Raw genomic sequence first — 57,671 nt, forward strand, 5'->3', positions numbered from 1 at the left:
ATGATTTTCAAGAAGAAGCCCCGCAAGGGACATAAAAAGCTGAGAGGGCACCGTCAGCCGTACTCTCTCGTAAAAATTCAGGACATTGTAGTCGGAGGATAGCATGGCACACAAAAAAGGAGTTGGCAGTTCAAGGAACGGGCGTGATAGTCAGTCACAGCGGCTCGGGGTCAAACGGTTTGGCGGGCAGATCGTAAAGGCAGGGAATATCCTTGTCAGGCAGAGGGGAACAAAATTTCATCCCGGCAATAACGTAGGGAAGGGTTCTGATGATACTCTTTTCGCATTGATCGACGGGGTCGTTCAGTTCGAGAGAAAAGACAATATAAGGCTTAAGATAAGCGTTTATCCCGCAGCTCAGCAATAAGTCCAGCTTGCAGGAGGAGCAAAAAGGCAGAGTTACATCTGCCTTTTTTATTTTTTAATGAAATTCGTTGATTATGCAGAGATATTTGTACAAGCGGGAAGAGGAGGGCGCGGATGCGTCAGCTTTCGGCGAGAGAAATACGTTCCCAGGGGAGGCCCTGACGGCGGCGATGGCGGCAGGGGCGGCCACATCATCTTTCGTGCTGCACGGGACCTGAATACGCTTCTGGATTTCAGATACCGCAGGGAATACAAGGCACCTGGCGGGCAGCATGGCATGGGCCAGAGAATGCACGGAAGAGACGGTGTGGATCTTGTGATTCCTGTCCCTTTAGGCACGGTGATCAGGGACAAGGAATCTGGTGCTGTTGTCGCCGATCTTGTTGAAAATGCCCAGGAGTTCATTTCTGCGCGGGGCGGAAGAGGCGGCCAGGGGAATCAGCATTTTGCAACTGCCACGCGGCAGGTTCCGCGTTTTGCACAGCCCGGCGAAGAAGGCGAAGAGAAGCATCTTCTCCTTGAGCTGAAACTTCTCGCTGACGTCGGACTGGTCGGTCTGCCCAATGCCGGTAAGTCGACACTGATATCGGTCATTTCATCAGCCCGTCCAAAAATAGCTGATTATCCTTTTACAACGCTTGTCCCTAATCTTGGCGTTGTAAAGTTCGGCGACTATGCAAGCTTTGTTGTCGCTGATATCCCGGGGCTCATAGAGGGGGCACACAGGGGGGCAGGGCTCGGTTTTCAGTTCCTGCGCCACATTGAGCGGACCAGAATATTCCTTCATCTTGTCGACGTATCTGACATGTCTGAAACAGACCCGGTGGAACAGTATGAGAAGATCAGACAGGAACTGAACCTTTACCGCGATGACCTCATCTCAAAGAAACACGCTGTTGTTGCATCAAAAATTGATGCAGCCTCTGATTCAGGAAGGCTTGACTTGATCAGCGAATATTGTAAAACTAACGCTATTGATTTTTTTGCCATCTCTTCAGCAACACGAAAGGGAATAAGAAAAATGCTCAGGTATCTTGGGGATACCCTCATCAGGGAGCGGGAATAAGGATGAGACGCATTGTCGTTAAAATTGGAAGCAATATCATTGCTTCTGCCCGTGAAGGCCTTGATACGAATATGATCGACCGCATCTCCGGCGACATATCGATTATCGCATCTGAAGGCAATGATGTGGTTATCGTTTCCTCAGGAGCTGTCGCGGCCGGCATGAAAAAACTCGGCATGAAGACAAAGCCGACCGACATCAGGTTTAAGCAGGCTGCAGCAGCAGTTGGACAGAGCAGTCTGATGTGGGCATATGAAAAGGCCTTTGCCGATAAGGGGAAAAAGGTCGCGCAGGTGCTTCTTACACGAGAGGACTTTGCGGAAAGAAAGAAATATATCAATGCAAAAAATACGCTCCTCACGCTGCTCTCCTATGACGTCATCCCGGTTATCAATGAAAATGACACGGTTACAACAGACGAGATAAAATTCGGCGATAATGATAATCTTGCAGCCCTTGTTGCGATCATGATAGAGGCAGATCATCTTTTCATTCTTTCCGATGTTGACGGTCTGTTTGAGAACGATCCGCGAACCAATCCGCAGGCAAAGATCATCTCTTATGTTGATGAGATCACGCCTGACATAGAACAGCTGGCAGGCGACGCAGGAAGCAGCGTCGGAACCGGAGGAATGTATTCCAAAGTGCTTGCAGCAAAAAAGGCTACATCACACGGGATAGCAGTGAATATTATCAACGGAAAGAAGGCGGGATTGCTTATCCCTGCGGTTACGGGTCAGCATTACGGCACTTGTTTCAGACCCGGTGAGGACAGGATGTCGCAGAGAAAAGGCTGGATCGCGTACAGCAGCCGCTCGAAGGGGAGCGTTATCCTTGATGAAGGAGCGGTCAGCGCTGTCAGGGACGCCGGCAAGAGCCTTCTTCCCTCCGGTATTGTCTCAGTCGAAGGGACCTTTGAGATCGGCGATTCGGTCTATTGTCTTACTGCCAGGGGTAAGAGGATCGCCAAAGGCCTGATCAATTATTCGTCAACTGATCTGAAAAAAATCATGGGAAGAAAAACGGGTGAGATCGAGGAGATCCTGGGTTTTAAATATTCTGATGAGGTGATACACCGGGATAATCTGGTGCTTGTCTGAGGTTCCTTGTCAGCTTCTTCAATTCTTTTCTCGCTTTTTCGAATATGTCCAGGCCGCGCGGTTCCCGGTAATCCTGATACGTGTAGGGCATGGGGTGAAATCTGTTCCCCTGAAAATAGAGTGCCACCTCCCCATAGATCCCCCTCCCCAGATAGAGTCTGTGTGAATAGTCCTTGGCCGATGCCAGAACCACCTTTGAAGACGTGATATAACCAGGATCAATATTGATCCTTCTTTTGCCGTCCTGAGAGAATACGCCTTCCAGGCAGTTGGTATCAAGCTTGATCTCAGGCAGTGTCGAGGCGTCAAAAAGACCCCTGAAGAATATGAAGCGTCTGAGCACAGGTATTCCAAGCTCCCTATCGTAATAATGCGAGTGGCTCCAGTCAGACTCAGGACTTTCGAACAGAACAGCACCGAAACGCTCTCTCAGAATCGGCAGAGCTAAATCAAAGGCCTCTCTGGCGGCGAACAGAAGTGCCAAAAAAAGAAGTGCTTTTTCGGGCGGGTGGGGGGTTCCCATTATTCAGACAGGAGTGAATTGATAAGAGCCTTGGCCTCTGCCGAATTCCAGTCAGCAGGGCCGATCACCCGTTTTCTCAGTGCTCCTTTTTTGTCGATCAGATAGGTCTCCGGCACACCTGTTACTCCGTAACGTTTTGCCGATGCGCCGCCATGATCAGTGAACAAAGGGAAGGTATAGCCGTTTGCACCCATATAGTCCAGGGCTGTCTTTGCATCGTCTTTATAGAGGATTGTAACCATAAGAAATGCCCCATTTTTCTGCAGATCTCTGTGCAGTGCTTCTATCGAAGGCATCTCCTCTCTGCAGGGTGGGCACCATGTTGCCCAGAAATTAACAAAAATGACCTTGCCTTTGAGCTGAGAGATGTCCACGGTCTGACCAGACCGCACATCGACGACATCGAGCTTCGGGGCGCGAGTTCCCTCTGCCACCTCTGTCTTCTTTTCAGCGCAGGACGCAAAAAGGATTATCATGACTAAAACAACCGGCACGGATGCCGCACTCAGAAGCCGCCTCATCTGACGGGACACACCATTCTAATTTACCCCGGAGAGAACGGACGCTTCGTCAGCAATAACGAATATCGGCGTTCCTGACTCAAGCAGGACCTTGATCTTATGTCCACCTTTAAAATTGCCCTTGAGGATTTCTTCAGAAAGGGTATCCTCGATTTCCCTCTGAATAGCCCGTCTCATCGGCCGGGCGCCATAAGCCGGCTTGAAGTGTTTATCCAGCAGCCATTCTTTGACTTCATGAGACAACTCGACAACAAGTTCCTGATCGATAAGTTCCTTGTTCATCTCTTCAACGAGCAGATCAATAACTGAGAGAAGATGATTCTTGTCAAGGGGATGGAATACTACGATCTCGTCAACGCGGTTCAGAAACTCGGGGTTAAAGGTTTTTTTCAATTCGCTCAGAACATTTTCCTTGATGTTCTCGTAAATCTCACCTGATTCATGGCGCTGGAATCCCAAAGGCGTAGCCTTTTCAATAATTCTCGCGCCGAGGTTTGAGGTCATGATTATAAGGGTGTTCCTGAAGTCGACCTTTCTTCCAAAATTATCGGTCAGAACTCCTTCGTCAAGAACCTGCAGCAGCATATTAAAGACATCAGGATGCGCCTTCTCGATCTCATCGAACAGAATGACCGCATACGGTTTTTTTCTTACCTGTTCAGTGAGCATGCCTCCTTCGTCATATCCGACATAGCCGGGAGGCGCACCAGTCAATTTCGAAACATTGAAGCGCTCCATGTACTCGGACATGTCAATTTTAATGAGAGCGCTTTCATCGTTGAACATGAATTCCGCAAGGGCCTTTGCAAGTTCGGTCTTGCCGACGCCTGTCGGCCCGAGAAAGAAGAAGGAGCCAATCGGGCGCCTGACGCTCTTCAGTCCTGCTCTGGACCGGCGGATAGCCCGCGAAACCGCTCTGATAGCCTCTTCCTGCGCAATGATGCGATGGTGAAGCTGCTCTTCCATCCTGATAAGCTTGTCAGATTCGCGTTCTTCTATCTTGACAATAGGGATACCGGTCATCTTGGCGATGGTATAGGCAACGTCATCTTCATTCATGACCGGTATTTCTCTGCTCAGACGCTCTTTCCATGAAATCTGCATCTGTTCAAAGAGCTTTTTGAGCTTCTCTTCATCGATACGAACTGCGGATGCCTTTTCCAGATCGTGCAGTTTTATATACAGATTCTTTTCCTTTGAGAGCCTGTTCAGCTTATATTCAAGATCCTTAAGTTCAAAAGGAGGCGTTAAGCGCTTCAATTTTATGCGAGCCCCCGTCTCATCGATCACATCGATCGCTTTGTCCGGGAGAAACCTGTCCTGAATATAACGGTCAGAAAGCTTGGCAGAAGAGCTCAGCGCCTCAGGAGCAATCTTTACCTTGTGGTGAGACTCATACCGTGATTTGAGACCGGTAAGAATATCTACGGTTGTATTCACATCAGGCGGCTGAACCTGTATGGGCTGGAACCTTCTCTCGAGTGCCCTGTCTTTCTGGATATACTTCCTGTACTCGTCAGGCGTTGTGGCTCCGATGCACTGAATCTCACCGCGGGACAGGGCAGGCTTCAGCATGCTGGAGGCATCTATTGATCCCTCGGCCGCACCGGCGCCTATCAGAGTATGAAGCTCGTCAATAAAGAGAATGATATTGTCAGCCTGAACGATCTCCTTCATGACTATCTTTAGTCTTTCTTCAAACTGCCCGCGATATTTTGTGCCCGCGATGAGGGCGCCGAGATCAAGAGAAATGATCCTCTTGCCGAGCAGCGTTTCCGGGATATCGCCGGACACGATACGCTGGCAAAGCCCTTCAACAATTGCAGTCTTTCCGACGCCGGGTTCGCCTATAACTACCGGGTTATTCTTGATCCTTCTGCCGAGCACCTGAAGCAGACGCTCGATCTCATCTTCTCTGCCGATCACCGGATCCAGCCGGTTCTCTTTAGCGAGCATGGTGAGATCCCTGCCGAATTCATCAAGGGCAGGGGTGCTGCTCTTCTTTTCCCGTGCCTGAACATATGACTTCATCGAGAGATTGATCGTAAGCTGGCGCGCTCCAAGAAGATTTGCTCCCAGGTTGCGAAGAATTTTTCCTGCAATACCCTCATCTTCACGAATGAGCCCGAGGAGCAGATGCTCACTTCCTATGTAGTTGTGGCCGAGCAACCGTGCTTCTTCAACAGCGAGCTCCAGCACCTTTTTAGCCCTGGGCGTAAAGGGGATATCACCGAAGCTGAGGAGATTCATGCCTGCAGGAAGATTCCTTTCAATCTCCATCCGCAGTTCCTCTATGGTCAAGCCCATCTTCTTCAGTATGGCAACGGGCAATCCATCTTCTTCTCTCAGTATTGCCAGGAGAAGATGCTCTGTTCCGAGGTAATCATTCTGTCTTTTCTCCGCCTCTTCCTTGGCAAAGATAATGACCTTTCTTCCACGCTCTGTAAATTTCTCAAACATTCAGGTCTCCTTATATAGATCCCTATTCTTCCTGTTTTAATTTTACAGCGATTTCCTGTAGAAAGTCAATAAATGCTTTTTTTGCAATGAGTTATGAATAGATCGCAAAACCCATCTCATGAAAGGTCAGCACGTTTGCCGGCAGACCTGAGGCACGAAGGACGAACAAAAAGGCGTGAGCATCCATCATGCTTCACGCCATAAGACAACTGCCGGGAATATGCCGGCAGAGCGAGATTCGTTTATATTTTTTCAGTATTGATAAGATATTTTGCAGCTACCGATCCCAGGGAGGTGGCTGAAGATGCTCCTTGCTGAAGTGAGCGAAGCGCATCAAGATCGGTCTTCCATGCAATATCCCCTGGAGCGAGAAGGCAAACGCTGCCGGGCTCATGATCGAGAAAAATCCTGCCGTCCTTATAATAGTAGAATGCCTCATTTACCTCAGTAGGGTAGGTGCGCATGAAAGGCGGGATATCTGCAGGAATAAACCAAAGCTTGATCTCCCGCTCTGCATCAGCCGGCACGGCAGAAGCATGAATAAGGTTGTCCATGCGCTCGCCGATAACGGTTCCATCGGCATCCTTAAGCGGAACGAGAGCGCCAAGCGCCCTGATGCACCCCGGACTTTTTTCCCGGGCAACGTGCGGGTTCGTAGGGCCGCATATATCCCTGATCTTCTGCACCGCATCATTGCCCTGATACACCAGCGCGATCACGCGCCTTTTCCATGGCTCATTCGGGTAATGCAGTTCGCCTTTTATATACTCCAGAAGCGAAGGAAAAAATATTTTGCCACGATGTTCTGCGTAATGTTCTTCAGCAAGCAGGTCGCTGACATACACGATCTTTGCTCCGGCAAAACGAAGTCCCGTGTGAAATTCTGAAAGCAGGGAGAGCACGTACCCAGTCAATGAATTTTTAAGGGCATCCGGCTTAATAAGTACCAGGGTCTGATCCATTTCTTCTTTTTGTTCCATCTGATCCTCCATAACATGACAGAAGAATTCTGTCATACTGATTAATTACCTGTTAATTACCTACAACAACGGGGTGTTCTCACCATGATCCGGACATCGGCATCCTGCAGAGCCTAAGAGAGATTCAGTGTACCGATCATCGCCTTGACTGCTGCAGCTGAGCTGCTGAACATGGCGGTCTCTTCCTGCAGGAGGGATATGACAACGATCTTCTCGATCCCGCGCCTGCCTAGGACGACAGGAACACCGGCAAAGACATCGGAAAATCCGTATTCGCCCTGAAGATATGCTGAACACGGAAGAATTCTTTTTTCATCGAACAGTATTGACCGTACCATCTGTACGGTGGACGCTGCCGGCGCAAAAAAAGCGCTGCCGCTTTTCAGGAGACTGACGATCTCAGCGCCGCCGGTCCGAGTCCTCCCGATCAGATGTTCGATCGTTTCCTTTCCCATCAGTTCAGGGATAGGTATGCCTTTTACGGTCGTAAAGCGGGGCAGGGGGACCATCTGATCGCCATGTCCGCCCAGCACAAGTGCTTCTACGTCAGCAGCGGATACGCCGGCCTCCATGGCAACAAAGGTCCTGAACCGGGCTGAGTCCAGCACGCCTCCCATGCCTATGACGCGTTCACGGCTAAAACCGGACACCTTCATGGCAGTATATGCCATAACGTCCATCGGGTTGGTCACCACAACGATGATGCTGTCCGGCGAATATTTCACGGTGCCTTCTGTTACCGCTTTAATGACATCTGCATTGGCAATAAGCAGATCATCCCTGCTCATGCCAGGTTTTCGGGGGAAACCTGCCGTTATGACCACGATATCGGATCCAGCGGTCTCCTCAAAATTGCCGGTGCCGGTAACAAGAGACGGCGAGCCCCAGACTGGACAGGCTTCTGTTATGTCAAGCGCTTTGCCTTTAGCAATGCCCTCCTGAATATCAAAGAGGACAACATCAGCAAGTCCATCCCTTGCAATGAGCTCTGCGGTGGTTGCTCCGACGTTTCCTGCTCCGATGACAGATATCTTTGTTTTCATAGGAGAAATAGTATAGTGGATAGAAATTAAGAATGGCAAGGAGAAAGTGTTTGAGATTAACTTCTTGACTTCATATGAATCTTTAATATATAAAATTTTGTTAACGATTAAAGATAACTCTAAAGGGGAGCCCTCGTTACTATGAAAGAAATCCGTATTGCGATTGCAGGCGTAGGCAACTGCGCGAGTTCGCTTGTACAGGGCATTGAGTTTTACAAAAAAAGCAAAAAGAACGCTTCTTCTTCCGGATTAATGCATTATGATCTGGGCGGATACCTGCCTGAGCACATTACGGTTGTCGCTGCGTTTGACATCGACAAACGCAAAGTCGGCAAGCCGCTTCATCAAGCCATTTTTGCAAGGCCGAATTGTACGAAATCTTTTCAGCAGATGAACTCGCGATCCAGGGTGATCGTAAGCATGGGAAATATCCTGGACGGTGTTGCCGGCCATATGGGACAGTACCCGGATGACAACCGATTCATCCCTTCGGACAGGAAGCCCGCTGATATCGTGAAAGTCCTGAAGACAACAGGAGCGGAGATCCTGCTGAACTATCTTCCGGTGGGGTCTGAAAAAGCCACGGCATTTTATGCAGAAGCATGTCTGAAGGCAGGAGTCAGCTTTATTAATTGCATACCGGTTTTTATAGCGTCACAGAAGTCGTGGGCCCGCAGATTCGAGGAAAAAGGCATTCCCATTATTGGGGACGACATCAAAAGCCAGATCGGCGCAACGATCATACATCGCAGCCTTACGAAACTATTCGAGGATCGCGGCGTTACCATAGACCATACGTACCAATTGAATGTCGGAGGCAACACGGACTTTCTTAACATGCTGAACCCTCAGCGCCTTGCCATGAAAAAAATATCCAAGACCGAGGCTGTTCAGTCTCAGATGCAGTCGCCGCTTTTTCATGAAGATATCCACATCGGCCCGTCGGATTATATCCCCTGGCTCAACGATAACAAGGTCTGCTTCCTGAGAATAGAAGGGCGGGGCTTCGGCAATATGCACCTTCATCTTGAGATGAGACTTTCGGTCGAGGACTCGCCAAACAGTTCAGGTGTTGTGATAGACGCAATTCGGTGCTGCCGTCTTGCAAGGGACAGAAAAGCCGGGGGTCCGCTTATTTCTCCGTCTGCCTATTTCATGAAACACCCTCCCAAACAGTACTCAGATGACGCCGCAAGGGACATGGTCGAAGAGTTCATCAGGGCTGAACGCATCAGCTGATCTTCTCTTCAATGTTGAGCGAAAAATTAGGTCATTCCCTGGACAAGCCGCTGGAGGCACTTGCCAGAAAAATTCCTGTCAGCCCAAATACCATAACGATCACCGGCTTTACCCTTACGATGGCCTCAAGCATTTTGCTGGCCCATGACCTGACGATGGGAGCGTTCTGCCTGCTGCCGGCTGGACTTCTTGACATGCTTGACGGTATCGTTGCGAGAAACAGGGGGGAAAGTTCAGCGTTCGGAGCCTTCCTGGATTCAGTGCTCGACAGGTATTCTGACGCTGCAATTTTACTGGCAATTGCGTGGAACCTGGGAAGTAACGGACAATTGACAGGGGTTATTCTCGCCCTTATTACGCTGGTTGGTTCTCTGATCATCAGTTACGCAAGAGCGAGAGCAGAAGGGCTCGGGGTGTCATGCAATCATGGTCTCATGGAACGACCGGAACGCTTAATAGTGCTCTTTATTGGAGCGGTTAGCGGGTACATGGTTCCGATGCTGTGGCTGCTTGCCGGTCTTACCCATCTCACTGTTCTGCAAAGAATTCTCTACGCAATGAAGCAGTTCAGGAAGACACGTTAGATCTCAATACCCCTTCGTGCTTTTATTCCCCTGTCATAGGGATGCTTAATGTGTTTCATGTAGGTCACGTAGTCTGCCTCTGCCATTATTCCTTCTGTTGCGCCCCTTCCGGTAAGAACAAGCTCGAGCGGCTCCGGTTTCTGACGCATAAAGGCTATAGCTTCGCTCTCCGAGATAACATCCTCAGAGACCAGACATATGAACTCATCCAATATGACCAGATCAAGAGCATGAGTGGAAATGACCTTCTGCAGTGTTTTAACGGCTTTTTCAGTCTCTTCTCTCAGGTGAGCTCTCCCGATAGAAGGATGAAAGAACGGGGATTTGATCGCATCAAAAACCACAACGTCAACTCCGAGCTGCTCCAAAAGGGAGAGTTCGCTCAGGTCATCTTTTTCCTTAAAGAACTGGGCAAAAAGGATCTTATTGCCCCGGCTTCTTGCTCTAAGCGCAAGACCGATGGCTGAGGTGGTTTTTCCCTTGCCTTCGCCTGTGTATATGTGAATCAGTCCTTTTTCGGCCATGTGACATTCTTTACTCATCGATGGGGATTCTGGAGCGGGCGATGGGATTCGAACCCACGACCTTCAGCTTGGGAAGCTGACACTCTACCACTGAGTTACGCCCGCGTGCGTATTTTATAAATCAGCAGGTACTCAAATGTCAAGAAAGCCTGTTTACTTCAGCTTTTTCCCTGGATCTACAAAACAGATGTTCATAGTCAATCCTGCCTATTACTTGTCGCTCGGCAGTCCGGAAATATAGCATAAATATTAATTAATATCCGTAAATTAAGATGAGAGCTTAAAGTATATCTTTATATTATTACAAACTCCCATGAAATACATTTAATATTAAACTTTAAGACTTGACCTATATGCATGGCATTGCAACACTAGGGAGGGTCGGCATACGTGCAATCTGTCCTGAGAACAACCCAAAGCAATAAGACCGTTCTATCATTACGAATCTGCTCATGTTATTTAACATAATATATCTTATCGGACATTACATATAAACAGTTTCTGTTCATATGTTGTTAATATCACCGTGGAAAAGGATGCCTTAGCGTTGATGATACGCCCTGCGGCTATGTTGTCTATGTATTAGGCAGCAAATTATGCCTTAAAATTCAATAAGTTGCAGCTAACTAATCATAACTCCAATCAGTCTGTCATCGATAACCGCTATAGACCTAACAAATACCGCACTCCCCCTGCGGAGTCTGCTGCCTTTCATCGCGATCTTCAGGTAATTACTCGTTGTTGCGGTCGTATGTCCCCTGGCATCATGTTCTTCCGCAATAGCATCAAGGATTTTATCTGTCTGTGCAGAAGCGAATGCAGTCTTCTTGGCTGCAGCAAGCTCTTTCATGGCCTTCGCCCGATCAGCAATTATATCACCTGCTACATGAGGTTTTAACTTTGCCGCCAAAGTACCCTTTCTTGCTGAATAGGGAAAGGCATGAATATAGGAGAACGGGAGCTCTCTTAAAAGTTCATAGGTAACCATGAATTCCCTATGCCCCTCACCCGGAAATCCGACAATGACGTCTGTACCAAGTGCCATGTCAGCAGATATGTCCGACAGGCGGAGAAGCTTCTTCTGAAAAGCACTTACTGTATAATTTCTGTTCATGAGTCTGAGTATCTGATCGTTGCCGCTCTGAATAGGCAGATGAAGATGTCTGCAGACTCTGGCATCCCCCAAAAGTTCAATAAGTGCATCGTCAATCTCGTTGATCTCGATCGAACTAAGCCTGATCCTGAGACGAGATGTCCCTGATAGAATTGACCTAATGAGACATGCAAGGCTTGTTTTAGGGGTCAGGTCCTGCCCATAGCTGCCGAGATGGATGCCGGTCAGCACAATCTCATGATACCCCTTCAACTCGATATCAACTGCTCGACTGACCGCATCATTTAATGCCAGGCTCCTGGACCTCCCCCTTGCCAGGGGCACGGCACAGTAGGTACAGCTGAAATTACACCCGTCCTGGACCTTGAGATAGGGTCGCGCACGATCGTGCAATGAATATACAGGATCAACGTCGTAGCCCAGCACACGTGATATGATTTTTTCCTTGTCACTGGATGGAACCACTGCGCAAACACCCTGAAGTTCGCAGACTTTGCTCTTTTCCAGCTGTGAGAAGCATCCTGTCACCACAACCTGTGCTCCTGTTCTCGTTGCCCTGCGAATAAGGTATCTGGAGCTGGCATCGCTTTTTCCTGTGACCGTGCAGGTATTAACAATGCAGATATCAGGATGCTCGTCCAGGGTAACTATTGAGACACCATGCTTTTTTAGTGTTCCCTCTATAACAGAGCTCTCGGATTGATTGACCCTGCATCCCAGGGTCAATACAGCAACCTTCTTCTTCAGTTCCTGCATATCTGAGCTACGAGAGTATTTCCCCGTGCAGGGAATGGTGCCGGGCTTTCTGAATACGAACGTTAAAGACAGTTCCTTCATGCGCTCCGTTACTGCAAAAGGTAACGATCTTGTTAGACCTGGTCCGCCCCATAAGCATCAAGGGATCTGTTGCCGAAGGCCCCTCAACAAGTATCTCCTGAACAGAACCTTCAAGTGCCCTGTTCTTTTTCAGTGCAATGTCCTCCTGCAGATGAAGCAGCCTGTCAAGTCTCTCTGCCTTGACAGCCTCCGCAACCTGATCAGGCATATCATAAGCCCTGGTGCCTTTTCTCTTCGAGTATTTAAATGCGAACATGCCGTCAAATTCCATTTCTTCTATGGCCCTTGCTGTCTGCTCAAAGTCGCGCTCAGTCTCACCGGGAAAACCGACGATAATATCCGTAGATACCGTGACCAACGGCACCTTACTGCGTATCAGCCGGATCTTTTCGCAATATTCTGCATAGGAATATCTCCTGTTCATGGCCTGAAGAACACTATCAGAGGCTGATTGCAGCGGCAGATGAAGATTATTGCAGAGACTCGGCAGTTCAGGCAACGCATCGATCAGGGAAGAAGAAAGGTCTCTCGGATGCGATGTCACAAAACGCACACGTTCGACGCCTATGGTGTCGATCTGGCGGAGAAGTCTGACAAAGTCCAGATCACTGCGGTATGAGTTTACGTTCTGGCCAAGCAGAGTGACCTCCTTGTATCCCTTCTCCTTAAGCCCCCTGATCTCGGTCAGAATGCCTGAGCTCGGCCGGGACACCTCCCTTCCCCGCGTATACGGGACTATGCAGTAGCTGCAATAATTATTACAGCCGTACATAATGGAGACCCATGCCCGCGTTGCGGATCCTCTGTTCATCTCGTAATCCTGATATGCGATATCAGGATTTTCGTCGGTAAAAAGTCTGGTCTTCGAATCCTGAAGACTGGCAAGCAGGTGCAGATTCTGTGGGCCAAGAACATAGTCAACATGAGGGGCCCTTTTCATGACCTTCTGCCGGGAATCCTGGGCAACGCATCCTGCAACTGCAATTTTCAATAACGGATTGCTCTGTTTGAGATGCTTTATCCTGCCGAGCTGGCTGTAAAATTTATGCTCTGCTTTTTCCCGGATGGCACAGGTATTAAAAATGATCAGATCTGCTTTTTCCGGCGCTTCTGCAACAGAGTATCCGTCCTGCGCAAGGGTGCCGAGCATCTTCTCGGAATCATGCAGGTTCATCTGACAGCCATAGGTGTAGATATAAACGAATTTCTTCATCCTAAAATTTACCACGGCATAGTCGTTCACATCAAATTTCCTTGATTTTCAAATGCTTAGTGAGACTCTCTTCTTGAAATATTGGCCCTGTTCATTTAATATGTCATATGTTTGGAATATTGAAAAAAATCATCGGCACAAAAAATGATCGCGAGATCAACAGAATTTCCGCAAGGGTGGGTAAGATAAATGCCATCGAACAGAGCATAACACCTCTCACCGATGCCCAACTGCAGACCAAGACCGTAGAGTTCCGACAGCGGATCAGCGAAGGAGAAACCCTTGATGACCTTCTTCCCGAAGCCTTTGCGGTCTGCAGAGAAGCCTCAAGACGTGTTCTCAAGATGCGCCATTTTGATGTTCAGCTTCTCGGGGGAATAGTTCTGCATGAAGGAGCCATCGCTGAAATGAAGACCGGCGAGGGAAAGACGCTGGTTGCCACCCTGCCCGTATATCTCAACGCACTTGAAGGGAAAGGCGTCCATGTCGTAACGGTGAACGATTATCTGGCGCGCAGGGATGCGCAATGGATGAACCCGCTCTATAATTTTCTGGGCCTGAGCACCGGCATCATTGTCCATGGCCTTACTGACGAACAGCGCCAGGAATCATACGGCGCAGACATCACGTACGGCACGAACAATGAGTTCGGCTTTGATTATCTCAGAGACAATATGAAATATGACAGCGCCCAGTTCGTGCAGAGACCGCTCAACTTTGCGATCGTTGACGAAGTCGACAGCATTCTTATTGATGAGGCGAGAACGCCGCTTATCATATCCGGACCTTCAGAAGAGTCTACGGACAAGTATTACAAGATAGACAAGATAATACCGAGGCTTCAGAAGGATATTGATTATACGATCGATGAGAAGGCCCGAACCGTAATTCTGACAGAGGAAGGCAATATCAAGGCAGAGAAACTCCTCGGAGCAGGAAATCTCTATGACCCCGCAAACATCGATCTGGTCCATCATATCCTGCAGGCCCTCAAGGGGCACAATCTTTTTAAGCGCGATGTCGATTACGTGGTGACCGACGGAGAGGTCATCATTGTTGATGAGTTCACCGGGAGACTGATGCCGGGCAGGCGCTGGTCTGACGGCCTGCATCAGGCAGTTGAAGCCAAAGAAGGCGTCAAGATCGAAAACGAGAACCAGACCCTTGCTACGGTCACCTTTCAGAATTATTTCAGGATGTACACCAAACTTTCCGGCATGACAGGAACGGCATTAACCGAAGCTGAGGAGTTTGCCAAGATCTATAACCTTGATGTGACCGTCATTCCTACGAACAGGCCCATGATCAGAAATGATCACGCCGACATGATCTATAAGACGGAAAATGGCAAGTTCGATGCGGTGATAAACCAGATAGAAGAATGCAATAAAAAGGGACAGCCGGTACTGGTTGGAACGATCTCGATCGAGAGATCGGAACTGTTGGGCACCCTTCTTAAGAAACGCGGCATCAGGCACTCTGTCCTGAATGCCAAATATCACGACAAAGAAGCCGAGATCATTGTCCAGGCAGGCAGGAGCCACGCAGTGACCATTGCTACGAATATGGCAGGCAGGGGCACTGACATAGTCCTTGGCGGCAACCCTGTGGCAATAGCCCGGGACATGCTCAGAGAGAAGCCTGACCATACGGACGAAGAATGGAGCGCTGCCCTTGCCGAGGCTGAGCTGAGGTGTGAAGAGGACAAAAAGAAGGTGCTTGATGCGGGAGGCCTTTTCATCCTCGGTACGGAAAGACATGAGGCAAGGAGAATAGACAATCAGCTCAGAGGCCGCTCGGGCAGACAGGGAGATCCCGGTGCATCCCGTTTCTATCTCTCACTCGAAGATGATCTTATGCGGATATTCTACTCTGACCGTGTGTCGGGTCTTATGGGCAAGCTCGGCATGGATGACAGCATGCCTATCGAGAACAAGATGGTATCAAAGGCAATTGAGAATGCCCAGAAGCGCGTAGAGGCTCAGAACTTTGATATCAGAAAGCACCTGCTCGAATACGATGATGTTATGAACAAGCAGAGAACCGAGATCTATGCGTTCAGGCGTGAACTCCTTCAGGAGCCTGATGTGAAGGAACGGGTTTTCAGCATGGTTGACGAGAATATAGACGAGATCCTCGCAATTCACTGCCCTGAGGACAAGCACAAAGAAGATTGGGACATCAAAGGATTAAAGGACTCCATCTACGGACTGCTTGATTTTACCATTCAGGATGTTCCGGACACTCTGGATATGCTGAGGGACGATCTGTCTGCTGAGGCAAGGAACTTCTACGACAGAAAAGAGTCCGATATCGGCAGCGATATGATGCGGTACATGGAAAAATGGATACTGCTTCAGGTCGTTGACTCACAGTGGAAGGATCACCTCCTGGCCATGGACCACCTGAAGGAAGGGATCGGACTGAGGGGATATGCGCAGCGGGATCCTCTCGTAGAATATAAAAAAGAGGCTTTTGCCATGTTCGGGGAACTTTCCGGCAGAATAGGGACAGACGTTGTCATGAGACTTTTCAAGGTTCGGGTCCAGCGCAATCAGGAAGAGCGCATTAAAACACGCAATGAAAGAGCAGCCTTAAATTACAACCGCGGCGAAAGCAGCTCATCGCAGACCGTTGCAAAAGGCAGAAAGGTCGGCCGCAATGACTCCTGCCCCTGCGGCAGCGGCAAAAAGTACAAGAAATGCTGCGGCATAAATGAATAAGATCTTTTATATCGGTTCAGTCGGCATCAACAGGGAGATCGAGGAACTGCTTCTCGACAGTGGAGTTGTCCTGTTCCGTTTTCGTTCGATAGGAACAGTGCGATATCGTGCTGATGACAGTCCGGACCTGTTGATCATTGAGAAGGCGCAGAGCAGGGAACCCTTATTTAAAGAGTTTCTGAAGAAGTTCCATGAGACCCCTAAGATCGTTCTTTCGGACAATCCATCTTTTTCGGGCATCTCTGCCTGGCTGAAATCTGAATTTGTATGCCCCTTGTACTCCCCACCGGCAAAGCAGCTGGAATTTGCGCTTAAGAAGGTAATGCATGAAAAAGAGCTGATAACGGAAAACCGCATGCTCAGTCAGAGACTTGCGATCACCAAAAAAGAGCTTGATTTTTTTGAAGAGGTAAGCAAGACGCTCACTTCAGCAGTTGAGCTTAATGAAGTGCTCGGCACGATCATGAAAAAGGCCAAAACCCTTATCAAGGCAGAGGCCTGGTCCATCCTTCTTCTCGATGAAGAGACCGGCGATCTTATCTTCGAGAAGACAGCGGGGAAAAAAGAGAGCAGAAAGAAGATCAAGAAGGAACGGCTTAAGCCCGGAGAAGGCATAGCCGGCTGGGTCGCCCGCGAAAAGATACCGGTTGTTGTACCCGATGTCTCCAAGGACCCGCGCTTCAGCGGCAGGATCGACAAGGAAACAGACTATAGAACGAAATCCATCATGTGCGTACCTATCATGAACAAGGGCGTCATTCTCGGCGTACTGGAGATCGTGAACAAGACAACCAATGCCCCCTTCACAAAAGAAGACCTTGATCTTGTGCTGCGTATCGTTGACCATGCAGCTATTGCCATAGAACGGTCTGCGCTCTATCAGAAAATGACAGAGATGTCCATAACTGACGACCTCACGAAACTCTTTAATACGCGCTATCTCAACCGCTCTCTTGACCTTGAAATATCGAGGGCAACACGCCACCATACATCTCTTTCTCTGATATTCATGGATGTTGACCACTTCAAACTCATCAATGACAGCTATGGTCATCTGGTCGGAAGCAAACTCCTTGTAGAGATGGGACAACTGCTCTTAAAATGCCTGAGGACCGTGGATATTGTTGCCCGGTATGGAGGAGATGAGTTCGTCATGGTACTTCCCCAGACCGCACCCAAGCATGCAAGTCTGATAGCGGAGAGGATCCGAAAGACGATCGAACATAATGTTTTTCTCAAAAGAGACGGTTATTCATTCAAGATGACCGCAAGTTTTGGCGTAGCGTCTTATCCTGAAAGTGCAAAATCAAAAGAAGAGCTCCTGAAACTCGCTGATGACGCCATGTACAGGGTGAAAAATCAGACAAGAAATGGCGTTTATGCTATAGTATAAAAATGGCGCTGTTCAATTATGCAACCAAGGAAATTACCCTCAAAATTGTCTATTATGGCCCCGGATTAAGCGGTAAAACAACCAACCTTCAGCATCTTCACGCAGTCCTTAACCCTGAGACAAAAGGGAAGCTGCTCTCTCTTTCGACCGAGTCTGACCGCACCCTCTTTTTCGATTTCCTGCCGGTCGAACTCGGCAAGATTCGGGAATTCTCGATCCGTTTTCAGCTCTATACGGTCCCGGGACAGGTTAGATACAATGCGACCCGAAAGGTCGTCCTGAAAGGCGCAGATGCGGTCGTTTTTGTTGCGGATTCTCAGAAAGACATGAGGGATCAGAATGTCGAGAGTTTCGAAAATATGCGGGAAAATCTCATATCGAACAATATTAATGCTGATACCATACCGATCATACTGCAATACAATAAGAGGGACCTCAGAAATATACTTTCCCTTGATGAACTCAATCAGGACCTGAATCAGGGCAGTAATCATGAAGTCCTTGAAGCTGCTGCCATAGACGGCACGGGAGTCGAAGAAACATTTAAAAGGATCACCAAGCTTGTACTCAAAGATATTTCAAAGAAGCACAAAATCGAAATAAAGCCTGTTGAGCAGGTGAAAGAAGCGCCTGTTTTATCAAAACCTGTTCTCCAACCCGGCTCTGTGCCGGGTAAACCGGCCATTGTGGCTGAACTTGAAGAGTTCGAAGTAAAAGCGCCTGTTCCGTTAAAACCTCAGATCGAAACCATGTCTGAACCGAGTGAACCTGACATTGCGCCTGAACCTGAAGAGATCGAAGTGATAGCGCCTGTTCCATCGATCGAGCCCGTGTTCGAGATCGCTGCGCCTGCGTTCTCTGAAGAAGAACTCGAAATTGTTCCTGATTACGAGGCTGATGCGATTGAAGTGCTGGCAGAGGCTGAGCCTCTGGAGGCAGCCTATGAACCTGAGTTTATGAGCGGCTCCGGACATGCTGCTCTGGAAGAAACCGAAGTTGAGGCACCTGCTCCGCAGCCTGCATTTGAAGAGACCGCCCCTGCCGCATCCGTGGCGCCATGGACCGAGATTCTTCCGGAGACGCTGACAAGAGAAGAGATTGCTCCTGCCGTATCTGCCGCTCCATCAGCCGAGGTTGTCCGGAAGGTGCCCATCACAGAAGAGCTGCTGCGCAGGGAGGAGAGATCTGAAACCGCACTGCAGCCCTTCCCCATCGAAAAGATCGATGACCTGTCCGATGAACTGGCAAGGGTCTCAAGGACACTGAACCGGGTCTCTGATGCCGTAACCCTGCTTCAGAAGACAGTATCAGGACTAAATGATGAGGTCGCTTCGATAAAAAATGATATGGCACTTTTCAGGGAAAAACCGCCCCAGGAACCTGATCTGATACAGATAAAAGAATTCAGGGAACTGAGGCGTGAACAGAAAGAGATCTCAGACTTGCTCAGAGATGTCTCAGACCTACTTGGCTCTATAAAAGAAAAAAAGAGCTGGTTTAAGCTGTAACGTATCGCTGCGGGGAGACCATGGTCGGAACGAAGCTATATACCAAAAAGAGTCGCGTGTATCTGTTCCTTGTGCTCTATGCCATCCTTGCTGTGGCCGGAGGTCTTCTCAGCGCCCAATCGGTTTCCCGTAATGAGGCGCTGCCCGGTTCAGTCGGATTCATGGTGATCTTTGGCGCAGGCATGTTCATCATGACCCTGGTCAAGAGCAGGCAGCCTCAGATATCGGTACACCAGGATTTTTTGGAGGTGCACCAGTCCCGTGCAAAGCAGCTTATCCGCTACCGCAATATTGTGAGCATAGCGCGTCCTGATGCGAAGCGGCTCGTCGTGACACTTCGTGAGGACAGTTCACGAAAGGACATGACGATCTGGCTTAAAGAGCTTGAACAGAGCGAAATTGAGAGACTGGCTGCATTTCTGGAGCAGGAAAAAGGCAGATCGAGATAGTTGTTATTGCAGACCGATTTTATCGGCATTAACTCAGGTGGAGACTGTCAGAAAGGATGAAACGGATCAGATTCAGCAGTAGCTTCCTTATTACTAACTTTTCATATTAAAGGGGGTAGCTTATGGGTTTATTCGGTAATCTTTTCGGAAAAAAGGAAGAGCTTCCGCAGCTCGATCCGTCGAGTCAGGCGGCAGCCAGGCTGAACGAATTCAAATCTTCTCTGGAGCCCTTTGTGGGCAAGATCCATGACAAGATGGAATTTGTGCCATCACCCAAAACGGTCTATGTGTACATCGGCAAACCGCCCGGCATGTTCGGGCTCGCCTGGTTCGAGAATGGCCAGGAGATCAACTTCAAGACCTTTACGGCGAGCAAGGGCCTTAAGCAGAAGCAGGTCCAGAGCATCTATGGAAGACTGGGAGAGGCTTACGCGGCGAGCGAGACAGCTGCGCGATTTGAGACAGTCATCGCCGGGAAAAAAGTGGTAGTCATTCCCTCCGAGGATCTGGCAAAGAAAATAGACGAGATCGTACACACCGTAGCTGATTGACTTTGTTATAGCCATGTCCTATCCTGCTGTCAGGATAGGACATGTTTTTTTGTTTACTGTCCGGGCAACGCTTCTTCACTAGTTCAAATATGTTCTTTCCGAAAAACCTATAAATTCCCTTATCTGGACATAAACAGCAACAGCAAATTGACTATGTAGACTATGAGAATTCCTATTGAATCCCATGCCACAAACAATCTCTTTTTTTCCGCACGGTAGGTCAGTCCGATAATCGCAATGGTGGTCATTGCAATAGCAGCCAATGCCGATATTATGTGATTAGGATTTGTATATGTCAGCAGAGGGCCTTTGAGAAAAAAGATGTCGTCAAGAGCCAAAATGAAGATGTTGAACATATTGCTTCCGAAGAGATTACCGATCGCGAGGTCAATAGCCCCCATCCTGACGGCTGCGATCGAGACAACGACCTCAGGCAGAGAAGTTGAAATAGCAATAAAGATATTGGCGACAAAAGTCTGGCCCAATCCGGTTGTCACTGCTATACCTTCGCCGATTTTCGGGAGAAAAATGGCTGCGATGATCACAATGAGTGCATTTATGCCGTAGTTCAGCAGAGCCGTCTTTATACTGATATCTTTGTACTGCAATTTCTCCGCTATTTCTTTCAAAAATTCCGCTATCTTTCGTCTTTCGTAAGTGAAAACCAGTCTCATGGCGATAAAATAGATCATCACAAAGAGGAAGCTGTATGAGCCTAACCAGCCGATGGGCGATAACCGCTCTCTCAGAAACATACTGACGCATACTATGCTCAAGAGAAGAAGTCCAAAAGCTGCTGAGAGCACATGACCCTGATGCGCCCTGGTGGATATTGGTGAGGGACGATACATGGTGTCCAGGATTGCAAGGATAAACATATTAAAAACACAACTGCCTAACACATCTCCCACTGCAATATCAGGAACTCCGGCATACGTCACAGAGCCTATTCCTGTAACAAGTTCCGGGAGAGAGGTAACAGAGGCCATGAGCACAATGCCGATCCAGGCCCTGCCAAGCCCTGTCTTTTCAGCTATTATATCGCCGTACTTCGACAGTCTTGTGCCGGAATAGACGATTGCGATGGTGCAGACAAGGAAGCTGACCCAAAGAAGCATTCTTCACCTTTCCATGAAAAGAGTAAATGCAAATATTTACAGTAGTTCTTATAATATACATCATGAGGCTGATCGTACGCATATTCTGACCCACGGTGCCCTCGACGACCTGGCAAGGCCTTTGAACGCGAAGCGCTGCAGCCTTAGATCCCATCAGGCTTTCTGGCCCAGACAAGGTCAAACCACTTCCACCAGGGCGTTATTTCGACCTTCTCGAAACCAACAGCCAAGAGCTGTTCGGAAAAGATCTCAGGACGGCATTCAGAGCCCTGAATTCCCCATTCTCCGGTATTCCGCGATATCATCAAAATGCCGCCTGGCTTCATGACCCGGTAAAACTCGCTCAAGTGAGCATGCCTGTCCGGCAACAGCTCAATGGTCTCGAGACAGCTCACCACATCGAAGGTGCCTTCCGGAAAGGGCAACGCCAGAGCAGGCTGATTCAGTGAAACTGCCCTGCTCCCGTATTTCGCGAGCTTTATAGAAGCCTGCTTCAGCATGTTGGGAGAGATATCAAGGCCGATTATCCGACCGGTGAACAGCGGATTACCAAGAAGAACTGCAGGGAAGCGGCCGGTCCCTGTTCCGACATCAAGCACAAGGATATCAGGTCCCGTTGCGCTGTTCGAGGTCAATCTCTCTATGAGGGGTCCGGCAAGATTGCGATCATCATAGTTCTGCACCTTCTTTTTATCGCGATCGTATGTCAGTGCCCATCGGTCATACAGCCACCGGTGCAGACGCCCGCCTAATCTGATGCCCTCGAAGAAGAAGACCTCACGGTACAGGCGCTCCGCAGCAAGACCGATAACAACGACAAGAATACCGCCGAGAACAGTGATGATCAATTCAGGCATATAATCGTGTACAGATCAATACATGTTCCGGGAAAAGCCTGCTATGGTATGGCGCAGAATCCCGGCGTTCTACTTTATTCTCTTTGATAGTGTCTTGAATTCTTCAGTCCCGGCTTTTACCAGGAGCTGGAACAGAACGGTTTCCGTGCAGGTTATGACAGCGCCGGCATCGCGCATGTACTCCAGAGCGGTCTTGTAATTCTGCTTTGTCCGGGAGCATATGGCATCAGATACAACATGAACATCATACCCCTCCCGAAGCAGGTCGATGCAGGTCTGTAATACGCATACATGAGTTTCCATGCCGACGAGGATGATCTGTTTTTTTTCGGTCTCCTGCACAGCCTCCATAAAGAACTTTTCTCCGCAGCAGCTGAAGGTGATCTTTTCGATCGGCGCGTAGGACTGTACGGCATTTCTCACCTCAGGCACGGTTGGCCCGAGCCCCCTGGGGTACTGCTCGGTTATAAGAAGCGGCACCCCAAGCAGCCTGGCAGACTCGATCAGATGAAGCGTATTGGCGACCACCCTCTCCTTCTCGGTCATTGCAACCGCAAGGCGCTCCTGGATGTCAACGATGACCAGCAGCGAGTCATCCTTTTTCAGCATGAACTTGTCCATGATCAATCTCCTTTATGAAGCAGTCCGGCCTCAAGGCACTGTTTTCTTGCCTTCTTATACTTTTTTATGCTGTCGTCAGCATAGGTAATTATCCAGAAGGAAACATTTTTTTCCGGATATGATGATCCCTTGCCAAAGAGGATCTCACCCGCCTTCAGCCCGAACTCGTCGTGGTGCCCGGTAAACTCATCCCAGCAGAGGCTGTAAGCCTTTAACTTTGGTGTAAGGGCAGCTTTTCTCTCGCTTATATCCGAAAGAGATCCAAAGTAGTGCATATGCATTTTTTCAGCAAGGTCCTTCATATATTTTGAAAATACCTTCTGCATCATCCAGAAGTTCATAATAAGTATCTCATGAAAAAAAGCGTTTCTTTCAAGCCCGCTGAACGGCGACTCAGATCTCCGTAAGCTGTCATAAACAAAAGCAGCGGCATCCTTAAAGGCAAGCTCATAGAACAATGACCGGAGTTCCTGTTCTCTTTGATCAGATGGCAATGCGGCCAACCGGGCGATATCTGCCTTCTTTACGACAGAACCCCTTCCTACCAACTTTTTCAGGCGCTCAATCACTATAGTCCTCCCTGAGATATGATCCAAAAAAAACAGGAGCAGGATTTACCTGCTCCTGTACAACACTCTTAAAATAATGCCGGATTGCGAGGGCTGATACTATTTTGCCTCTGACGCATTCCAGACATTTGCGCCCATGTCATTAACAGACGGCGTGAGATTAAATTTTGCAGTCACCTTCTTTGTCGTGCCATCCGGATTTGCAAGCGTGTATTCAACCTTTACCGGATAATCACCAGTTGGCAGCTTCTGTCCCTTTTCCAATATGACTACCGGCGCCTTAAAAGATGGACCATTGGGACTGCTCTCAATGAAAGCCTGGATAACCTTTACCGCGTCTTCATCCTTCGGCCCTGCAGGTTTTGCAGCACACCCATAGATCCCAAAGGCAACCAGCAATACCATGACAACAACACAAAATAAACCCTGACTTCTTCTCATTCTTCCTTCTCCTTAAAATTTAAAATGATATAAGTGCTTCTATTATAAGAAATCCTTTTTGACTCTGGCAAGTCATGTCATTGAAACGCCAGGATACAAACTACAGCAAAGAGCAGGAGACAGGGAGAGGAACTACTCATCCCCTCCTGTCTCTCACGATCTACAGCCTTTCCTTGACCAGATTCTCCACAACCGAAGGATCGGCAAGCGTTGAGGTATCTCCAAGCTCGTCAACCTGATTATGGGCGATCTTGCGAAGTATCCTTCTCATGATCTTGCCTGACCGTGTCTTTGGCAGGCCCGGAGCAAACTGGAGCTTGTCCGGCGTGGCAATAGGGCCGATCATTGTACGGACATGACCCACAAGGATCTTTTTGAGGGCATCAGTCGGTTCAACGCCCTGCTTGAGGGTTACATACACATAGATGCCCTCACCCTTAATATCATGGGGATAACCGACAACCGCAGCCTCTGCAACTGCCTCATGGCTCACCAGCGCTGATTCAACTTCTGCTGTGCCGAGACGGTGGCCAGAAATGTTGATGACATCGTCAATACGGCCCATCAGCCAGTAGTCGCCGTCTTCGTCCACCCTGGCGCCGTCACCGGTAAAGTATTTCCCGGCGTACTGCGAAAAATAGACTTCCTTGATCCTCTTATTCTCAGGATCTCCATAGGTTCCGCGCAGCATACCTGGCCAGGGCTTTTCAATAACAAGCTTTCCGCCTTCATTGGCTCCTGCAGGACTGCCGTCATCCTTAAGAACTCTGGGGACGACACCGAAAAATGGCCTGCAGGCAGAGCCCGGTTTCAGGGTCATGGCGCCTGGAAGCGGGGTGATCAGTATGCCGCCCGTCTCTGTCTGCCACCAGGTATCGACAATAGGCAGTTTTTCCTTGCCGACATTCCTGTGATACCACATCCATGCCTCGGGATTGATCGGTTCTCCCACAGAGCCCAGAACTCTGAGTGATGAAAGGTCGTGGCTTGAGACCCACTGCTCACCTTCTCTCATAAGCGCCCTGATGGCAGTAGGTGCGGTATAGAAAATATTTACCCGATGCTTTTCGACAAGGCTCCAGAACCTGCCGGGGTTGGGATACGTGGGAACACCTTCGAACATAAGGCTGGTCGCACCATTGGAAAGAGGGCCATACACGATATAGCTATGGCCGGTAACCCATCCGATGTCAGCAGTGCAGAAGTGGATATCCTCCTCATGATAATCGAAGATGTAACGGAACGTAAGGTTCGTGTAAAGACAGTATCCGCCGGTGGTATGGAGTACGCCCTTCGGTTTTCCGGTCGAACCTGACGTATAGAGAATAAAGAGCGGATCTTCTGCATCCATCTGCTCGGGCTCGCAGTAGTTCTTGATATCTGCAGAGGCCATTTCATCATGCCACCAGATATCCCTGCCGGGCTTCATCGCCACTTCACCGTCGCCGCGTTTTACAACGATTACCTTCTGCACGGTCGGGCATTCTTCAACAGCTCCGTCATTGTTCGTCTTGAGCGGTACGAATTTACCGCCGCGCACTCCTTTGTCAGAGGTGATAACGAGTGATGACTGACAGTCCTGAATACGATCACGGAGCGCTGTTGCGCTGAAGCCGCCGAATACAATGCTGTGAATGGCCCCGATCCTTGCGCATGCCAGCATCGAGATAGCAAGTTCAGGGATCATCGGAAGATAGATGGTCACACGGTCGCCCTTTTTGATCCCCTGCTTCTTGAGCACATTGGCAAACCGGTTAACTTCCATGAAGAGCTGCTGATACGTATAGGTCTTGTATGAGCCGTCGTCAGCCTCCCATATGATAGCTGCCTTGTTCCGGGTCGGAGTGTTTATGAACCGGTCAAGACAATTATAGCTTGCGTTAAGCTTGCCGCCTGAGAACCATTTGATATACGGTTTATGGAAATCGTAGTCAAGCACCTTATCCCATTTCTTGAACCAGGTGAGGTTCTGCGCTGCCATGTCGGCCCAGAAGCCCTCAGGGTCTTCTACAGAGCGCTTGTAGAGTGTGTCATACTCTGCCATGCTCTTCACATGCGCCTTGGCGCTGAATTCCTTTGATGGAGGGAAGGTCCTCTTCTCATCCATTAAAACATCCATCTGCTTAGCATCTGACATACAATAACTCCTCCTTTATGAATATGGTTTACTGCAGAATACAGTGCTATAACGGCAAATAAGTATAATATAAACAATAGGTATAAGCAATATATAATTGCTTATAAGCATAAGTAATGGGCATGATTATTTGTAGTTCACGATGATAACACTGACGATGATCCGTATCAGCGGACGAAGGATAACATAGATACCGAGGATCAATATTATGGGGACCAAACCGTCAAGTACTCCCCACGTGGTCTGTTTTTTTTCTTCTGAAACGCGGGAAAAGGGGAATATCTTCTTTACGGCGTTGTACAAAGGCTCAGTGAAGCGTATGAACATGGTGCGAATCACATTGTTCGGGTTCCGAATGACCAGCTGAGCCGCAACCCTGCCGATCACCAGCCACATGAAGAACTGCAGTGTGTAGTCAAAGTAATAATATATCTGTTTTAGTATTTCCATTTTTTATAGGCATCAGCCCCCCTGTTACAGGGGGGCTGACTTTTGAGCCTTCCTTTTCTTAGTGACCTGTGGTCATTCCTTCTTCATGTTCTTTTGCTGCGCCCCTCGGAATACGGACGGACTCAACAAAATCCTGCAGTTCCTGTGAAGGAGGAGCAGTCATCCTCGAAACTACAAAGGTAGCAATGAAGCCCATCGGGATACCGAAGAGGCCAGAAGAAATGGTCTTAATGCCCCAGATGTCAAAACCGTAGAAACGGCTTGCGATCATGTAGCTGACGCAGGAGAAGAAGCCGATGTACATACCTGCGAGACAGCCCCACTTGTTCGATCTCTTGTCCCAGATGCCCATAACAAGCGCAGGGAAGAACGAAGCAGCAGCAATAGAGAAGGCCCAGGCAACGAGCTCAACAATGATCGTCAGCTTGAAGGTTGCAACATAAGCAGAGATCAAGGCAACGATAACGAGCAGGGTCCGCGATACTGCCAATCTCATATTGATGGATGCCTTAGGATTAATTATTTTGTAATACAGGTCATGTGACAGTGCATTCGAGATGGTCAGAAGCAGACCGTCAGCAGTCGAAAGCGCTGCAGCAAGACCGCCGGCTGCGACCAGGCCTGAGATGGTGTAGGGAAGACCTGCTATCTCAGGCATTGCAAGCACGATGGCGTCAGCACCGATCGTCAACTCATAGAACTGGAGGATGCCGTCTCCATTGATATCCTTGAACGATACCAGACCGACCTTGCCCCAGTTTGCCATCCAGGCAGGCAGACTGGCAATTGGTAGTCCAACGACGCTGTTTAAGACCTCGTTCCTTGCAAAGGCTGCAACAGACGGGGCTGTAAAATAGAGCAGAAATATAAAGAAAAGAGACCAGCCGACCGATTTACGCGCATCCTGAACAGACGGGGTCGTATAGTACCTCATCAGGATATGCGGAAGTCCTGCTGTTCCGACCATGAGGCAGAAGGTAAGGGCCAGCATGTTCTTCATATCAAGCCTTGCAAACGGCTGAAGATAAGGCTTGATCTCCTTGGCCTGGGTATCTGCCTTCTTCTTTGCTGCTTCCCACTTTTCTTTTGCCTCTTCAGGAGTCTTGGGGAGTCCTGCTATGGCCTTTGAGATCTTCTCCTTGTCAGCAGGAGTTGCCTCAGGCGGGAGAGCTGCGAGCTTTGCCTCAAGATCTGCCTTCTTTGCGCCGAGAGATGCAGGCAGTCCCTTGATATCGGCAGCTATCTTTTCTGAGTCAGCCTTCCAGAGAGCACGAACATCCTTCTCCTTCTGATCTGCATTAATAACCTTCTCCTTTGCATCGATCTTCTGGAGAACCTGTCCATACATGATCTCAGGGATAGGAATGCCGGTAACCTTCTGCGACATGGTAATAGGAGGGATCAGATACGCGATGATCAGAATGATGTACTGGGCAACCTGGGTCCAGGTGACTGCCTTCATACCGCCGAGCATGGAGCAGACCAGGATACCGCCCAGACCGACGAATACGCCAGTTGCAAAATCAAGACCGAGGAACCGGCCCATGATGATACCGACGCCCGTAACCTGTGCGATCAGATAGGTAAAGGAAGCAGTAATTGCTGCAACAATACCGATCGACCGGGCAGCATGACCGCCAAACCGCGCGCCAAGAAAGTCAGGGATCGTGTACTGGCCGAACTTTCTGAGGTACGGTCCAAGGAAGACAGCAAGCAGAACGTACCCGCCTGTCCAGCCCATGATGTATGCAAGACCGTCATATCCGAGGCCGAAGATCGTGCCTGCCATACCGATGAATGAAGCAGCAGACATCCAGTCCGAACCGGTCGCCATGCCGTTAAAGAGAGGAGGCACAGAACGTCCTGCAACATAATACTCAGAGACCTTGGCAGTCCTTGAAGATATGCCGATAAAGGCATACAGCGCAATGGTCAGACCCATAAAGGTGTAACCGATCGCCTTGTTCGACAGTCCCATCTGTTCTGCAATAGCCAGACCTATAACGAAGATGATGAATCCGCCGGTATAGATCGCATAAATTTTAGCTAAATTGTCGAGAAATCCTTTTCCTCCGACCATCTTATTCTTCCTCCTCTTGTACTCCGTAGTCTACGTCCGCTTTATTCATCTTATTCGAGTAGTTAAAGATAAGAATAACGAAGACGATCAGCGAACCCTGAGCACCCATGTAGTACCCAAACGGGAAACCGAAAATCACGATCTTGTCCAGCTCAGGTGCAAAGAAGATCGCTACGTACGTCACCACAAACCAAATGATCATCGTTATGCTGGTAAGTTTTACGTTGTAACTCCAGTAATCTTTTAGCTTCTGTTTGTCTAATCCTGCTAATTCCTTTGCCATTGTTCCTCCTTCTGTAATTTCGTAATGTTTTACTCTCCCCTAAGCACATCCCTAAAACCCTTCCCTTGCACCACCTCCTTCTCTTTACTGTTAAGGTTTCCCGATCCTCAGAAGATCTCTGAGCGTCCTGACTCCAAGCGTTATGAGCATGTTGATAAAGCGCTGAAAAAGCTGTGCAGTAACATATGCGTCCATAAGCGCATTATGCGCACCGTGTACCGGAACCTGGAACTTCTTTGCAAGAGCAAAAAGGTCCTTGCTCTCTGCATCGTTAAAATACTTACTGCTGAGATCACCCCTGTTCTGGCTCATCCATTCATGAAGAACGCAGGTATCTACAGCAGGGTTCTTGAGGGAACCGTACCCGATCCGTTTCATCTCCTTTGCCAGAAACCTCAGATCGAGAGAGATGAAATGGCCCACGATCACAGCTCCCTCGCAAAACCTGAGAAAACTCTCCATGATCCCCTCGATCCCTGGCTTCTGTTCGGTCTCAGAGTGGGTGATCTCATGGATCACTATGCTTTTTGAGGTGAGCTCGGTGCTGGGCCTTACTACTTCATAGAAGGACCTGCCCAGTTCTATCCTGGTGCCGGTCATCCTCAAGGCCCCGACAGAGACAATAGAATCTTTACGGAAGTCCAGACCGGTCAGTTCCGTATCCATCACCACATAGGGAGCAGAATCCAGGGGCATGGACATGTCAATCCCGGATGCGGCAAGAAGACCTCCGCTGGATTTCCTGAATAAACTGAACATCAGCCGCCCACCATGCCTGCACGGTAAATCTCTGCTATGCCGTCCTGTATCCTGAGAATGAGCTGAAAGGATTCCTTCAGCGACTTCTTCTCAAGATTCGAAAGTTTCGTCGGGTTGATAAAGTTGTCCAGCGGCACCTTTCTCTCCATCTGATCAAGCTGATGATGGATCCTCAGCAGATTGATGAATTCAAATGCCTGCTCTATCTCGTCGCCCAGTTCGATCGCAATGGGATGTGACTCTTTCATGGCATGAAGACGCTCCATGCTTGAGGTTTCATGAATGCCGGACTCAAGGGCGAACAGACGAATGAGATCAACCAAAGGCCCTATGCCGCTCAGCTTGAGATTCAGCTGGTCCTTATGTTCACCTTCCTTGTTGACCGTAAAAGACCTGAAAAAGCCGAGAGGGGGCCTGTTTTTCAGTATAAGACTGGCGATCCGTGCGAAGAAAATATTCTGATCCTTAAGATTTCGTATGAGATATTCCCGCAGTTCTCCGGCAAGACTGAGGTTGCCGTACAGTCCCCTGAAGTCAAAAAATATCACGGAACGGAGCAGCGCCTCAGGATTCGGATGCTGTATCCAGCCCAGAAAATATTTTTTCCATACGCTGATCGGCTGACACCACTGAGGATTGGAAGCCATGTAATTCGCTTCGCAGGGTGGAAAACCGGACTTTATGAGTCCGTCACGGACAAAGACCGCAAATTCGGCAAAGTATTTCTTTGCAGCCTCTTCCTGTTCAGGCGTCTTCGGGTCAGCATAGATGATCGCATTGTCCTGGTCAGTCTTGAAGGTCTGCTCTTTCCTTCCCTCGCTTCCGTAGGCAACCCAGCAGTATGAGACCGGCGGTGCACCAAACTTCTTCTCTGCTATCTCAAGGACCTTCTTCACCAGCCTGTCGTTCAGCTCGCTGATGATCTTGGTGATATTGCTCGCCTTTGCTCCCTCTTTCAGGAGCAGGCCGATGATCTTGTTCAGTTTGGTCGCAAGCGGTTCAAGACCTTCAAGCGTATGCTGGTTTTCGATGTCCTTTGCAAAAGAGAGGGGTGAGGTGCCCTGAAGGAGCATGAGATCGTGGTTCGTGATAACTCCCTTGAGCACGCCGTCCCTGACGACCAGGACATGATGGATATTGTATTTGATCATCTTCAGGACTGCCTCAAAACAGTAGTCAGTGGCATCGACCCGTATGAGAGGCAGACTCATGATATTCTTTACCTGATCTGCAACAGACCTGTTCTTTGCAACGACCTTTTCCCTCAGATCACGGTCCGTAACTACCCCTCTGGGGAAATCGTTCTCATCGTAAATAACCAGAGAGCTCACCTTGTTCTGGCACATGATCAGGGCAGCTTCCTGAATGGTGGCATCCTCTTTTACCGATACAACGTCCCTGATGGCTATGTCGCCGACCTGGGATGTGAAGAGGATGCGGTCGGAGCCGCCATACATCATGCTCTTGTTATGCATCTCGCTGTATGTTCTGTCTATATATTTAGTGAGGTGGGATTTGAGAAAATATTCCGTAAATACCGGCTGGCTGTTCATGATCTTTTGGGCGTTGTCCTTATCAAGCAGATAGCAGATCGTATCGTCAACGGCCACAATGTTTGCCCTGACCTTGTCCTTGCCGATGAGCGAGAGAAAGCCGAAGGTATCGCCCTCGCCCCGATAATCGATCACAACCTCGTCGCCATCCTCAGAGGTTATAAAGACCTTAACCCCGCCCTTCTTGATAATTCTGAGGTGCTCACTGGCAGGCTCATTCTGCTTCATGATAACCATACCCTTTGGGTAATAGTCCATAGAAACATTTTGCGCAATACTCTTCAGCGCGGCCCCATCAAGAAATTGAAAAGGAGGCACCTTACCGAGAAACTCTATTATCTCTTCCTGTATCACTGCCAAAAACTGTGCAACTTATATGCCTGACAATTTTGTTGCCATTTATGCTATTGATTTTAAATGATAATTTGCAAAAGCTGGATATCATGACGAGCAAATTACAGGTCAAATTGTAACTTATTGTATCTATTTATTAAATTTTATTAATTCTCCTATTAATTCAATTAGTTAGACTGGCATAGTTAAATTACAATATGTAACAACATGCATGCATAACGGTAACATTCCCAAATTTATCATTATTACTAAATAGTTAGGATGCTAATTTACTTGCTATTCATAATGCTGAATTGACTCGTTGATAATGCTGATTTTAGATGAATAGGTAATAATAAATTCAGAAGAAGGGGAGCCAGACAGAAACGATGACCTGCTACTTGCGCGCTATATTCCAGCGCTTTCTTTTCTCCCAGAGAGATTTTCTGGTTATGCCGAGCATAGTAGAGAGCTCCTGCTCATTGAACCTGTTCTGATACACGGTTATAAACTCCTTTGTGTAGTCTTCGATCGAGAGGGCCTTATCGAGGGCGATCGCAGGAAAAAGATTGCCCATTTTCAGACTTTCAGGCAGGTGCTCGGCAAGAAGAGCCGGTCCGTCTGTGATCAGAACAGCCCTTTCGATGATATTCTGCAGTTCCCGGACATTTCCGGGCCAATGGTAATCAAGGAGTATCTTTGCAGCCGCATTGTCGATCCTGCGCACCTCTTTGCCTATCTCATCAGCATATTTCCGCAAAAAATGATCGGCAAGGACAATAATATCATCCTTTCTTTCCCTGAGCGGGGGGAGTTCAAGCCTGATGACATTGATCCTGTAGAAAAGGTCCTCCCGAAACGACCCGTCAGCAACGCTTTTTGTCAGATCACGGTTCGTTGCCGTAATGAGTCTGATATCCACTCTTTTGCTCTGCACGCTGCCTAGAGGCCTGATCTCCCGGTCATCGATCACCCTGAGCAGCTTTGCCTGGAGTTGATGGCTAAGGTCACCGATCTCATCCAGAAAGACCGTGCCGCCGTCAGCCTCTTCAAAGAGCCCGCGTTTGTTCGATACAGCGCCGGTAAATGCGCCCTTCATATATCCGAACAGTTCAGACTCGAGAAGGTTATCAGGAATGGCACTGCAGTTGATCGGGATAAACTGCTTGTCCTTCCGCGAACTGCTGTAATGGATCGACCGGGCGAACAGCTCCTTGCCGGTTCCGGTATCACCCAACAAAAGCACATTGCTCTTTGAATCAGCGATCTTCTTGACCTCTTCGATCAGAGACAGGACAGCCCTGCTCTGCCCGATAATATGCTCGAAATCATACCGGTCCCCGATCTGCTTCTTAAGGATCGCATTTTCAGCCCTGAGAGACCGCTCCCGCAGAGCATTTTTTGCAATACGCTTTATCTCTTCATGGATGATCGGCTTTATAATGTAATCATATGCACCGCCCCGTAAGGCTTCAACCGCCGTTTCAAGAGAGGCAAAGGCGGTCATGACGATGATCAACTGCTCGGGGTTCTGCTCCCTGCAGCGCTTCAGCAGTTCGATGCCGTCGATGCCGGGCAGAATGATGTCGGTAATAATAAGATCATAGGATCGCTCCTGAAGAAATACAAGGGCTGTCTCAGCATCGGCTGCTGCCTCAACATCATAACCCTCCCGGATAAAAACACGCTTGAGGGACTCTCTGAGCGTTTCCTCATCCTCAACAAGCAGAAGCCGCTCAGCCATTATTGATCACCCGGCTCAGGGCTGGACCAGAAGACCAAGTTTTTTTGCAAGAAGCTTGGTCGTTGAGGCCTGTATCAGGATAGTCATCATAATGGCGATGAAGGTCACTGAAGCTATCATTTCGGCACCCGGAGCCTTCATGCCGACCAGCATGCCTGCGAGTGCGGCAGGTATAACACCTGTCTCGCGCGTCCAGCACATGAAGAGCATCTCATTCAGGGACCATTTTGCCCTTCTGTCAGGAATGGCGCAGAGAAAGACGGTTACCGGTCTTGCAATCAGCATGAATACGGCAATTACTATTGCCCCGCCGGCCAGATACTTGTTCATAAGGCTGAAGTTAACCTGGGTCCCCAGAAGAATAAAGATGAACATTCTCATAATGAATGCAGTTGTCAGGATGTACTCCTCCAGTTTTTCGTCCTCGCCCTCTTCTATTCTGAAACCAAAGGCGTCCTTGTTCCCAAGAACAATACCAAAGACAAACACAGCCATAAAACCGCTTGCATGAAGCCCGTCGGCCCCAAGATAGGAACCGATGACCGCCATCAGGGTAACGACCGGCGCATACTCTTCAAGAAATGCATATTTCTCATGGGCGATCAGCCAGGCTGCAGCATAACCGAGCACGCCCCCGGTCAGTATGCCGAGGACAGACTCCTTTACGAGCGAGATCAGGGATCTCTGGATCGAGAATTCGGAGGTCCCCATCGCTACCGCCAGTACGGCAAAGGTTATGATCGCTCCCATCGCGTCATTAAAGGCAGACTCTGACATAACGGTCTGCGCTACGCGGTCTTTTATCCTGACCTGCTTGAAGATCGGGACGAGCGTGGCAGGATCTGTTGAGGCTATGGTTGCGCCGAGAAGAAGTGCAACCATGATTGGCACACCAAACGCATAATACGCTGCCACCGCGGTTATACCGCCGGTAATAACGACGCCAACGGTCGCGATGACAACGATAGTGATCCAGACCTCTTTCAGTACCTTGAGCCTGAGCGAGGCACCTCCGTCAAAGAGGATGTAACAGGAGCCGAAGATCAGAATGATCTGATTCAGCACTGAATCGGCCTTAATGTCTATTGCATTGGTCATTTCAGGGCCAAGGACTATGCCGACCACCAGAAAAACAACAATATCCGGCACCCTGATCTTTTGTGCCAAAAAAGCGCAGAACGCACCTACGGCAAGAATAATACCGATTGACAGAAGCGTCGCTTTTGCTACCTCAATTGTCGCAGCAGACTCCATCGTTACCCTCCTTGCAATGATTTATCTGTATTATGGTTCTAAAGGGAGCGAGATGGTGAAGGTCGTGCCCTCACCTTTTTTGCTTTTTACGTTTATCGTTCCGTTGTGCTCCCTGATTATACCATAGCAGATACTGAGACCAAGTCCGGTCCCCCTGCCGAGCGGTTTTGTCGAAAAGAAGGGATCAAAGATCTTTTCCATCACCATCTCATCAATACCATACCCAGAATCCCGGATAACAATAACAATATTTTTCCCCTCTGTATTCATCCCGATCCAGAGGCTGCCGCCTTCCGGCATTGCATCAAGGGCATTAATGATGAGATTCATCAACACCTGCTGTATCTGGTCAGGATTGACCTTTATGGCCGGCGCTGCTCCGATCTCCAGGGAAAGTTCTATGCCTCTGAAACGGTTATCATAACGCACAAGATTCAGCGTCCTGTCGAGGATCTCGCTGATGCTGCAGAGCACTTTTTCCTTGGTAGAGATACGGGCAAAATCGCCGAGGCTTCTTACGATCCTGGCTATCCGTTCGATATGGTTGTTGATGGTAGAGAGGCTGTCGCTGAAGAACGCTGCTTCGCTGTGGGATTCTGCCGGAATGGATCGCAGTTCCTGCACCAGAGACGATATCGAAGCGAGGGGATTGCCGATCTCATGGGAAATACCGGCAGTCAGTTTACCGATGCTGGCGAGCTTTAATGCCTGCAGGAGCTGCTCCTCCATCTTCCGCTTGTCCGTAATATCCTCAAAGATGACAACAAATCCTCCGGAAGGGTCGGTAAAAGGATTGATATCGATCTTGAAGTACTGCTGAGAAGGAGTGTGGAGAGTAACCTCCCGCTTCTCGCTCTTTTCAAAGGTATTGACACTTATCCAGGGCAGCAGCGTGGTGATCCTTCTATTAGCCGCGTCAGCCCTTCCGATGCCGGTGATCGCTTCCATCTCTTTGTTCCAGTAGGTCACCCGCTTTGCCGCGTCGATCGTCACAATGCCGGCAGGAGCGCTTTCGATGATATTTTCACTGAACTCTTTGAGGTAAGCCAGGCTCCGGTTGGCTTCCTGGAGTTCCTGCCGCGAGAGCCTCAGCGTGGCTGTCATCTCTTTGATGGAACGGGAAAGATCTCCTCTCTCTTTTTCTGTGATAAGGAGTTTGTCCTCCAGGATGATCGTTGCAATGGCAGAACCGAGGGAGCCAGACAGAATACGCATAGCCTCATCACGGAGCCTGCCGAGATCGAGAGGGGACAGATTTTCACGCTGCACCTGATTTCTGAAAAGGAAACCATCCACAATCTCTGCTGCGTCGCGCCGGCCTAAATACTGTTCAAGCACTGCCTCGATCTCCTGCAATGAATAGTCGGCCCGGCCCGGCAGGGCCTGCGGAGCATAGGACTCGACAAATATCAATGCCTGACGCTCTTCCTCAGGAGACTGCCTTGTGAGAATAGAGAGACTTACATAGAAGAAAAGATTAAAAAAAAGTCCCCAGAAGAGCGAATGGCTCCACCGGTCAAGTCCCTTTAATCCGAAGAGGGCATGGGGGTTCAGGATCGTTGAATTGAATACCATAGAGAAGAACCCCTGATCCCCGATAATGCCGGCCTTGAGCAATGCCGGCACAAGCAGCGTGTAGAACCAGACGATAAAACCCGCGGTGATCCCTGCAAGGGCGCCGATCCTGTTCCCACGCTTCCAGTACAGACCCATAATAATCGATGGCGCGAATATCGTCATAGCCTCAAACGATTTCAGCCCTATATCAACGAGTGAATAGAACTCTCCGATCGAAACGGCAAAGATATAGCCCAAAAAAACACAGGCAAGGATTACGATCCGCTTGAGATTCAGAATGACCCGGGGAAAACCCGTCATCGCGTTAAAACGGAAGATTGCCGGCATCACGAGACTGTTCATCACCATCGTGCTTAGCGCCAGTGATTCGACAATGATCATGCCGGTCGCAGCAGAAAAGCCGCCGATAAACGTCAGGAGCGCTATCATGGAGTTTCCCTGGCCCATCGGTATGGTCAGCATGAACATATCGGCATCAGCCTGACTTCCGCCAAGCAGGAGACCGCCAAAAGCAACCGGCATCACAAATATATTGATAATAAGGAGATAGAGCGGGAAGAGCCACATGGCCTTTGACAGATGCCGCATGTCAGAGTTCTCCACAACAGCGACATGAAACTGCCGGGGCAGGAACATAATGGCGGTCATAGACAGAAAAAGGAGCGAGGCCCATTCCATATAACTTACCTGGGTGCCTCCTCCCAGATAGAGGAGATCTCCGTATGCCGATCCTTTTATCCTTTCAAAGATGTCCCCTATCCCTTCAAAGAGAAAATAGGTGACATAGAATCCTACAACCAGAAATGCGATAAGCTTTATGATGGACTCGAAGGCTATCGCAAAGATCAGCCCTTCATGGCGCTCTGATGCATCAAGCCTGCGGGCGCCAAAGATGATCGCAAAGATGCCGAGGAGAAAAGTTATATACCACCCGGCAGCAGCAATGCCCTTTGTCTGGCCCGAAAGAATCGTGAGAGTATTGATGATGGCCTTGATCTGCAGTCCGAGATAGGGCGTAATGCCGACGACCGCCACAAGGGTAACGAATGCAGAGAGAAAGAGCGAATTGCCGTAACGCGAGCCGATGAAGTCCGCAATCGTGGTGATCCTGTTTTCCTTTGCTATGCGAATGATCTTTTTCAGGAAAACCATCCATAACGCTGCCATCAGCGTCGGACCGAGATAGATGGTCAGGAAAGAAAAACCTGACGTAGCTGCCTTTCCCACGCTGCCGTAAAATGTCCAGGATGTGCAATACACCGCAAGAGAGAGTGAATACACATAGGGGTTCGACACGATACTCTTCCCTATCCGCTCACGCCTCTCGGCAAAATAGGCGATCGCGAAGAGAAGACAGAGGTACCCGAGTATCAGACCAAAGACGATCCAGCCTTTAAACATCCGTATCCCTGCCCTTTGTTTCCCTCAGGGTTGCAACAATGGATACCACGAGGATGAAAAGGCTCCAGACACCGAATAAATAGTAGGGCAAGACCAGGCTGAAGATATCAAGGAAAGGCCAATTGAAAAGCAGGACCCCAAGAAAAAAGAGAAAGACCCAGAATTCCTTTTTTTTCATCAGAAGATAGCCGGGCCTTTCATGCTTCGTTACTTCCCGGTCCTGGATCTCTGCTCACGGTCTTTGGTTTCAACGGGGATCTTTTTATCCTGTCCCGCGTTGGCTTCTTTCTTTACACAGCATTCCTGTTTGTCTGAACAGTCAAGGAACGCACCTTTCTCAATCTCCTCATGAGCAGCGCAGACGTCCCTGCAGGTGCCGCCCACCAGAGAGCAGTCCTCGCCGGCGAATGCAACGGCCGGAAATATGAGCATGAGGCATAACCATCTCATAAATTCCATTTCTCCTTATATTTGAGTATCGTTCAGTTATTACTTTAACCAAGATTTGCAAATATGTATAGTGTTACAATACGCACGGTTATGCAGGCACTGTTAAAGCATATTGCTACCCTTGGTCCGATCGGGTATATACCTTTTGCACCAGGAACATTCGGCAGCCTGGCCGGACTGATATGCCTTTGGTCCTTTCCCCTGTCCCTTCCATGGCACTTCCTGTTGATCATTATGGGCTCTGTCATCGGTTCGATATCTGCAACAGCTGCTGAAAAACAGTTTGAACAGAAAGATAGCGGAAAGATCATTATTGATGAGTTTATCGGTTTCTATGTATCCATGTTTTTTCTTCCGCAGACTTCAGCACTGCTTCTGGCAGCATTCTTATTGTTCAGGTTTTTTGATATATTCAAGCCACTTATGATCCGTAAGGTAGAAAGAACTTTAAAGAACGGCACGGGAGTTATGGCAGATGACATTCTTGCCGGAATATATGCAAATGCGGTCTTGCAGATATGGGTAAGACTTATTTGACGGCAACGCCCCCGCCTTCGGCACCCCCTCTTAAGATAAGAGGGGGATGGGGGAGTTATGATTTCAGCTGAGGGGAGATTTTTTATTTGAAAGGTGCCAGCTTACCTATGAATTTATTATTATGACCATTCGATGCTTTGTTGCGGTTAACCTGCCTGATCGCATAAGGAGGTCATTGGCCGACCTGATCGCCGGGCTCAGAAAGACCGGTGCCGATGTCGCCTGGGTACAGGCGGAGAGAATTCATCTTACCCTCAAGTTCCTTGGCAACACTGACTCTGCAATGATCCCGGAGATAACAGAGCGCCTTAGCAAAAAACTCTCACATTACAATGCCTTTTATATTAAAATAGGCGGGGTCGGATGCTTCCCATCGGAGAAGCGTCCAAGAGTGTTCTGGGTCGGTATCGAACATTCTGCTGTGCTGAACAGCATCAGGAAAGATATGGATGCTGAATTCGCACAGCTTGGTTTTGCACCGGAGGAGAGACCTTTTTCTCCTCATCTGACGATCGGTAGGGTAAGGTCTCTCAGGGGCATTGGTGAAATGCTCAGGAGCTTCGCCGAACACAGGGGAACTGATCTCGGTGCAGTTGAAGTAAAAAGTATTCATATCATGAAAAGTGATCTTAAACCAGCAGGCGCAGAGCACACGAGCATTGCTGAGATACCAATGGGTGCAGGGAGGAACAATGTCGAAGGATTCGAACAAAGAACCGAATAAAGAGAGGCTGAAGGCCCTTGAGATGGCCATTTCACAGATCGAAAAGAATTTTGGCAAAGGATCTATCATGCGGCTTGGTGAAGTTGTGGTCCCGGAGGGGATACAGTCTATCCCTACCGGTTCGCTCGGTCTTGATATAGCGACCGGCATCGGCGGCCTGCCAAAGGGAAGGGTCGTCGAGATCTACGGACCTGAATCATCAGGCAAGACAACGCTCGCCCTGAACGCAATCGCTCAGGCTCAGGCTGCAGGCGGTTCTGCTGCATTCGTTGATGCAGAGCATGCACTGGATGTCGCGTATGCAAAGAAGATCGGCGTGCAGGTTGATGATCTCCTTGTTTCCCAGCCTGATACCGGTGAGCAGGCACTCGAAGTTACTGAAGCGCTCGTGCGGAGCGGAGCCCTTGATATTATTGTGGTAGATTCAGTTGCTGCGCTCGTTCCCAAGGCAGAGATCGAGGGCGATATGGGGGATTCCCTTCCCGGCCTTCAGGCGCGGCTTATGAGCCAGGCACTGCGGAAGCTTACCGCTTCGATATCAAAATCTAACACGACCGTTGTCTTCATCAACCAGATCAGGATGAAGATCGGTGTCATGTTCGGCAGTCCGGAGACAACAACCGGCGGAAACGCGCTCAAGTTCTACGCATCCATGAGACTCGATATCAGGAAGATCGAGAATCTGAAGGATAATCAGGAGATCATCGGCGGACGGGTAAGGGTCAAGATCGTCAAAAACAAAATGGCCCCGCCCTTCCGGCAGGCCGAATTCGATATCTACTTCAACGAAGGTGTTTCGCGCATGGGCGAGATCGTTGACCTTGGCGTTGAAAGGAACATCATCGAGAAGGCCGGGGCATGGTACAGCTACTCAGGCAACAGGATAGGACAGGGGAGAGAAAATTCAAAGGAATTTCTCAAGAACAATCCTGAAATGGCCAAGGAGATCGAAGCAAAGATCATCGAGGCGATCCACCTTAAGAAATAACAGGAGATGACAGATGGATGTCAATGAGTTACTAAAGGAAGCACATGGGCAGGGAGCATCGGACCTTCATCTTAAGGTGGGCACGCATCCCATCCTCAGGATCAACGGAGAGCTTGCCCCTCTTTCATCCGAGAAGCGCCTGAGCCAGGAAGATACGCTCAAAATGGCCTTTGCCGTCATGAGCCCGGGACAGCGGGAGATATTCAAGAAACGCAATGACATTGATCTCGCGTACAGCGTTCCCGGTCTTGGCCGCTTCAGATGCAACATCTTCATCCAGAGGGGTACGGTCGGCCTTGTTTTCAGGGTCATTCCGATGAGAATACCGACGACCGAGGAACTCCTGCTTCCGGACGTCATCAAGAAGATCGCCATGGAGTCGAGAGGACTTATCCTCGTTACCGGGACAACGGGAAGCGGCAAGTCAACAACCCTTGCTGCCATGATCGATCATATCAATACAAACAAGACCGATCATATCATGACCATAGAAGACCCGATCGAATACCTGCACCGGGACAAGCGGTCCATTGTCAATCAGAGAGAGATCGGCAGTGACACCGAATCTTTCAGCAAGGCCATGCGGGCCGCAATGAGACAGGACCCTGACGTCATTCTTGTCGGAGAAATGCGTGATTTTGAAACGATCCAGACAGCATTGACCGCTGCTGAAACAGGACATCTTGTGCTCAGCACGCTCCATACGAGCGATGCGGCCGAAACAGTGAACCGCATTATCTCGGTATTCCCGCCCTATCAGCACAAACAGGTGAGAATACAGCTTGCATCAGTGCTCAAGGGCATCATTTCGATGAGGCTTGTCCCCAAATCAGACGGCAAGGGCAGAGTTCCTGCGGTTGAGGTGCTTATTGCCACGGCAACCATCAAAGACTGCATCCTTGATGCTGACAAGACAAAAGCTATTAATGATGTAATTGCCCAGGGCGCAATCCATTATGGCATGCAGACCTTTGATCAGTCGCTCTTCAACCTCTTTAAATCAGGACTGATATCCTATGAGGAGGCACTGAGAAGAGCCACAAATCCTGATGACTTTGCACTCAAGGTAAAGGGCATTCAGTCAACAAGCGACGCATCACTTGAGGATCAGCAGCAGCAGATGGGTAAGGATGAGATGAAGATTGACCGTTTCGGCAGGTAATGCGCGCAGATATGCCCTGCTTCTGCTCAGATACCGGGGAAGAAGCGAAAAAGAACTGCGGCAACGGCTCAGGAAGAAGGGATATCAGTCAGAGGAGATAGAGACTGCAGTTGCCTATCTTCTGGATGCCGGCTTCCTTGACGACAGGGCTCTTGCAGAGAACCTGAAACGCCAGGCCATGGCCAATAAGCTTCTCGGATTTGAGGGAGCGCGGCGGTTCATGCAGTTGAGAGGTCTCCCAAAGGAGATCATAGACGAGGTCCTTGAATATCGCGAAGATGATGAATTGCAGAACATCAGGACGCTCATAGAAAAGAAACAGAGAATTTTTAGCAGACATCCTGAACCGAAAAGAACACAAAGCCTCATGGGGTCTCTGATGCGAAAGGGCTATTCGTTGGCTCTGATCAGAAAGGCCCTGAAAAATACCGCCAGAGACGAGGAAACGGAAGAATGATGAACAGTAGTGAGATAAGAAATATTTTTCTTGAATATTTCAGGTCGAAGGGCCATGAGATCGTGAGGAGTTCGTCTGTTGTCCCTGGCAACGACGCAACCCTTCTGTTCACGAATGCAGGCATGGTGCAGTTCAAGGGAGTTTTCCAGGGCGAGGAGAAGAGACCTTACCGCCGCGCTGCAACAAGCCAGAAATGCATGCGTGCCGGCGGCAAGCATAACGACCTGGAGAACGTCGGACACACTGCCCGGCATCATACCTTCTTTGAGATGTTGGGCAACTTTTCTTTTGGCGATTACTTCAAGAAAGACGCTATACTCTTCGCCTGGGAACTGCTGACTGAACAGTATAAGCTGCCGAAGGACAGGCTTTGGGCAACAGTATATGAGGAGGATGATGAAGCCGAGCAGCTCTGGAAGGATCACACCGGTATCCCGGCAAAGAGGATCGTCCGCCTCGGTGCAAAAGATAATTTTTGGCAGATGGGCGACACCGGCCCCTGCGGCCCCTGCTCGGAGATCCTTATCGACCAGGGTGAGCATATCGGATGCAGGAGGCCGGACTGCGCTGTTGGCTGCGACTGCGACCGCTTCCTCGAGATCTGGAACCTCGTCTTCATGCAGTTCGACAGACAGCAGGACGGAACACTCAATCCCCTTCCCAAGCCGAGCATTGACACTGGCATGGGTCTTGAGAGGCTTTCGGCCGTGCTGCAGGGCAAATACAATAATTTTGATACAGACCTTTTTTCCCCCATCATTGCTGACATCTGCGCCCGCTCGGGCAAAACCTACAATACCGACAGGCTTACCGATATTGCCATCCGGGTCATTGCAGATCATATCCGGTCCATTACGTTCCTCCTTTCCGAGGGTTGCGTACCCTCAAATGAAGGCCGGGGCTATGTACTGAGACGGATCATCAGACGCGCTTCGCGTTATGCGAAGAGTCTTGATATCAGCGAGCCGGTGCTCTATCAGATCTCCGATGCCGTGGCAGAGACCATGAGCAGTGTCTATCCCGAGCTCAACGAGGAAAAGACCCGGGTGCAGAAGATGCTCAGGCTTGAAGAGGAACGCTTTATGAAGACCCTGGAACAGGGTCTGCTTATACTGAACGATGTGATCAGACAGACCAGAAAGAGCGGCCTGAGCAGTATTCCCGGAGCCGAACTCTTCAGACTTTATGATACCTATGGATTTCCGCTCGATATTGCGCGTGATGTTGCATCTGAGCATGACCTGCCTATTGATGAGCCGGGATTTCACCGGGAGATGGAGCAGCAGAAGACAAAAGCCCGCGCCTCATGGGTTGGCGAGGAGACGTCAGCATCAGCGTCCGTTTACAAAGAGCTTCTCCAAAAACACAAAGCTACAGAGTTTGCGGGTTACGATTCCTTCGACGCAGAAGGAGAGGTGCTGGCCCTTATCCGGGACGGCAGATCAGTGGATGAACTGCCTGCAGGGATTGAGGGAGAAGCCCTCCTTGACAGGACAGCATTCTATGCCGAGTCCGGAGGGCAGATCGGCGACAAGGGACAGTTGACTGCTGACAATGTCCGCGTGCTTGTTCTTGACACAAGGAAGCCCGTTGAAGGTATGCATCTGCACAGAATAAAGGTTGTCGAGGGCACGCTCAGGACCGGCATGAAGGTCATGGGCGCAGTTGAAAAACAGAAGCGTTTGTCGATCATGAGAAACCACACGGCAACTCACCTGCTTCACGCTTCCCTCAGGAATATCGCAGGAGAGCATGTGAAGCAGGCAGGATCATTTGTATCTGACGAAAGGCTCCGCTTTGACTTCACGCATTTCCAGTCTCTTGATGCGCGGACGATCGAAGCTATCGAGGATGAGGTGAACGAGAGCATTCTCAGAAACATCCCGCTCGACATAAAGACCATGGAGACAAAGAAGGCTATGGAGGCCGGTGTTACCGCGCTCTTCGGCGAAAAATATGGCGATCTGGTTCGGGTCATCTCGGTGCCTGAGGTAAGTTCAGAGCTCTGCGGCGGCACGCATGCACATGCCACCGGCGATATCGGGCTCTTCAAGATCATCTCCGAAGCCAGCGTTGCAGCTGGCATACGGCGAATTGAGGCCGTGACCGGTAAAACAGCAGTCGCATTCTTCCGGGACGAAGAGACAGAGCTCAGGAGTGTTTGTGAGACCCTGAAAGTTTCCGAGAAACCTGCTGACAGGATCTCAAAGCTTCTGGGCGAGATGAAGGCTCTCGAAAAGGAGCTTGAATCGCTGAAAGGCAGGAGTGCAGCCGAACAGTCGGGAGATATTGTGAAGGCAGTCAGGGAGATCAATGGCGTAAAGGCTGTTGCATACAGGGTGGACGGGCTGGATGCCAAAGACCTCCGTATCCTGGCTGACAATGTGAGGGATGGGCTCGGCTCCGGCATCCTGGTGCTGGCATCGGTCAGGGACGGACAGGCATCGATGGTGGCCATGGTAACGGGCGACCTTACCGGGAAATTCAGCGCCGGTGCTATTCTCAAAGAGATCGCTGCTGCTGCGGGCGGTAAAGGCGGCGGGAAACCTGACACGGCGCAGGGCGGGACCAAAGAAGTTGTCCTGCTGGACAAAGCGCTCGAATCATTATACGATATTCTTAAAAGAACATAACAAGGAGGCTTTATGGCTATTTTCGAGATCATCAGAAATGCGATGCTCCTGGGGTTTGGGGTCCAGGAAAAAGTTAAGGAGTTCGTTGATGAAGTTGTCAAAAAGGGTGAGCTGAGCGAGTCTCAGGGCGCAAAACTGGTCAAAGAATGGACAGACAAGGCCGAAAAGAACACTGAGGACATAACCAATAGTCTGAATGACCTCCTGAAGAAAACGGTCGATAAGATGAAGCTTCCGTCAAAGGAAGATATTGACAGAATGAATGAGCAGATCGCAGCGCTCACGGAGAGGGTAAAGAAGCTCGAGGAACATAAGGATTGATCTGTTAGGGTTTTCTGATGCCTTTTAGTTTCTTCAGGCTTCGCCGGAGCGCAAACAGGATCCGGCAGATCGTCAATGTCTTCCTGAAATATGGATTCGGCAAGGTCATAGACCAGATCCAGCTTGGCCGGTTCATTCCTTTCCGAAAGCGCATCAGGGAATTCGGACAATGGCCAGGAGTCAAGGGACCCGGGGCTCCGGAACGCCTCAGAATGGCTTTTGCCGAGCTCGGACCGAGCTTCATAAAACTTGCACAGATCCTTTCCTCCCGGCCTGACCTCATCACCACGCTCTACGCCGATGAATTCAAAAAACTTCAGGACCGGGTGCCGCCCTTCTCTTCTGACGAAGCCATCCGTATTGTTGAGTCCGAGATCGGCCTTCAGATCGATATGGTTTTTACGTCGTTCGAGAAGATACCGGTGGCCGCGGCATCTATTGCGCAGGTCCACAATGCACAACTCCTTGATGGAAGCGAGGTTATTGTAAAGATCCAGCGTCCCAATATCCTTGAGCAGCTCGAGACGGACATAGGAATTCTGACCTATGCAGCGAATCTTCTGGAAAAATATGTACCCGAAAGCAAGTTCTTCAATCCGACGGGTATTGTGGAGGAGTTCTCAAGAACGGTCAGGAAAGAGCTGGATTTTGTCGAGGAAGGCCGGAACTGTATGCGATTCGCCAAGAATTTTGCTGCAAACCCGGATGTCTGTATCCCGTCAATATATACCGATTTCTCGACATCAAAGGTCCTGGTCATGGAGCGCATCAGGGGTGTCCGCATCGATGATATTCCCGGCATCACACAGCTTGGCCTTGACAGGAAACGATTGGCCCAGCTCGGCGTTGATTCATACTTCAAGATGGTCCTTGAGGACGGATTTTTTCATGCAGATCCCCATCCCGGAAATATCTTTGCCATGCCCTCCGGCTCAATAGGCTTTATGGACTTCGGCATGGTAGGCAGAGTGACGCCTGAGCTCCGTGAAACCATGGCAAATACATTTCTCGCGCTCATCAACAAGGATTTTGACGGACTCATCGACCACTATCTCGAGCTCGGCGTTATTCCTGAACATGTGGATCTGGATGCCTTCAGAAAAGAATTCAAGGCTGACCTTTCAGATTTTCTCGAACCGCTCTACGGCAAGTCGATCAAAGAGATCAATTTTGCCGAGTATCTTGATACGGTGACCCATCTTGCGATCAAGCACAAGATGAAAATTCCGTCTGACCTGCTCCTGGTCAACAAGGCAATGCTTACGCTTGAGAACCTGGGCAGGGAACTGGATCCTGACTTTGACTTCATTGCAGCCGCAGAACCCTATGCCTCCAGGATCATCAAGGAACGCATGAGGCCCGGCAAGATCTTCGACAAGGCACGCAAGAATGTGATGGATCTGAGCGAGTTTGCCCTTGTATTCCCCAAACAGATCCGGCAGCTCATTCAGAAGACCCTGCGCGATGACCTGCATGTAAAGATGACCCATATCGGCCTTGATCGACTGATCCGCGACATGGACCGGTCAAGCAACCGCATAGCGTTCGGCATGATCATCAGCGCCATTCTGCTCAGTTCTGCAATCATGCATGCCACCGGAGCAGGGCCCACAGTCATGGGTTTTTCCCTCTTAGGCATGTCCGCCTTCTTTTTTGCTCTTCTTCTTGGTATCTGGCTTATCATCTCGATCATCCGTTCAGGGCGTCTTTAACCCCGATACAGGGAGATCAGATTACTGCCTTTGGTATCTGCCTCGCCTGACTGATCAGGCGTTCCTGCTTATATTGACGTCCTGCACCGAGTCCCGGGACTATTGATCTTTCTGTCCCGCCTGCAAAACTATTGAAGCTTTAAGACGTCACCGCGCTTAAGGGTTCCATTGCCTGAACTCATATATCCGACAGAAAACTTATCCTGCACATCGCGCACTTCAACCGTGCCTATGAGTTTTTCATCAGCGCCAAGTTTCAGGCCGGTCTCAGGATCTACAAGGTCTTCTCCCAGTGCATAGGCGTACATCTTCGTGCCAGGCCTTATATTCATATTCGAGCCAATATTGATGTAGATCTTCTTGCCATCTATTTTGACAACCTTTGCAGTGAACGGGACGGTTTCCATGGTGTTAACAATAAAATTCACCGCTTCCTCAATAGCCTGTCTTGTTGCCTGGCCTATCGGCGCATTCTTGAAGGAATCTGCACCAAAGTCGACCATGCCGCGGGAAACCCCAACCGCTATTCCGGATGATTCAGCCTTGCCGACTGAATTGTGTGACGTCAAAACCTGGCCGCTTGTAGCGTCAATCAGGCGGATATCTATGCCGACATGGGCGTTGGACGATTTACCCCCAATCCTGAAGCCACCGTACCCGATCCCCCCGCCACCGCCTGATTCGGCCTGCTCGAATTCGGAAACAACACCACGTATCAGGATCTGCGCACCGAGCACCTGACCAACCTTTGCCTGGGTCTCTTTTTTGATAATGCCGGTCTGCCCGAGTTCCTGCTCGCCAAGGACTTCCTGCAGCGCCTGGCGTTCTACGACCACAAAGCGGTTGGTTTTGATCAGCGCAGTAGCCAACTGATCAGCCATGCCCTCACCAATGTTCCAGCTTCCATAGGTTCCCTTTACCTTATTTTCGAACTTGGTAACTGCAATACGCTTTTTGGGTCCGGTATAAGTCCCGGATCCAGTGCTCTGAACAGGCGCTTTTTTTGCCGGCTTACTGTAATCACTCTCCTGCTGATCTCCTGCCGTCGAATCATATGCAAATGAAACAGGGGCAAAACCTGACATGAAAACCACAACCATTGATAATAATAAAAGTTTTCTCATTTCCTTCCTCCTGACTCTTTATGATAACACTGAAATGCCTGCATACCATGACAACCCAAACAAATTACAGGGTCGGTCAATATTAGGGCTGCTATTACTTCTCAATCTGTTCGAGAAACATCCTTCTGAACCCGATTCCCAGGGCAAGCTCCATATCAACTTCCATTGTGCCGTCAGCAAGTTCCCTCTCCTCAGAGATCCAGGCGCCCTTTATAAAGGAATCTACACGGGACTTGATCGTATCATGTTTTGTCACAAAATCACGGATACTGGTATCAGAAACGATAGTGACACCGGAGACCTGCTCAGCAAGGTTTCTCATGGCATCAACTTTTGCCGCTCGCAATGCCATAAGCCGCGCCTGTGCAGGATTCACGGAGCCGGGCGGTGGTATGCCGCTTCCGGTTGCCTTGAGCAACTTAGGACCCCAGCGTTCTTCCGGCTCGAGCGTCTCATCATAAAATCTCTTTATAAGATCAGGATTGGTTCTGGTCGCAATAACCGGCGGTTTTCCGATCTCAACATAGCTTGTTCTTCCGGCCGGAACAAGGATCTTCTTATCAGGAGCAGCGTTGATCTCACTCAGATCGACCCTGCCCTCAGTGACCGCAAGGCCGGTTTTGGTGCCTTCTACCCAGACGAGATACGATGTGCCGCGTGCAGCGGTTACTGCAGACGGAGTCCTCACCTCGAACTTCGACTTGCCAACGATCACGTTCATCACGCCATCGATCAGATTAAATACCGATATATTTTTGCTGCCCCTGATATACTCTGTCACAACAAAGCTTGTATTTTCACCAACCATGACTACCGAATCATCAATAAAAAGAAGCTTGGCCCTCGATTTTCCGGCAGTCCTGACCGTGTCTGATCCGAAAACAGGTTCATTTTTCTGCGCCTCATTTTTCTGTTTTTCTCGCAGAATATAGGCCGTCCCCCTCAGTTCACGGATATTGCCGACCTCTTTCAAGGCAGCAGCCGTTTCTCCACGAGCCAGCGGCACGATGAAGATGGCAACCACAAAGATACTGAAACTTTTTTTTAAAAACCGCAAAAAATGCATATTCAATTTCTGTAACAACCTTTCTCCGGCACAAAGTAATACCCAGGAGGGCAGGACCTTCCCCGTCTCCATTTCAGCCCGAAAGAAGGAGAGCGGAATCCTGAACGATAAAAAGAAGATCCCCCTCTATAACAGTATTCATATGCCCCTGCATAAGGATTATAGCAGAGAGGATATTGAGTTATATCATACTTGGGCTCAACTTCAGGAATTTGACTGCCAGGAGTGGCCTGATACTCTCTCGGTTGAGGGATTGCGTAAAAATTGTCATCCGGTGATCTCTGCCGGGACCATGGCCCCTGATTCTGAAAGTCCTCGCCAAGCCTGTCTGCTTTTTCGATATTGTCAGAATTCCTTTCGTGCAGAGTATCTGCTTCGCAATAAACGAGACACGGGGGGATGAAACAGAAGGCCATGACAAACGCAGGCAGTAATCTCGTTTTCAGAACCCTACCCCAATACTCGGCAGTATCCATGCCATAATGTCCAGTGATCATCAACGTCATCTCAGACCTGTTGTACAGGCCAGACTCTTGGGCGCCGAGAATTTTACTACGGGAACCCTGCTCCATGAATCCGGGGTATAGTCCCATTTACACTCCGCAAGCTTCTGCCCGTTTCTGCCTGCTATGAATTTGACATATCCTCCGCCTTTTGGAACCTTGATGCTGACCTTTTTCTTTTCCCCCGGGAGCAGCTTATTCTGTGGACCAAAATTATCCTGGCCATCAGCAAATATATGGACATTCTCACCAGCTCTGTTTTCGAGCTCAGCTATAACTTCACCAGTCCCGCCAGCAGTCGTTCCGAGCCCTGCCCTGTAGCCTTCATCGAATCCGCTGTACAAACATGAGCCCCATCCCTTCTGTGTGTCCCTGTTCATATGCCCCTGAGAAGCTGCTTTACATTCAGTGCTCATCGTACCCTTATTCTGTTTTGCCTTCTGCCCGCACTTAACCCCTTCCTGGTATGCAGCCTGCTTCTGTGATGCGTCGCAGTTCACTTTTGAAGAGCTGCTGCTGTCCCCTCTGCTGCCATTGCCATGATCTCCCCGATCTCCTCTGTCCCAACGATCTCCACGGTTTTTTGTCCAGTCAGTCCAATCTTTTCCGGGGGTTCTATTGTCATCAATATAAGGAGGCGAATAAGTATTTTGACTGCTGGAAGAGTCATCCGGCTTTCTGGTATTACCCGTATATGTCTCAGATTGTGCAACCGGAGGTGACTGTTTGTCCTTAGGCGATTCTTTCTGTTTGACGCCCGTTTGATCGCCTTGGAATTCATTGCCGATCTTGTCTACCGCAGCAACGTCGACTATTTTATTGCCGGGTTCTGTAATGTTTATATCATCCAGTGGATTATATCCCTTATCGCTCTGATATGAAGCACTACCTTTAATTACCTCTATAATTGCGGTTGCAGGTTTCACATTTTTCTTTAAGTACTCCTCAGTATCTTCGCCTGTATCGATATATTTACTGTATATCCACCGGGGATTAGAAACACCGCTGTAATATGCGGTCACGGTAAATTTCCTGCCGGGCATTACATCTTTATTTATATTCACCGCAAATAACTTCTCCCTGCCCCATTTTTCAGGTTTGCTGATGCGTGTTAAAGATGCGCCACTGTCTGAGGGTTCTATCATGAAGGTTGTCGCAGACGGCGCTTGAATAATATATTCCATCTTGTCTGAATTCATATTTTTATGTTCATAGGTAAATAACAAGGGTTGGCTTTGCTCTCCCGGTGGTAATTTCAATTTAAGCGGTGAGATAGAAGTCTCCGGTTTAGTGCCGATTACAATTATTTTGCTTTGCCCGATCCTGACGGAGGTTTTTACCGGAGGTTTTGATGTCGTCTCGCCGATAACAGTCAGCACAATGCTTCCTGTGGCCCTTCTTCCGCCTGCATCGGTTACATCTGCAGTCACCGTATACTCGCCTGGCGAGGATGCACCCACAAAAGGCACCTTGCCACCCTGATCACCAAGCCCCTGCGCATGGCCACCCCACCGTAAGATATAGGGAGGCTTATGATTTTGAACATTAATATGAACATATGTCCTCTCATTCAATTTAAGTTGGGTCTTGTCTGCCCTCAGTGCCACAGTCATTTTCGACTCGGCCTTAGGCTTATTCTCAACAGTCTTCTCCTTGACCGGTAGCACATCAAGTGAGACTTTCCTTGAATCACTCTCCCCGCATGAATCCACTACGGTAACGTAAAAGTTGTTGCCTCCCGGTTTTTCAGTCTGATAGTTGATGTTGAACCCCCTCGCCTCGGACTGCTGGGTATAGGAGTAGTCACCCGTCATGTCAGCTGAAAACGGCGGCTGGCCTCCCTTTATCGACAAATTTAGTATCACCCTTCCGCCGACTGCAACTTCTTTTTTGTCTGCACTGAATTCAAGGACAAGAGGCTTCTCATCCTTCTTTGCCCCATCAAGGATGCCTTTGATCTTCTCCTGCTGACAATCGCAGAGCCCCGGCTTCGAAAGCAGCTTTTCGGCATTCCTGACCGCGCGGGTATCACAGATGACCGGCGCTGAATTTTTCTTCAGCTCCTCCTGATTGATATAGGGGGACCTTCGAAGGAACTTGGTGGTCTCATAATCAATCAGATCTTTCATCTCCTTTGTGTTCATTGCAGGATTATCGGCGCATGCATTCTTTGCCCTGGACAGGCTGTCCTTAAGTTCATTATAAATCTTGTCTTTTTCAGGCAAGGGGCGTGGAGTTCCTGTAGCGGTACTGATTGACCATTTTTCAGAGGAAGCAAATTCGTAGATGGTCAGGGAGTTGGCAGCAGGGGTAATCTTTTCACTATTAAGTTTGTCGCACGCACATACCCTTTTGTCCTTGATAAGGGCCTGACATACCGGTATCTGACTTCTCAGGATCTGCCAGTCTTCCTTCCATTTCTCGAAATTTCCGATCAAGCGCTGTATGTTTTCACCGAGAGGATTAGACTTGCCCGCCTTGTAGAATTCCGCAGCCTTACGCAAAAGATAGAGGCCCTCGTCAAATTCAAATTCGGTAGCTATGTTAAGGCTTGCCTTGGACATGATAATTGCAAATTCCGCAAGGATATTTGTGGTCTCACCGGAAGCTTTTCTGTCAGGCATTACTGACTCAGCAGACCTGACAAGCCCCAGTGCCCTGTCAGGGTCGCCACGCCTGTTCTTCTCCCTGACCATCTCTGCATAGGCAGAGGGTGCATTTTCTGCAGAGACTGCAGCAAAAAGAATTGGGGCCAGGGATGCATCGTCGGGGAAATTTCCCGCCAATTGTATAGAGTGCCTGTTAATTCCAGGGTAGGTCTTTCCCTGAGAGAACCTGGTCTTATAGGCAAGGTATTCTTCAATGATACTCCGGGCCTCGCCAAGAAAATCATTGTATGCCTTAAATCTTGTCTGATAAATCTCTGTCTTGACTTCCTGCGGCTTTGCGCCAGCCGCTGCAACACACTGCTCAAAACATTCCCCGTCACTTCTCATATGCTCTCTCCAGCAGCCGAGGCCAAAACCGACGCAAGGACCATATCTCGCATCATCGCAGCTGGGAGAGGCATTTTTCCATGGTTTTGGGTCGTAGGTAGCACCCACGCCGATTGTCGGGTTAATAGTGCAGCGGCAAAGACAGCCGTTAAGGACGTTCAGATCAGCCTTAATAAGTGAGCTTGAGATGGCAGGAGGTTCCGGCGGCTTTTGAACGCTGTCAGTCTTCTTCGCCTGAGGGCAGTCCCTGCCAAGGGAAGCCATCATCTCATCACAGGATTTTTCAAGGAGAGGTCTTCTGTACTGATTGAGCACTCCCCGCTGAATCTCAAGCGATGCAATCTCGTAGAGGATATCTGCCCGCTCTGCAGCCTCCTGACGGGCAAATTCAGACTCTTTATCAAAAAAAGTCTGCCACGCCGTGCTCGGATTGAGCCTGTTGTATGGCTGCTGAGGCCGATATTGCTCAAGTTTCTGACCGTATTTGACAGTTAGGCTGTTCAGCTTTTTCTCATGGGAGATAATTAATGTCCCAAGCCTCGCCTCCTCCTGATCCACACCCTCTTTCTTCATCCCCCGTGTTTTCAGAAAGATGTCATGTGCATCCCTGATGAGTTTGTTCGCCTTCCTCTGCTGCAGCTCATCCTCTACAAGTTTGCCCAATGAGACAACGGTGATAGTTGTTCCGATAACAGGGCCAAACACATATTTATCGAGGACTCTCTTGATAGCTGCTTTTACGCCAAAGCTACTCACCTTTTCGTCGCTAATAACCCATTCCCCCTTCTGACTTTCAAGAAATAGCTTGAGTTCAATTGAGGCTTCGCATGGGTTGGGAGCAGACCTGATAATTCCGGCAGCCTCTGCGTACGTGCCCTCCCTGTATGCACCCCCCGAAGAGGCTTCTGCGAAGTTGTCAGGCAGCGGCAGACACTTCTCCTTGTACTGCTGAAGTGTGACAGCAACTAATCCGGTCGGTGATTCGAATTGCGGGGTATCACTCTTGACGCCCGGCGATGGTGATATAGTATCTCCAGGAATCCCCCAGAGGCTCTGCGAAGGCTTGCCGGCAGGGGAGCCCTGTGCCCAGGCACCTGCTGCTGAAAAGCAGAGAACAACCAGCAGACAGGGAAGTATCAGGGCATGACTTTGAGCTTGCCTGTGAACGCGGCTCTTTCTGTTCATTAAATACCCCTTCCTTTGGACAGCTGTTACAGGTCTATTGCCTGAATATTACTTCTCCAAAACCGCCTTTACATCTATCCTGTGGGGTGTGACATTTGTCGGCTCCAGTCTGAAACCGGTAAACTTTCTTGCTGCCAGCTCATCAGCGATATTGGATGACTTGCCGCCGTAATCAAGGGCCAGTTCGGCAACCCCTCCGGTAAAGCTCCGCTGGTGCACGGCCTTTACGCCCTGGGTCTCTTTTTCAAGGATCTTCTTGACCGCAGCAAGATGCCGGTAGGAAACCAGACCATTTATCATAACCGTGATCTCCTGGGAACGGCCATAGACCTCGCCGCTCCACTGTTTTACGATCATCTCGATAAGTTCGTCAGAAAGTTTCTCGCTCGCCTCCTTGATCGCAAGGGCACCTCCCTGCATTTCATCTATATGCACCTGCGCCCCCTGGGCGCTCTTTGACGCTATTACCTTGCCGGTGTCAGTCCTGACAACCCTGGCCTGAAGCGTTGCCTGAATGGACTGCATATTGGTCCCGTACAGCTTGCCGCCCGCATTCTTCGAAAATGCCTTGCCGGTGATAACAACCTGGGCTCCGTATTTCAGACCCTCTGCTGCTGCAGCCTTGTTGTCGCCCTCAAGGATTCGCAATGCCTTGTCCCGTGTGATATTCGCCCTGACCGTATCTGCGTCGACCACATTGAAGCCTGAACCAAGCAGTTTCTCGATAATAGTCGATTCGGCCTGCCCGACGCTCTCCGATCCGGTCGTTCCGTATAACCCGCCCACCTTCTCATCGATGATCACCATCACCTTCGGCTTTTCGACCATAACATGCAGCAGTCCGAGTGCGCTCAGGTCGCTCGTGAGATCGGCCCTGCCTATCTCAGCCTGCAGCCTGACGCGGTAGAGATCGCCTTCCGGACCTTCCGAGAGGATCTTGTACTTTTCGACATATCCGGATGTGCGGGCCAGGATCTTGTCATGGATAACCTTATAATTCTCGGTCATGGAATCGGAAGAGACCATAGTGCCGACCGCCTGTTCGACCGCCTTTCTCAAGGCGTCATCAATGGCCTTGTCCCTGGCAATGACCTTGTTCCCTCCAATCATTGCGGCAAACCCGTCAGCAGTGATCATCTCTGCCGCCATGGCTGCGGATACTATAATCCATAATGAAATGGCCAGAATGCCAAAAAGGATGCGCGGCGTTCTGCTGAAACTCCGGTTCATGGGAACATTCTCCTGAACTGATAGTCGAGGATGATCTCCATCTCTATCTCGACGCTGCCGTCACTGAGATACCGCGTATCAATCACCTTTGCACCCTTGATGTACGCATCGACTCTCGCCTTTATCGTATCATTCTGGGTGATAAAGTCCTTGACCGTAGTGCGGGATTTGATCGTCACGCCATAGGCCTGTTCAAGCAGGTTCCTCATTGCATCGACCTTTGCAGCACGTTCGGCCATCAACCTTGCCTGAGCCTGATTAACCGCATTCGGAGGAGGTGCGCCGCCACCCTTTGCCGTAACCTTGAAGGGGACCCACTCCTCCCTTTGAACAGGCGCGTCGTACGCCGGACCAACTTCCCCGAGCGGCCGGCCTTCACGCACTTCAGACGTCTGACATCCTGCCAACGCAAACATCATTACCATCAATATCCCTGCCAAAACTCTCCTATGCATAATGCCTCCTGTTAAGGTTAAAATAACTGAATTATCTGTCCGGAAAAATTCTCATGAGCGGAGCCAGCTCCAGCTCTACCTCCACCTCATAGCTGCCATCGCCGAGAGCGCGTTCAGAAACGACCCTCGCACCCCGGACAAATGCATTCACGCGGGCCTTCATGTCATCGCTCTGGGTCACAAAATCCCTGACCGTCGTCTTCGACCTCAGCGTAACGCCATAGACCTGCTCGAGAAGATTCCGCAATGCATCAAGCTTTGCCGCACGTTTACCCATGAGTGCTTTTTCTGGGGGCGACATGGAAGGATCATTGGGTTCAACCCCATTCCCCTTTGCCCGGATAACATCGTTCACAGGAGCTGCCGGTGCAGGCGCATAGCCGCGCGCAGGCTCACCGTTCGGGGCTCCATAGCCCACTGCAGTAAAGACCTGCTGGTCATAGAGCAGGCGACGGCCCAGGATGTCCTCAACACGGCCCAGGGTTATTTCAACGGTAACCTCTGCAGTGCCGTCAGGTCTCTCGACATAGTCCACCTCGCGGGCGCCCTGTATCACCGTAGCAAGCTTGGCGCGAATAGTATCAGACTCGGTAATAAAATCCCTTACCTTGGTCTGGGAATTGATCTGAACGCCGTAAATCGTCTCACCAAGATTTCTTAAGGCATCCACCTTGGCTGCACGTTTCGCCATTAACCGCTGCTGCGGCCCTACCTGGGCTTCTGCCGCCGGTGTGGATATTGCCGTGATCAGCAGGGCGCTCAACATGTACAGGCTGCCCAGCGTGAAACATTTAATGATTCTTTTCATGGAGTCCTCCGTTTTGATTTTTTTCATACCTGACCAGATCCCTGATTATCAAATACCATTCATCCAGAGTAACAGATTGAGGGCCCCGCCGAACATCTGACCGTCTTATTTCCGGACCGGCCGACAGCAAAACCGTAGTTTTCGGCACCGTCGCCGTGATTCTGATCCCCCCGTCTTTCAGATATTCCTCTTTGATAATTTTCATGCCGCTCACAATTCCTGAAAGTTCATCATAGTGTATATCCGATCCCTGTCCCTGAACGGACCTGTTTGCAAGGGCATTTCGATATGCATCTACAACGGCTGCACGTTTCGCCATCAAATGGGCCTGAGCAACACTTTCAGCTCTGATAGGCGGGTACCCGAGGCCCTGCACTGTTGTCAACTCCGTGGTATCCTGGGCCATACAACGCGCGCCAAACAAAAATACACTGATAATGCACATAAGAACATAAACGAACTGCTTATGGACAAAAGCTGAGAAAAAAATCGGCCGGTTCATCGGGCAGGTCCGACAGCACCGGAAGGCCGCTCATCATAATATGAGGGGGCAGCCCCTCCTATTGCCCCGGCTGGCTGATAAGAATCGCGGGCAGGTCCGACAGCACCAGAAGGACGGGAATACTCCTGACAACCAGAAACACATGCCAGCAACAAACAGACTATCAAGAACTTCAATGCCGATATTCTCATCATAACATCCTCCAGTTAATGATTTCCCTCTATGCCGGGCATCACTATTTTACTGAATTCATCACCCTTTTGAAAGCAGCTCCCGAGCAGACCATGATCAAAGCCGGTTAAAGCATTTTCAGGGTACTAATCAGGGCTTCAGCCTTCTTTAAGCTCTCGTAATATTCGCGTTCAGGCTCGGAATCGGCAACGATCCCGGCGCCGGCCTGTACATATGCCTTACCCTCTTTCAGCAGGAACGTCCTGATGATAATATTGAGATCCATATTCCCGTTGTATCCGATATAGCCGATCGAACCCGTATATGGCCCCCGCCTTCTCGGCTCCAGTTCATCGATGATCTCCATACAGCGCACTTTCGGCACTCCCGTAATAGTGCCTCCCGGGAACGTTGCCCTGATCACATCAAAACAGTCCATGCCTTCCGCGAGCACGCCTCTGACGTTGGATACGATATGGATAACATGCGAGTACTGCTCGGTGATCATGAGCTCATCCACATGTACGCTCCCGTAGTCGCAGACCTTGCCCATATCATTACGCTCAAGATCGATGAGCATGATATGCTCTGCCCGCTCTTTTTCATTCAGCAGAAGCTCTGCCTTCATGTCATCGTCACCCTGCAGATCCTTTCCTCTGGGCCGCGTGCCGGCAATAGGCCGCGTATCCACAGCTCTGCCCTTGACACGAACCAGTCTTTCCGGTGAGGAACTGGCAATCTGATAATCACCAAGATCGAGATAAGCTGCAAAAGGGGACGGATTGATCCGGCGCAGGATCTCATAGACGTGCAGAGGGGGCACGCCGCCGATATCCGCAGAGAGCCGGAGAGAAAGATTGGCCTGAAATATATCTCCCGCAGCTATATAATCCTTGGCCTTTCGAACCATCGCCATATACTGCTCCATATCCGTCTCAGAAAATATGGCCGGGGTCTCCTGACCGCTGTCCCCTGATGTGATATCTGACTCACGATCGATCTGAGCAGCTATTCTCTCCATATGCTCAGCCGCTTCTCTAACGAGCTCTTCCTGAGGCCTGACGATATCTGAACGGCCGGCTGCCCTGTCGCGTGCTCCGGGGCTTATGATGATCCAGCACTTTTCCTGCATCAGGTCAAATGCGATCACACGGTCGAACATAAGGAAGTGCGCATCCGGAATATTGAGATCATCGTCAGCGATGCTCGGCAGGCTCTCAAAATACCGCACAAAATCATAACTGAGCATGCCGGCTGCACCTCCCTGAAAAGGAG

Annotated in this window: 51 protein-coding genes and 1 tRNA gene (2 of these 52 cut by a window edge); 19 read left to right on the top strand and 33 right to left on the bottom strand. The window is 49.6% G+C overall.

Annotated elements, in window-relative coordinates; all coding sequences use genetic code 11:
- The 4 genes in view from rplU to proB are tightly spaced (at most 57 nt apart) and all read left to right on the top strand, a layout consistent with a single transcriptional unit that may run on beyond the window.
- Positions 1–102, top strand: the final stretch of a protein-coding gene (rplU, locus tag HZB62_02860) for a 50S ribosomal protein L21 (protein MBI5074102.1). Its footprint begins 219 nt before the window's first position; 102 of the gene's 321 nt are visible here — the last part of the coding sequence; its start codon lies off the left edge, out of view; it ends in the stop codon at positions 100–102.
- Between the two features lies 1 nt (position 103).
- Entirely contained in the window at positions 104–367 is a 264-nt protein-coding gene (gene rpmA, locus HZB62_02865) for a 50S ribosomal protein L27 (protein MBI5074103.1), read from the top strand.
- A gap of 57 nt (positions 368–424) precedes the next feature.
- Entirely contained in the window at positions 425–1,432 is a 1,008-nt protein-coding gene (obgE, locus tag HZB62_02870; GenBank protein MBI5074104.1) for a GTPase ObgE, read from the top strand.
- A 2-nt stretch (positions 1,433–1,434) separates the two neighbouring features.
- Positions 1,435–2,532: a glutamate 5-kinase gene (gene proB, locus HZB62_02875; GenBank protein ID MBI5074105.1), complete on the top strand. Its 1,098-nt coding sequence runs from the start codon at positions 1,435–1,437 to the stop codon at positions 2,530–2,532.
- Here the strand turns inward: proB and HZB62_02880 are convergent.
- The 5 genes from HZB62_02880 to mdh form a co-directional block, all read right to left on the bottom strand.
- Positions 2,483–3,055 (bottom strand): DUF4416 family protein, encoded by a 573-nt coding sequence (locus HZB62_02880; protein MBI5074106.1) that lies wholly within the window; start codon positions 3,053–3,055, stop codon positions 2,483–2,485. The genes proB and HZB62_02880 overlap by 50 nt on opposite strands.
- Complete coding sequence (locus tag HZB62_02885) at positions 3,055–3,576, bottom strand: TlpA family protein disulfide reductase (protein MBI5074107.1); 522 nt, start codon at positions 3,574–3,576, stop codon at positions 3,055–3,057. Before HZB62_02885 ends, HZB62_02880 begins: the two co-directional genes overlap by 1 nt.
- Before the next feature lie 18 nt (positions 3,577–3,594).
- Complete coding sequence (locus HZB62_02890) at positions 3,595–6,036, bottom strand: ATP-dependent Clp protease ATP-binding subunit (GenBank protein MBI5074108.1); 2,442 nt, start codon at positions 6,034–6,036, stop codon at positions 3,595–3,597.
- 242 nt (positions 6,037–6,278) lie between these two features.
- On the bottom strand, positions 6,279–7,016 hold the full coding sequence (locus tag HZB62_02895; GenBank protein MBI5074109.1) for a nucleoside-diphosphate kinase: 738 nt from the start codon (positions 7,014–7,016) through the stop codon (positions 6,279–6,281).
- A 113-nt stretch (positions 7,017–7,129) separates the two neighbouring features.
- Positions 7,130–8,059, bottom strand: a complete 930-nt coding sequence (mdh, locus tag HZB62_02900; GenBank protein MBI5074110.1) for a malate dehydrogenase — start codon at positions 8,057–8,059, stop codon at positions 7,130–7,132.
- A 141-nt stretch (positions 8,060–8,200) separates the two neighbouring features.
- Here mdh and HZB62_02905 point away from each other — a divergent pair, with 141 nt between their 5' ends.
- Both HZB62_02905 and HZB62_02910 read left to right on the top strand, forming a co-directional pair.
- On the top strand, positions 8,201–9,298 hold the full coding sequence (locus HZB62_02905) for an inositol-3-phosphate synthase (protein MBI5074111.1): 1,098 nt from the start codon (positions 8,201–8,203) through the stop codon (positions 9,296–9,298).
- Between the two features lie 11 nt (positions 9,299–9,309).
- Positions 9,310–9,882 carry a CDP-alcohol phosphatidyltransferase family protein gene (locus HZB62_02910; GenBank protein ID MBI5074112.1) on the top strand — a complete coding sequence of 191 codons (573 nt, stop codon included), beginning with the start codon at positions 9,310–9,312 and terminating at the stop codon, positions 9,880–9,882.
- Here HZB62_02910 and HZB62_02915 read toward each other — a convergent pair.
- The 4 genes from HZB62_02915 to miaB form a co-directional block, all read right to left on the bottom strand.
- Positions 9,879–10,406 carry a cob(I)yrinic acid a,c-diamide adenosyltransferase gene (locus HZB62_02915; protein MBI5074113.1) on the bottom strand — a complete coding sequence of 176 codons (528 nt, stop codon included), beginning with the start codon at positions 10,404–10,406 and terminating at the stop codon, positions 9,879–9,881. The two genes, HZB62_02910 and HZB62_02915, sit on opposite strands and share 4 nt — an antisense overlap.
- Before the next feature lie 30 nt (positions 10,407–10,436).
- Positions 10,437–10,511: transfer RNA gene (locus HZB62_02920), tRNA-Gly, on the bottom strand.
- A 517-nt stretch (positions 10,512–11,028) separates the two neighbouring features.
- On the bottom strand, positions 11,029–12,357 hold the full coding sequence (gene mtaB / locus HZB62_02925; protein ID MBI5074114.1) for a tRNA (N(6)-L-threonylcarbamoyladenosine(37)-C(2))-methylthiotransferase MtaB: 1,329 nt from the start codon (positions 12,355–12,357) through the stop codon (positions 11,029–11,031).
- Positions 12,284–13,570 (bottom strand): tRNA (N6-isopentenyl adenosine(37)-C2)-methylthiotransferase MiaB, encoded by a 1,287-nt coding sequence (miaB, locus tag HZB62_02930; GenBank protein ID MBI5074115.1) that lies wholly within the window; start codon positions 13,568–13,570, stop codon positions 12,284–12,286. Before miaB ends, mtaB begins: the two co-directional genes overlap by 74 nt.
- 107 nt (positions 13,571–13,677) lie before the next feature.
- On the opposite strand from miaB, the gene secA reads away from it, so the two are divergent.
- From secA to HZB62_02955, 5 genes are all read left to right on the top strand, one after another.
- Positions 13,678–16,293: a preprotein translocase subunit SecA gene (gene secA / locus HZB62_02935; GenBank protein ID MBI5074116.1), complete on the top strand. Its 2,616-nt coding sequence runs from the start codon at positions 13,678–13,680 to the stop codon at positions 16,291–16,293.
- Positions 16,286–17,686: a sensor domain-containing diguanylate cyclase gene (locus HZB62_02940; protein ID MBI5074117.1), complete on the top strand. Its 1,401-nt coding sequence runs from the start codon at positions 16,286–16,288 to the stop codon at positions 17,684–17,686. The genes secA and HZB62_02940 overlap by 8 nt, the downstream gene beginning before the upstream one ends.
- 2 nt (positions 17,687–17,688) lie before the next feature.
- On the top strand, positions 17,689–19,194 hold the full coding sequence (locus HZB62_02945; GenBank protein MBI5074118.1) for a hypothetical protein: 1,506 nt from the start codon (positions 17,689–17,691) through the stop codon (positions 19,192–19,194).
- Positions 19,195–19,214: 20 nt separating this feature from the next.
- Positions 19,215–19,643, top strand: coding sequence for a hypothetical protein (locus tag HZB62_02950; protein ID MBI5074119.1), 429 nt, complete (start codon positions 19,215–19,217; stop codon positions 19,641–19,643).
- A gap of 122 nt (positions 19,644–19,765) precedes the next feature.
- Complete coding sequence (locus tag HZB62_02955; GenBank protein MBI5074120.1) at positions 19,766–20,194, top strand: hypothetical protein; 429 nt, start codon at positions 19,766–19,768, stop codon at positions 20,192–20,194.
- Between the two features lie 119 nt (positions 20,195–20,313).
- Here the strand turns inward: HZB62_02955 and HZB62_02960 are convergent, their stop codons facing one another.
- From HZB62_02960 to HZB62_03035, 16 genes are all read right to left on the bottom strand, one after another.
- Entirely contained in the window at positions 20,314–21,312 is a 999-nt protein-coding gene (locus HZB62_02960; GenBank protein ID MBI5074121.1) for a sodium:calcium antiporter, read from the bottom strand.
- A gap of 143 nt (positions 21,313–21,455) precedes the next feature.
- Positions 21,456–22,169, bottom strand: coding sequence for a methyltransferase domain-containing protein (locus HZB62_02965; GenBank protein MBI5074122.1), 714 nt, complete (start codon positions 22,167–22,169; stop codon positions 21,456–21,458).
- A gap of 69 nt (positions 22,170–22,238) precedes the next feature.
- Complete coding sequence (locus tag HZB62_02970; GenBank protein MBI5074123.1) at positions 22,239–22,790, bottom strand: hydrolase; 552 nt, start codon at positions 22,788–22,790, stop codon at positions 22,239–22,241.
- A gap of 2 nt (positions 22,791–22,792) precedes the next feature.
- Positions 22,793–23,359 carry a hypothetical protein gene (locus HZB62_02975; protein ID MBI5074124.1) on the bottom strand — a complete coding sequence of 189 codons (567 nt, stop codon included), beginning with the start codon at positions 23,357–23,359 and terminating at the stop codon, positions 22,793–22,795.
- Positions 23,360–23,458: 99 nt separating this feature from the next.
- Positions 23,459–23,800 carry a hypothetical protein gene (locus HZB62_02980; protein ID MBI5074125.1) on the bottom strand — a complete coding sequence of 114 codons (342 nt, stop codon included), beginning with the start codon at positions 23,798–23,800 and terminating at the stop codon, positions 23,459–23,461.
- Between the two features lie 160 nt (positions 23,801–23,960).
- Positions 23,961–25,937 (bottom strand): acetate--CoA ligase, encoded by a 1,977-nt coding sequence (gene acs, locus HZB62_02985; protein MBI5074126.1) that lies wholly within the window; start codon positions 25,935–25,937, stop codon positions 23,961–23,963.
- 126 nt (positions 25,938–26,063) lie between these two features.
- Complete coding sequence (locus HZB62_02990; GenBank protein ID MBI5074127.1) at positions 26,064–26,387, bottom strand: YggT family protein; 324 nt, start codon at positions 26,385–26,387, stop codon at positions 26,064–26,066.
- Positions 26,388–26,445: 58 nt separating this feature from the next.
- The gene (locus HZB62_02995) at positions 26,446–28,467 is read right to left on the bottom strand and encodes a cation acetate symporter (protein MBI5074128.1); all 2,022 of its coding nucleotides are present in this window, start codon (positions 28,465–28,467) and stop codon (positions 26,446–26,448) included.
- Position 28,468: 1 nt separating this feature from the next.
- Positions 28,469–28,750, bottom strand: a complete 282-nt coding sequence (locus tag HZB62_03000) for a DUF4212 domain-containing protein (protein MBI5074129.1) — start codon at positions 28,748–28,750, stop codon at positions 28,469–28,471.
- A 90-nt stretch (positions 28,751–28,840) separates the two neighbouring features.
- Complete coding sequence (locus HZB62_03005; protein MBI5074130.1) at positions 28,841–29,509, bottom strand: 3'-5' exonuclease; 669 nt, start codon at positions 29,507–29,509, stop codon at positions 28,841–28,843.
- Complete coding sequence (locus HZB62_03010) at positions 29,509–31,422, bottom strand: cyclic nucleotide-binding/CBS domain-containing protein (GenBank protein MBI5074131.1); 1,914 nt, start codon at positions 31,420–31,422, stop codon at positions 29,509–29,511. Before HZB62_03010 ends, HZB62_03005 begins: the two co-directional genes overlap by 1 nt.
- Before the next feature lie 370 nt (positions 31,423–31,792).
- Positions 31,793–33,139: a sigma-54-dependent Fis family transcriptional regulator gene (locus HZB62_03015; GenBank protein MBI5074132.1), complete on the bottom strand. Its 1,347-nt coding sequence runs from the start codon at positions 33,137–33,139 to the stop codon at positions 31,793–31,795.
- A 15-nt stretch (positions 33,140–33,154) separates the two neighbouring features.
- A complete protein-coding gene (locus tag HZB62_03020) occupies positions 33,155–34,393 on the bottom strand; it encodes a sodium:proton antiporter (GenBank protein MBI5074133.1) in 1,239 nt (412 codons plus the stop codon).
- Between the two features lie 30 nt (positions 34,394–34,423).
- The gene (locus tag HZB62_03025) at positions 34,424–37,372 is read right to left on the bottom strand and encodes a PAS domain-containing protein (protein MBI5074134.1); all 2,949 of its coding nucleotides are present in this window, start codon (positions 37,370–37,372) and stop codon (positions 34,424–34,426) included.
- A complete protein-coding gene (locus tag HZB62_03030) occupies positions 37,365–37,550 on the bottom strand; it encodes a hypothetical protein (GenBank protein MBI5074135.1) in 186 nt (61 codons plus the stop codon). The genes HZB62_03025 and HZB62_03030 overlap by 8 nt, the downstream gene beginning before the upstream one ends.
- A 29-nt stretch (positions 37,551–37,579) precedes the next feature.
- Positions 37,580–37,822 carry a hypothetical protein gene (locus HZB62_03035; protein ID MBI5074136.1) on the bottom strand — a complete coding sequence of 81 codons (243 nt, stop codon included), beginning with the start codon at positions 37,820–37,822 and terminating at the stop codon, positions 37,580–37,582.
- 63 nt (positions 37,823–37,885) lie between these two features.
- Between HZB62_03035 and HZB62_03040 the strand changes: the two genes are divergently transcribed.
- From HZB62_03040 to HZB62_03075, 8 genes are all read left to right on the top strand, one after another.
- Complete coding sequence (locus HZB62_03040) at positions 37,886–38,359, top strand: phosphatidylglycerophosphatase A (protein MBI5074137.1); 474 nt, start codon at positions 37,886–37,888, stop codon at positions 38,357–38,359.
- Positions 38,360–38,480: 121 nt separating this feature from the next.
- A complete protein-coding gene (gene thpR, locus HZB62_03045) occupies positions 38,481–39,083 on the top strand; it encodes an RNA 2',3'-cyclic phosphodiesterase (GenBank protein MBI5074138.1) in 603 nt (200 codons plus the stop codon).
- Complete coding sequence (gene recA, locus HZB62_03050) at positions 39,052–40,071, top strand: recombinase RecA (protein ID MBI5074139.1); 1,020 nt, start codon at positions 39,052–39,054, stop codon at positions 40,069–40,071. Before thpR ends, recA begins: the two co-directional genes overlap by 32 nt.
- Before the next feature lie 13 nt (positions 40,072–40,084).
- The gene (locus HZB62_03055; GenBank protein ID MBI5074140.1) at positions 40,085–41,233 is read left to right on the top strand and encodes a type IV pilus twitching motility protein PilT; all 1,149 of its coding nucleotides are present in this window, start codon (positions 40,085–40,087) and stop codon (positions 41,231–41,233) included.
- Positions 41,214–41,690, top strand: a complete 477-nt coding sequence (locus HZB62_03060) for a RecX family transcriptional regulator (protein ID MBI5074141.1) — start codon at positions 41,214–41,216, stop codon at positions 41,688–41,690. Before HZB62_03055 ends, HZB62_03060 begins: the two co-directional genes overlap by 20 nt.
- Positions 41,690–44,323, top strand: coding sequence for an alanine--tRNA ligase (gene alaS / locus HZB62_03065; protein ID MBI5074142.1), 2,634 nt, complete (start codon positions 41,690–41,692; stop codon positions 44,321–44,323). The genes HZB62_03060 and alaS overlap by 1 nt, the downstream gene beginning before the upstream one ends.
- Before the next feature lie 12 nt (positions 44,324–44,335).
- Positions 44,336–44,644, top strand: a complete 309-nt coding sequence (locus HZB62_03070) for a hypothetical protein (protein ID MBI5074143.1) — start codon at positions 44,336–44,338, stop codon at positions 44,642–44,644.
- Positions 44,645–44,661: 17 nt separating this feature from the next.
- A complete protein-coding gene (locus tag HZB62_03075; GenBank protein ID MBI5074144.1) occupies positions 44,662–46,356 on the top strand; it encodes an AarF/ABC1/UbiB kinase family protein in 1,695 nt (564 codons plus the stop codon).
- A gap of 128 nt (positions 46,357–46,484) precedes the next feature.
- Here the strand turns inward: HZB62_03075 and HZB62_03080 are convergent, their stop codons facing one another.
- The 8 genes from HZB62_03080 to HZB62_03115 form a co-directional block, all read right to left on the bottom strand.
- On the bottom strand, positions 46,485–47,480 hold the full coding sequence (locus HZB62_03080) for a hypothetical protein (protein ID MBI5074145.1): 996 nt from the start codon (positions 47,478–47,480) through the stop codon (positions 46,485–46,487).
- A 94-nt stretch (positions 47,481–47,574) separates the two neighbouring features.
- Positions 47,575–48,564 (bottom strand): FecR domain-containing protein, encoded by a 990-nt coding sequence (locus HZB62_03085; protein MBI5074146.1) that lies wholly within the window; start codon positions 48,562–48,564, stop codon positions 47,575–47,577.
- A 484-nt stretch (positions 48,565–49,048) separates the two neighbouring features.
- Positions 49,049–53,230: a hypothetical protein gene (locus tag HZB62_03090; GenBank protein ID MBI5074147.1), complete on the bottom strand. Its 4,182-nt coding sequence runs from the start codon at positions 53,228–53,230 to the stop codon at positions 49,049–49,051.
- A 48-nt stretch (positions 53,231–53,278) separates the two neighbouring features.
- On the bottom strand, positions 53,279–54,460 hold the full coding sequence (locus tag HZB62_03095) for a flagellar assembly protein T N-terminal domain-containing protein (GenBank protein ID MBI5074148.1): 1,182 nt from the start codon (positions 54,458–54,460) through the stop codon (positions 53,279–53,281).
- Positions 54,457–54,915, bottom strand: coding sequence for an LPP20 family lipoprotein (locus HZB62_03100; protein MBI5074149.1), 459 nt, complete (start codon positions 54,913–54,915; stop codon positions 54,457–54,459). The genes HZB62_03095 and HZB62_03100 overlap by 4 nt, the downstream gene beginning before the upstream one ends.
- 31 nt (positions 54,916–54,946) lie before the next feature.
- Complete coding sequence (locus HZB62_03105; protein ID MBI5074150.1) at positions 54,947–55,723, bottom strand: LPP20 family lipoprotein; 777 nt, start codon at positions 55,721–55,723, stop codon at positions 54,947–54,949.
- A complete protein-coding gene (locus HZB62_03110; GenBank protein ID MBI5074151.1) occupies positions 55,707–56,108 on the bottom strand; it encodes a hypothetical protein in 402 nt (133 codons plus the stop codon). The genes HZB62_03105 and HZB62_03110 overlap by 17 nt, the downstream gene beginning before the upstream one ends.
- Positions 56,109–56,523: 415 nt before the next feature.
- Positions 56,524–57,671, bottom strand: the 3' portion of a protein-coding gene (locus HZB62_03115; protein MBI5074152.1) for an anthranilate synthase component I family protein. 310 nt of this gene lie beyond the right edge of the window; the window shows 1,148 of its 1,458 coding nt (coding positions 311–1,458); the start codon falls outside the window, past its right edge; the stop codon is at positions 56,524–56,526.

The sequence above is a fragment of the Nitrospirota bacterium genome (assembly GCA_016214855.1).
Classification (GTDB): domain Bacteria; phylum Nitrospirota; class Thermodesulfovibrionia; order Thermodesulfovibrionales; family UBA6898; genus UBA6898.

What these genes read in the sequence shown, in the direction of transcription:
- HZB62_02910 (MBI5074112.1), top strand. Translation starts at nt 9,310, where the DNA reads ATGTTGAGCGAAAAATTAGGTCATTCCCTGGACAAGCCGCTGGAGGCA.
- HZB62_03090 (MBI5074147.1), bottom strand. Translation starts at nt 53,230, where the DNA reads ATGAACAGAAAGAGCCGCGTTCACAGGCAAGCTCAAAGTCATGCCCTG.
- HZB62_03020 (MBI5074133.1), bottom strand. Translation starts at nt 34,393, where the DNA reads ATGGAGTCTGCTGCGACAATTGAGGTAGCAAAAGCGACGCTTCTGTCA.
- HZB62_02880 (MBI5074106.1), bottom strand. Translation starts at nt 3,055, where the DNA reads ATGGGAACCCCCCACCCGCCCGAAAAAGCACTTCTTTTTTTGGCACTT.
- HZB62_03070 (MBI5074143.1), top strand. Translation starts at nt 44,336, where the DNA reads ATGGCTATTTTCGAGATCATCAGAAATGCGATGCTCCTGGGGTTTGGG.
- HZB62_03055 (MBI5074140.1), top strand. Translation starts at nt 40,085, where the DNA reads ATGGATGTCAATGAGTTACTAAAGGAAGCACATGGGCAGGGAGCATCG.
- HZB62_02890 (MBI5074108.1), bottom strand. Translation starts at nt 6,036, where the DNA reads ATGTTTGAGAAATTTACAGAGCGTGGAAGAAAGGTCATTATCTTTGCC.
- HZB62_03095 (MBI5074148.1), bottom strand. Translation starts at nt 54,460, where the DNA reads ATGAACCGGAGTTTCAGCAGAACGCCGCGCATCCTTTTTGGCATTCTG.
- HZB62_03000 (MBI5074129.1), bottom strand. Translation starts at nt 28,750, where the DNA reads ATGGCAAAGGAATTAGCAGGATTAGACAAACAGAAGCTAAAAGATTAC.
- HZB62_03005 (MBI5074130.1), bottom strand. Translation starts at nt 29,509, where the DNA reads ATGTTCAGTTTATTCAGGAAATCCAGCGGAGGTCTTCTTGCCGCATCC.
- HZB62_02945 (MBI5074118.1), top strand. Translation starts at nt 17,689, where the DNA reads ATGGCGCTGTTCAATTATGCAACCAAGGAAATTACCCTCAAAATTGTC.
- thpR (MBI5074138.1), top strand. Translation starts at nt 38,481, where the DNA reads ATGACCATTCGATGCTTTGTTGCGGTTAACCTGCCTGATCGCATAAGG.
- HZB62_02990 (MBI5074127.1), bottom strand. Translation starts at nt 26,387, where the DNA reads ATGGAAATACTAAAACAGATATATTATTACTTTGACTACACACTGCAG.
- HZB62_02905 (MBI5074111.1), top strand. Translation starts at nt 8,201, where the DNA reads ATGAAAGAAATCCGTATTGCGATTGCAGGCGTAGGCAACTGCGCGAGT.
- miaB (MBI5074115.1), bottom strand. Translation starts at nt 13,570, where the DNA reads ATGAAGAAATTCGTTTATATCTACACCTATGGCTGTCAGATGAACCTG.
- acs (MBI5074126.1), bottom strand. Translation starts at nt 25,937, where the DNA reads ATGTCAGATGCTAAGCAGATGGATGTTTTAATGGATGAGAAGAGGACC.
- HZB62_03035 (MBI5074136.1), bottom strand. Translation starts at nt 37,822, where the DNA reads ATGAGATGGTTATGCCTCATGCTCATATTTCCGGCCGTTGCATTCGCC.
- rpmA (MBI5074103.1), top strand. Translation starts at nt 104, where the DNA reads ATGGCACACAAAAAAGGAGTTGGCAGTTCAAGGAACGGGCGTGATAGT.
- recA (MBI5074139.1), top strand. Translation starts at nt 39,052, where the DNA reads ATGTCGAAGGATTCGAACAAAGAACCGAATAAAGAGAGGCTGAAGGCC.
- HZB62_02885 (MBI5074107.1), bottom strand. Translation starts at nt 3,576, where the DNA reads ATGAGGCGGCTTCTGAGTGCGGCATCCGTGCCGGTTGTTTTAGTCATG.
- obgE (MBI5074104.1), top strand. Translation starts at nt 425, where the DNA reads ATGAAATTCGTTGATTATGCAGAGATATTTGTACAAGCGGGAAGAGGA.
- HZB62_03080 (MBI5074145.1), bottom strand. Translation starts at nt 47,480, where the DNA reads ATGAGAAAACTTTTATTATTATCAATGGTTGTGGTTTTCATGTCAGGT.
- HZB62_02995 (MBI5074128.1), bottom strand. Translation starts at nt 28,467, where the DNA reads ATGGTCGGAGGAAAAGGATTTCTCGACAATTTAGCTAAAATTTATGCG.
- HZB62_03100 (MBI5074149.1), bottom strand. Translation starts at nt 54,915, where the DNA reads ATGCATAGGAGAGTTTTGGCAGGGATATTGATGGTAATGATGTTTGCG.
- mdh (MBI5074110.1), bottom strand. Translation starts at nt 8,059, where the DNA reads ATGAAAACAAAGATATCTGTCATCGGAGCAGGAAACGTCGGAGCAACC.
- HZB62_03040 (MBI5074137.1), top strand. Translation starts at nt 37,886, where the DNA reads ATGTATAGTGTTACAATACGCACGGTTATGCAGGCACTGTTAAAGCAT.
- HZB62_03015 (MBI5074132.1), bottom strand. Translation starts at nt 33,139, where the DNA reads ATGGCTGAGCGGCTTCTGCTTGTTGAGGATGAGGAAACGCTCAGAGAG.
- HZB62_02940 (MBI5074117.1), top strand. Translation starts at nt 16,286, where the DNA reads ATGAATAAGATCTTTTATATCGGTTCAGTCGGCATCAACAGGGAGATC.
- proB (MBI5074105.1), top strand. Translation starts at nt 1,435, where the DNA reads ATGAGACGCATTGTCGTTAAAATTGGAAGCAATATCATTGCTTCTGCC.
- HZB62_02960 (MBI5074121.1), bottom strand. Translation starts at nt 21,312, where the DNA reads ATGCTTCTTTGGGTCAGCTTCCTTGTCTGCACCATCGCAATCGTCTAT.
- HZB62_03075 (MBI5074144.1), top strand. Translation starts at nt 44,662, where the DNA reads ATGCCTTTTAGTTTCTTCAGGCTTCGCCGGAGCGCAAACAGGATCCGG.
- HZB62_03105 (MBI5074150.1), bottom strand. Translation starts at nt 55,723, where the DNA reads ATGAAAAGAATCATTAAATGTTTCACGCTGGGCAGCCTGTACATGTTG.
- HZB62_02980 (MBI5074125.1), bottom strand. Translation starts at nt 23,800, where the DNA reads ATGAGAAGAAGTCAGGGTTTATTTTGTGTTGTTGTCATGGTATTGCTG.
- HZB62_03025 (MBI5074134.1), bottom strand. Translation starts at nt 37,372, where the DNA reads ATGTTTAAAGGCTGGATCGTCTTTGGTCTGATACTCGGGTACCTCTGT.
- secA (MBI5074116.1), top strand. Translation starts at nt 13,678, where the DNA reads ATGTTTGGAATATTGAAAAAAATCATCGGCACAAAAAATGATCGCGAG.
- HZB62_03030 (MBI5074135.1), bottom strand. Translation starts at nt 37,550, where the DNA reads ATGAAAAAAAAGGAATTCTGGGTCTTTCTCTTTTTTCTTGGGGTCCTG.
- alaS (MBI5074142.1), top strand. Translation starts at nt 41,690, where the DNA reads ATGAACAGTAGTGAGATAAGAAATATTTTTCTTGAATATTTCAGGTCG.
- HZB62_02950 (MBI5074119.1), top strand. Translation starts at nt 19,215, where the DNA reads ATGGTCGGAACGAAGCTATATACCAAAAAGAGTCGCGTGTATCTGTTC.
- HZB62_02915 (MBI5074113.1), bottom strand. Translation starts at nt 10,406, where the DNA reads ATGGCCGAAAAAGGACTGATTCACATATACACAGGCGAAGGCAAGGGA.
- mtaB (MBI5074114.1), bottom strand. Translation starts at nt 12,357, where the DNA reads ATGAAGGAACTGTCTTTAACGTTCGTATTCAGAAAGCCCGGCACCATT.
- HZB62_02955 (MBI5074120.1), top strand. Translation starts at nt 19,766, where the DNA reads ATGGGTTTATTCGGTAATCTTTTCGGAAAAAAGGAAGAGCTTCCGCAG.
- HZB62_02895 (MBI5074109.1), bottom strand. Translation starts at nt 7,016, where the DNA reads ATGGAACAAAAAGAAGAAATGGATCAGACCCTGGTACTTATTAAGCCG.
- HZB62_02965 (MBI5074122.1), bottom strand. Translation starts at nt 22,169, where the DNA reads ATGCCTGAATTGATCATCACTGTTCTCGGCGGTATTCTTGTCGTTGTT.
- HZB62_02970 (MBI5074123.1), bottom strand. Translation starts at nt 22,790, where the DNA reads ATGGACAAGTTCATGCTGAAAAAGGATGACTCGCTGCTGGTCATCGTT.